Raw genomic sequence first — 50,521 nt, 5'->3', positions numbered from 1 at the left:
GCCTGCTTGCCGCGCCGGGCACGATCCACCCCGTTATCGGCTTCACCGCCGTCCTGTGCATCGCGATGGGCGCAGGGGGCGCAGCCGCGCTCAACCAGTGGTGGGAAGCCGATATCGACGCCGAAATGAAGCGCACCGCCGCGCGGCCGATCCCCGGTGGACGCATGCGCCGGACCGATGCGCGCGACTTCGGATTGGTGCTGTCGGGCGCGTCGGTGATGATCATGGGTGTTGCGGTAAGCTGGCTCGCCGCGGCGATTCTCGCGCTCAGCATCGTCTACTACGCGGTGGTCTACACCATCTGGCTGAAACCGCGCACCCCGCAGAACATCGTGATCGGCGGCGGCGCCGGGGCGTTTCCCCCCATGATCGGCTGGGTCGCAGTGACGCACGACGTCACGCTCATGCCGGTCCTGCTGTTCGCGATCATCTTCTTCTGGACCCCGCCGCATTTCTGGGCACTCGCGCTGTTCGTGCAGACCGATTACGCCAAGGTCGGCATCCCGATGATGCCGGTGGTGAAGGGCGAGGCGAGCACGCGGCGCCAAATCCTTGGCTATGCCATCCTTCTCATGCCGATCGCAGCCGCGCCGTGGTTCATCGGCGGAACGGGCGCGATCTATGGCGGTGCGGCGATGCTGCTCAGCCTCGTGTTCGTGTACCTCTCGGCCAAGGTCGCACTGCGGCGGTCGGAGCCCGACGACGCGATGAAGCCCGAAAAGCGGCTGTTCGGTTTCAGCGTGCTCTATCTCTTCGCGCTGTTCGCTGCGCTGGTTGTGGACCGCGCGGTTTACGGGCAGGGGCTGTTCGCATGACGCCTGAGGAAGAAACCGAATACAAGCGCCGCCGCAAGGGCCGCAACACCGCGCTCGCGCTGGTGCTGCTGTTCTTTGTGGCGCTGTTCTATGCCATCACCTTCGTCCAGTTCGGCAGCAAGCCCTGATGGCGAGCGCGGCCCCGATCGACTTGCGGCTAAAGCGCAGCAACGCGAAGGTCGGCCTGTATGCCGCGTTGCTCGCAGCCGCGATGCTGGGGCTCGGCTATGCCGCCGTGCCGCTCTATCGGATCTTCTGCCAGGTAACCGGCTTCGGCGGCACGACCCAGCGCGCCACGCTGGGCGAGGCGATCGCGGCCGAGCTCGCGGGCAAGCAGGCGGGCGTGATGACACGCTCGATCCGCTTCGACGCCAACATCGATCCGGACCTGCCGTGGACCTTTCGCCCCGAGCAGGTGACCCAGACGGTCAAGCTGGGCGAACGGCAGATGGCGTTCTTCTATGCGAAGAATACCTCCGACAAGCCGGTGACCGGTACCGCCAGCTTCAACGTATCGCCCGAACAGACAGGCCAGTACTTCAACAAGATCCAATGCTTCTGCTTTACCGAGCAGACCCTCCAGCCAGGGCAGGAGGTGCACATGCCGGTGCTCTATTTCATCGATCCGCGCATCCGCGACGACAAGAACGCCGCACCGGTGGAGCAGATCACCCTTAGCTATACTTTCCACCGCTCCGACAATCCGGCGCAATAGCCCTCTGGACCGCGCCAGCGCGGCGCACTAAGGGCAAGCGCAAATCGCTCAGATGGGACGAACCATGGCCGGCGCCAAGAACCACCAGTACCACATCCTTCCGCCCGACATCTGGCCGTTGATCGGCTCGCTTTCGGGCCTCACGTTCACCAGCGGCATGGTGCTGTTCATGCACCGCGAGACCATGAGCGGCTGGCCGATCGTGCTCGGCCTCGGCATTGCCGGACTGATCGCGACGTTCTTCACGTGGTTTTCGAACATCGTGAAGGAAGCGCAGGCGGGCGATCATACGCCGGTCGTGCAGCTTCACCTGCGCTATGGCATGATCCTGTTCATCGCTTCGGAAGTCATGTTCTTCGTCGGCTGGTTCTGGGCCTTCTTCGACTTCTCGCTATTCCCCAGCACCCTTTCCGAAGTCGTCGGCGGGCAGTTCCCGCCCAAGGCGATCGAGGCGGTCATGGATCCGTTCGACCTCCCGTTGCTCAACACGCTGATCCTGCTGTGTTCGGGCACGACGGTCACTTGGGCGCACCACTCGCTGATCCACGGCGACCGCGACGGCCTGAAGAAGGGTCTGTGGCTGACGATCCTGCTCGGTATCCTGTTCAGCGCGATCCAGGCGTACGAATACGCCCACGCGCCGTTCGCCTTCGGCACCAATACCTATGGCTCGGCGTTCTACATGGCGACCGGCTTCCACGGGTTCCACGTTCTGATCGGCACGATCTTCCTGATCGTCTGCCTCGTGCGCACCTACAAGGGCCACTTCACCCCGCAGCACCACTTCGGCTTCGAGGCGGCCGCGTGGTACTGGCACTTCGTCGACGTGGTGTGGCTGTTCCTTTTCGTCGCCATCTACGTCTGGGGCGGCTGGGGCGCGCCGATTCACTGATGAATTCCGACAATCCGGAAACACCGAAAGGGCAGCCCGGGATCGCCCAGGCTGCCCTTTTCGGTCTCTGCCCGCGATGCGGCACGAAGTCGCTGTTCGCCGGACCCGTCCGGTTCGCGCCGACCTGCTTCAGCTGCCACCTCGATTTCGCAAAGTTCGACGTGGGTGACGGGCCCGCCGCGTTCCTGATCCTGATCGTCGGCGCGCTGATCGCGGTGCTCGCGATCTGGGTCCAGCTTGCGTTCGAGCCTGCTTATTGGGTCCACGTCGTTCTCTGGGTGCCGCTCGCGACGCTGATGACGATCGGCGGCTTGCGCGTGGGCAAGGCAGTGCTGCTCGCCAGCGAATATCGCCACAAGGCGGGCGAGGGGCGACTAAAGTGACCGGCCGCGTACCGATCGTCGCAACGGTAGTGGTATTGCTCGCCGTGGCTACGATGATCGGCCTCGGGCTGTGGCAACTCAAGCGGCTGGACGAGAAAGAAGCGGAGCTAGCCCGCTATGCGCAGGCGCAGGCTCTGTCGTCCGACGTCGCCTGGCCGACTTCGCCTGCGCAGTACAAGGGGGCGCTCTACCGGCATTCGAGCGTCGATTGCACCGCGGTCGATGGCATCGACACCACCGCCGGTCACTCGGCGAACGGCGAAACGGGCTGGGCGCACATCGCCCGGTGCGCGCTCGCCGGTGGCGGGACGGCCGAGGTCGCGCTCGGCTGGTCGCGCGAGCCTCGCACTCCGCAATGGGTCGGCGGCGAGGTGGCGGGCTTCGTCGGGCCATACCGGAACGGGGTGAAGCTGGTGGCCGCGCCGCCGCAGGCCGGGCTCGAGCAGCTTGCCGCGCCCGATCCGCGCGACATACCGAACAACCACCTGTCCTATGCGGTCCAGTGGTTCCTATTCGCGCTGACGGCGTTGGTGATCTACGCTCTCGCGCTCAGGAAACGGTGGCGAGCCGGGAACTAACCTACTTGTACATGCCCTCGCGCAGGTTGATGCCGTGCTCGATCCAGACCTTGAGCGCGGCGAGCATCTGCGCCCAGCCCATGCAGTTGCCGTAGCTGGCCTTGAGGCCGTCCTCGGTCTCTCGCCAGCCTTCCTCGGCGATCTCGACGAGCGTACGGCCAGCGTCGCCATCGACGGGCGAGAAGGTCATGGTGACGGTCGTATCGTATTTCGGCCCCGCGCTGTCGGGCTCGTTGGCCTCCCATTGCAGGACGATCCGCTTGTCGGGCACCACCTCGATCACCTTGACAGGGAAGGCCCCCGGGAAATCGGCGAAGTCCCAAGTGACGGTCGCGCTTTCTTCAATCCGCCCCTGCGCGCCGCCGGTGGTGAAATAGCACGAGAGCTTGGCCGGATCGGCGACCCCCTCGAACACCTCGTGTACGGGCCGGGAGACGTGGGCGAACACGCGGAACTTGAGGTCCATCGGATTGCTCCTCTTGAATGCTGTCCAATTATGTTATAAAAACCTAACATGTCAAGCGACGACCAGCTCGATGCCGTTTTCAAGGCGCTTGCTAATGCCCATCGCCGCGCGATCTGCGACGCGCTGAAGCCGCGACCGTTGACGACCGGCCAGTTGGCCGCGCTTCTGCCCGATCTCGATCGGACGACCGTGATGCTCCACCTGCGCGTGCTCGAGCAAGCGGGGCTGGTCGTCGCAGTGCGCAAAGGGCGCGAACGGTTCAATCACCTCGATGCAACCCCGATACAGGCGATCCACGAGCGCTGGATCGGTCCGCACGCGGCTGCAGCCGCTCGTGGCTTGCTGCGCCTTAAAACGGAGCTGGAGGCGGCGGAGAAGAAAATCGAGGCCTGAGGGCAAGCGGCCCTTGCTTGCCGCTGACCGCCTACGCCGCTAACCGCCGCGGCACGATGGAATATGTTTCGACCCGTGGCAGCGCGCCTGCGCTCGACTTCGAAGGTGTTACGCTCGCCGGTCTGGCGGGCGATGGCGGTCTTTACGTTCCGCGCGAGTGGCCTTCGTTCTCCGCGGACGAGATCGCGGCGATGCGCAGGCTCCCCTATCCCGAACTCGCCGCGCGGATCATGGCGCCGTTCGTCGGTGACAGCCTGGCGCCCGCGCGCCTGCTCGAACTGACGCGCGCAGCCTACGGCCGGTTCGCCCATGCGGCGGTGACTCCGCTGGTTCAGCTCGACGAGCGGCAATGGCTGCTCGAACTGTTCCATGGTCCAACGCTGGCGTTCAAGGATGTAGCGCTCCAGTTGCTCGGCCTCTTGTTCGAGGAATTCCTCGAGCGCTCAGGCGGCAACCTGACGATCGTCGGCGCGACCAGTGGCGACACCGGCAGTGCGGCGATCGACGCAGTGGCGGGACGCGAAGGTGTCGAGATTTTCATGCTCCACCCGCTCGGCCGGGTCAGCGACGTCCAGCGCCGCCAGATGACTACCGTACTCGCGCCCAACGTCCATAACATCGCCATCGACGGTTCGTTCGACGACGCACAGGCGATGGTGAAGCGGATGTTTGGCGATCCGGCGATGACGGGTTCCTTCCGGGTGACCGCAGTCAATTCGATCAACTGGGCGCGGCTGATGGCTCAGGTGGTCTATTACTTCGCCGCCGCGCTCCAGCTCGGCGCGCCTGAGCGCACGGTCGCCTTCAGCGTGCCGACGGGCAACTTCGGTGATGTGTTCGCGGGCTATGTCGCGGCGAAGATGGGCCTGCCGGTTGAGCGGCTGATCGTGGCGACGAACGTCAACGACATCCTCCACCGGGCGCTGAGCGCGGGCGACTATTCGGCCGGGACGGTCACGCCAACCGCCGCGCCCAGCATGGACATCCAGGTCAGCTCGAACTTCGAAAGGCTGCTGTTCGACCTGGGCGGACGCGACGGCGCGGCGCTCGCGGCGCAAATGCGCGGTTTCGAGGAAACGAAGGCCATGCAACTCACCAACGCGCAGGCCGAGGGTGCAGCGGCGCTGTTCACCAGCGCGCGGGCCGAACCGGCCGACATGAACGCGGCGATGCGCTGGGCGCACGAGGCGTGCGGCGAGATGATCGACCCGCACACCGCGATCGGGCTCCATGCCGCGCGCACGGTCGACCTGCCCTCTGATGTTCCGGTGGTGACGCTCGCCACCGCTCACCCCGCCAAGTTCCCCGACGCGGTCGAGCGCGCGACCGGCCAGCGGCCGCATCTGCCGTCGCGCGTGGGCGACCTGTTCACCCGGGAAGAGCGCTACGTCGAACTCGCGGGCACGTACGAGGCAGTGCAGGGATGGATCGCCGAGCGGGCGACCCGCGCCACCTGATGGCGAAGCTCGAAGAGTCCCCGCTGATCATGGCCGGCGAGGGCTGGGCGGACTACGGCCTCGTCGACAGCGGCCACGGCCGCAAGCTCGAACGATATGGCCAGCATCGCTTCGTCCGCCCCGAACCGCAGGCGATGTGGACGCCGCGCCTTGCCGAATGGCAGGCCGATGGTGAGTTCGTGCCGGGGAGTGACGACGATGGCGGCGGCAAGTGGCGGTTCGAACGCTCGGTGCCGCAGGATGGTTGGCCGCTAAGCTGGAACGAGGTCCGCTTCACGGCCCAGTGCACCCCGTTCCGCCACCTCGGCTTCTTCCCCGACATGGCCCCGGTGTGGGACTGGATGCGCGGGCAGCTCGCCGGAAGGCCCGATGCCGCAACCCTCAACCTGTTTGGCTACACCGGCGTCGGCACGCTCGCGCTCAGCGAATGCGGCCCGGTGACGCATGTCGATGCGAGCAAGAAGTCAGTCGCGCAGGCGCGCGAGAACGCAGCGCTATCTGGCATGGCCGAACGGCCGGTCCGCTGGCTGGTCGACGATGCCGCCAAGTTCGCCGCGCGTGAGGTACGGCGGGGCAAGCGCTACGACGGGATCATCCTCGACCCGCCCAAGTTCGGGCGTGGGCCCGATGGTGAAGTCTGGCGGCTCGAGGAGGGGCTGTCCGGTTTGGTCGCCGATTGCCGCCGCTTGCTCGATGCCGACAGCCGCTTCTTGTTCCTGACGGTTTACGCCGTGCGGATGAGCAGCCTCGCCCTCGGCGGATTGTTGGCGGAACTTTTCGCCGACCTGCCCGGCACGATCCAGCACGGCGACCTCGCCGTGCGCGAAGAGGGAGAGGGCGGCCGCCTGCTCCCCACAGCGATCTTCGCGCGCTGGTCCAATCCGGGCTAAGGGCGGGACCGATGGCCGATTCGCTGATCCTGGAAGTCGCCGACCTCGAAGTCGATGTCCTGACCGGCATCTACTCCGAGGAGACCGGTAACCCGCAGCCGCTGCGCATCTCGATCGCGGTGCGCCTGAAAGCGGCGGATCGCTACGATCCCGATACGCACCTTTCGGCCAGCAAGAACTACATGGACCTCAAGTTCGCCGCTACCGACGCGCTGCCGCCGGGCGTGCACTTCAAGCTGATCGAGGCTGTTGCCGAACACATCTGCGACACGCTGTTCGTGCAGGATGCAAGGGTCGAGGCGGTGACGGTCAAGATCGTCAAGCTGGCCATCGCAGAGGGTGACGAGAAGATCGGCATGACCCTGACCCGGGCGCGGCGCTGAGCGGTGCTGATGCGGATCGGCCCCTTGCCTGAGCGGCCGCTCGAGGCATCGGCCGCGTTCCACGCCGAATGCCTGCCTCGCATCGTCGAATCGCTTGCCCAGGGTGACGACCTCGTTCTCGCCTTCGATCCCACCGACCATACGCATCGCGCGTGGCGGTTGGCTGCGGTGCAGGGTTTGGCGCGCGAATACGCACCGAAGCGGATCAACGCGGTCGCGTCGGTCGATGACGCCGCGATTGCCGCTGCGGAGGCATACATCGCGGCCGCGTCGGGGGTGACCGGGCAATACTGGGCGCTCGATGGCTCGGGCGCCGGAAATGCGCTAGGATAGGCGAATGCTCGTCGACCAGTTCCAGCGCCGGATCACGTATCTCCGCCTGTCGGTGACCGATCGCTGCGACCTGCGCTGCGCCTACTGCATGCCGCGCGACATGACCTTCCTTCCCCGGCGCGAGGTGCTCTCGCTCGAGGAACTGCACCGGCTGGCGCTGGCCTTCATCGATCGGGGTGTGAGCAGGATCCGTCTCACCGGCGGCGAACCGCTCGTCCGGCGCGACGTGATGGAGCTGGTGCATGCCCTCGGCCGCCGGATAGGAGACGGCCTCGACGAACTGACGCTCACGACCAACGGGACGCAACTCGCGCAGTATGCCGACGATCTGGCGGCGGCGGGCATCCGGCGGATCAACGTGTCGCTCGACACGCTCGACCGGACGACGTTTGCCGAGCTGACTGGCAGCGATCGGTTGCCGCAGGTGCTGGAGGGCATCGCCGCCGCACGGGCCGCGGGGATGGCGGTCAAGCTCAACGTCGTGGCGCTCGCTGGTGTCAACGATCGCGTCCTGCCAGAGATCATCGCTTGGGCGCACGATCAGGGGCACGAGGTGACCCTGATCGAGGTCATGCCGCTCGGCGAGATTGCCGAGGATCGCAGCGACCAGTTCCTGTCGCTTGCTGCAGTCCGCGCGGGGCTTGACGAGCGCTGGACGCTGACACCGTCCGGGCACCGAACAGGCGGTCCCGCGCGCTATTTCGACGTGGCCGAGACCGGCGGGCGACTGGGCCTCATCACGCCATTGACCGGCAACTTCTGCGACGGCTGCAACCGCGTGCGGGTCACCGCGACCGGCCAGATGTATCCATGCCTAGGCGGAGGGGAGCGAATCGACTTGCGTGCCGCTCTCCGTAGCAACGAGCCTGATCGCGAGCTCGCCGACGCGATGGAACAAGCAATGGCGATCAAGCCGCTGCGCCATGCCTTCGCGATCGAACGCGGCGCGGCACCGGCTCAGCCACGGCACATGTCCGTCACCGGGGGGTGATCCATTGGCAGTGACGGTGGTGTTCCTCGGGCGGCTGCGCGACCTTGCCGGATGCGAGAGCACCGAAATGGGCGCCCCGCTCGACTGGGCCGGCCTGCTCGCAGCAGTCGGCGCCGACCTGGCGGCTGAGATTGGCGGGGCGCGCCTCAATGTCGCGTGCAACGGTGTCGTACTGGCCGACAAGACCGCGCTTCAGGCCAACGACGGCGACGAGGTCGCACTGCTGCCTCCTGTCAGCGGCGGCTGATCGCACGTGCGGGACATTCGCCTGCTGGCCGAACCGTTCAATCCGGGTGCGTTCGTCGGGCCATTCACCAACGCAAATCCGGGGCTGGGCGGGGTTTGTACGTTCGTAGGCGAAGTGCGGGGCGAGAGCGAGGTCGAGGCGCTCGAACTCATGCATTACGAGCCACTGACGCTACCCGGAATGCACGCACTCGCTGACCGGGCTTTTGCGCGGTTCGACTTGATGGGTTTGCTGATGATCCATCGCGTGGGACTGATGCATCCGGGCGAGCCGATTGTTTGCGTCTCGGCTGCGGCGAAACATCGTCGGCCCGCGATCGAGGCGGTCGACTTCGCAATGGACCACCTGAAGTCGGCGGCGTGGTTCTGGAAGCGCGAGATGCGCGGCGGCGCATGGCACTGGATCGAGCCGCGGGCCGAAGATCACGCCGATCTCGCCCGCTGGAAATAATCTCGCCGATTTGATCTGGGTCAAATCGTCGCGCAACGCGGGCGGCTACTCCCTTCGTGACCCAACGAAGGAGAACCACGATGTCCAGGCACCTGACCCGCGAACTCGTCGCCGAAACCGCCGAAGTCCGTAGCGAATTGCTCCATCCTATCGCTGTCGACCGCACCTTCGAGCTGCCGCGCGCACTCTATCTTACGACGGTCGGCCTTTATCTCGGCTTCGTAGGCATCATGGCGATCGGCTTTGCGTCGCCCGGGCTGCTCATCCCGATGTTCATCTTCGCGTTCTTCATTGTCGCGGGCTTCGGCCTGCCGGCAGTCTGGACGCGGATGCGGCCGGACCACCCCGTCGGCCCGCTTGCATGGGACCGGTTCCGCCACCACGGCATTTCCACGCTCACCGGCCGCCTCACCGCGGGTGAGGCGGCGGCGCAGATGCTCGTCCTGCCGGTCCTGATCGTGATGTGGGCGCTGATCTGTGTGACGATCGCGGCGCTCGTCTAAATCCTCGTTGGGCGAGGAAGGTGCGTCGGTCCGTCTCAGCCGGACCGGCGCACCGGTATGTCAGAGCCGCCCGCGCAGACGCGCGAGCACGGCATCTTCCTCCGCCACCAGCGCCTCGACCGAGGTGCGGGTAGCCCCGATCGCCTCGCGCGGACCGGCTTCGAGCGTCGAATCGATCCACAGGGTATCGAGATCGGCCAAGGCGACCGCCACGCGGCTGCGAATTGAATCGAGGTCGGCGAGGGCCACCTGTGCGGCGGCCCAGCTGTCGCTACCGCTGCTTCCGGAATTTGCCGCGAGTCGCTCCGCTGCCGGGGTCGCGTTGCGGAACTCCCCGTGTGCAGCCTGCGCCTGGCGCTGCAGGTCGGCAAGACGGGTGACAAGGTCGGCGCTCGGCGCGACGGGCGGAGGCGGCGCGGGCGGGGCGGTATCGGGGGTGAATGTCCCCTCGATCCGTTCGGCCGGGCGCTGGGCCAGCGAAGGGTAATCGCCGGTCGATGCACAGGCGGCGAGCGAAACGGCGGGAAGCAGCGAGGCGAGGGCTTTGCGAAGTGTCACGCAGCGTCCATTAGCATGACCGGCGCTCGGGGGAAGCCGAGTTGCAAATCCGCGCGAGTGGCCGTTGACTTCGCCGGGACCATCCACTAACGGCACCCATCTTTCCGGGCCGCTCCATTGCGGACACCGGACCCGCCGCTCGCTTTGGGTGGCCACAGACAGAAGCGGAAGTGAATTACCCATGTTCGCAGTAGTGCGCACGGGCGGCAAGCAGTATCGGGTTGCCGCCGGAGACAAGATCGCGGTCGAGAAGCTGGCGGGTGACGCCGGTGATACGATCACCCTGGGCGACGTCCTGCTCGCCGGCGAAGGCGAAAAGCTGGCCGACGCGGCGAAGACCGTCGTCTCGGCAGAGATCATCGCCCAGGCCAAGAGCGAGAAGGTGGTCGTCTTCAAGAAGCGCCGCCGGCACAACTACCGCCGCAAGGCCGGTCACCGCCAGCAGATGACCCTGCTGCGCATCGTTTCGGTCGGCGACAGCAAGGCCGAGAAGAAGGCCGCGCCCAAGGCGGAAGCCGCTCCGAAGGCTGACGAAGCTGCGAAGGCCGAAACGCCGAAGAAGGCTGCCGCTCCCAAGAAGGAAGCCGCGCCCAAGGCTGCTGCGGACAAGAAGCCCGCTGCCGAGAAGAAGGCCCCCGCTACCAAGGCTGCCGCCAAGAAGCCGGCTGCCAAGAAGACCGACAAGTAAGAAGGTAGGACGAAACAATGGCACATAAAAAAGCAGGCGGTTCGTCCCGCAACGGCCGCGACAGCGCGGGCCGTCGCCTCGGCGTCAAGAAGTTCGGCAGCCAGGAAGTGATTCCGGGCAACATTATCGTGCGTCAGCGCGGGACCAAGTTCTACCCGGGTGCCAACGTCGGCATGGGCAAGGACCATACCCTGTTCGCGCTGACAGAAGGCCGCGTCCGATTCCACTCGGGCAAACTCGGCCGCAAGTATGTTTCGGTCGACATGATGGCAGTCGCCGCGGAATAACCGGACGTTTCCTTAGCGGGGCCGTCCAAGGGATGGCCCCTCGCCGGAGGTGACTCCGGCCCGACGAGGGAGATGGGGCCAGCCCGAGCAATCGGGAGGCTCGTCTCCCTCTTGTCGTTTCTCCCTCGCAATCAAGCTGTCACCGGACTGCTCTAGCGGCCGGTGCGCGATAGGGAGAAGTGCGATGTTCCATGTGACCCAGCGGCTGCTGTTGCGGCCGATCTGGCCCGAAGACTGGGAGCAGATCCTTGCCGGCATCGGCGAGGAAGGAATCGTGCGCAACCTCGCCCGCGCGCCGTGGCCCTATAGCGAGGGCGACGCCCGGCACTGGACCAGCCAACCGCAGGACCAGTGCCTGCCCAGCTTCGCGGTGATCGAATCTTCGAGCGGGCGCCTCGTCGGTTCCGCCGGACTCGGACGTCATGAGGACGCGGTCGAGGTCGGCTACTGGCTGCGGCGCGATGCCTGGGGCCACGGTTATGCCACAGAGGCTGCGCGCGGCGTGCTGGAGATCGCCAGAATGCTCGGCCACCGGCATCTCGTCGCGGGGCACTTCGTCGACAACCCCGCCTCCGGCCGGGTCCTGCGCAAGGTCGGATTCGTGCCGACGGGCCGCCACCGGCAGCGTTTCAGCCTCGCCCGCGGGCGCGAGGTGGAATCGGTCGAGCACGCTCTCGATCTGGAGGGTAACGCCATGCCGTGCAGATGCGCGGCCTGATCAAACGCAAAGCGCCGCCCCGGTCGGACCGGAGCGGCGCCTCGCTGTATCGGTAATCGGCCTCAGGTGGCTGGCAGCAGCGCGTCGGCGAAGTCGCCTTCGTATCTGCTGATCAGGTGGCGGTCGTCCTCGTTCCACGGGTGAAAGCCGGGGAGGAAGAACGCCATCCACGGCAGCACGATGCGGCGGAGGAAGCCGGGGCGCAGCAGCAGATAGGCCCAGATACGCGCGGTGACCTTCCAGCCGGCGAGGCCGTCCTGTGCGAGGAGGTCCTTCATGTCCGCGACGCGGTTGCCAATGAAGCGCTTGGTCACCAGCACCATCATAAGACTCTTGACCTTCCAGCGCCTCCAACGGCTCCAGTCGCGCGTTGCATGGAGCCAGGTGTCGTAGGCCACGCCCTTGTGCTCGATCTCTTCGACCGAATGCCAGCGCCAGATGTCGCTGAGATCGCCCTCCGCCCCATTGAGGTGCGCGGGATTGGCGAGCAGTTCCTGTCCGAACATCGCGGTGAAATGCTCGAGCGCCATGGTGGCGGCCAGGTTGAGGTAGGCCGGCCGGTCCTTGAGGAGCGCCAGCAGTTCCTCGACGCGCTTGTCTATGAAGGCGATGTCGTAGCCGCTGTCCTCGGCCAGCTTGTTGAGCACGATGTGCTCGCGGGTGTGGTTGATTTCTTGGCGGATGAAAGCGCGGATTTCGCCGGCGAGCTTCGGATCGGCGCCGTCGCGAAAGGCACGGACGGATTCGATGAAGAACGCCTCGCCGCGCGGGAAGGTCGCCGACAGGGCATTGAACCACGCAGTCGCGATCGGGTCGCCGCCCAGCCACCAGCGCTTGGCCTTCTGGCCGCGCAGGAAGCGGCGATCGCGCACGATGATGTCGAGATCGGCCGGGGTCGCGGTGGTCTGCGCGGTCGTTTCGAGGTCGAATTTCGTAGGAGCGTTCATCGAATCAATTCCTGTAACTGACATTGATGTGAATAGTGATTGCTGACATCAGTGTCAATAAGGTTTTGGCGATTGTGCTGCGCCTTGCTGTGCGGCGTGCATGGGACTAGGCGCAGTCGGATGACCGCACGTAAGCGCTTGCGTCCCGAGGAATCGCGCACCGCCGCGCTCGAGGCCGCGCGCCACCTGCTGATAGAGACCGGTCCGCAATCGGTCACGCTCAAGGCGGTAGCGGGGCGAATCGGTCGCACGCACGCCAACCTCCTGCATCATTTCGGATCTGCTTCGGGCCTGCAGAAGGCGCTGGCGCAGCACCTCGCCGAAACTGTCTGCGACACCATCAAGGAAGCTGTTCGCGCGAGCCGGGCGGGGCTGGGCAGTCCGCGAGAGGTCGTCGACCTCACTTTCGATGCCTTCGACAAGGAGGGTGCGGGAGCGCTGGCGAGCTGGATGCTCGCGAGCGGGAACGAGGATGCGCTCGATCCCATCGTCGAGACGATCCACGAACTCGTCGACGAACTGGCCCCCGAAGAGGCCAGTGGGCATGAAGGCGTGTTGGCGCTGCATGAAACGACACTCACGCTGGTCCTGCTGGCACTGGGCGACGCGCTCATGGGCCGCGCGCTCAGCCGCTCGCTGGGTTTGCCCGAAAGCACGGCCCGCGACCGCGCCGAACGACTGCTGATCGCGTCGCTCGTGCGCGATCCCGAACCGACCTAGAACAATCCCGGCGTTTCGCGCTGGGCCGCACTCGGCTCGGCCGGGCGCATCAATTCGGGCTTCCGGCCGACCGACAGCGCGGTCTGGCCGCCGCCCGCGGTGATCGCGGTGCAGGTCCGCCCGGCAAGGAAGTCGAGCGCGGTCTTGATCGCGGTCTCGTTGGGATCGCCGAGCTGCCGGGTGATGTCGTCCCCCGCCGAGCAGGTCCGCGGGAACACGCTGGCAAGCCCGGTATAGTAATCGCCCTGGCGGCTGGCATTCTCGGTCCGAAACGCGACGACGCGCATTCGGTCGTCGCACGCCGCGCGGTCGAGTGCGATCTGGCCGACGGGTTTGCCGTAGGTGTTGCTGCCGATCAGCGCCGTGCTGTTGCCGAGATAGGGAATGAAGGCATTGGCCAGCAGTTCGCTCGCCGAAGCCGTGCCCGAATAGCCGATGAAGGCGATCTTGGTAGCCGCGATGGCGTCGGTCTGGGCAGCGAAATTCTTGGTCGAGTTGTTCGACGCCTTGCTGTCGCGAAACGTCGTGTAGCTGAAGACCTGGCCGACCTTGTTCGCCGCAAGGAGATCGCCGAACACCTCGGCAATCCGCACCAGCCCACCGCCGTTATAGCGCACGTCCACGATCACTTCGGTCACGCCTTGCGCCTTGAAGGTCGCGAAGGCGCTCTTGAGATCGGTTTCCGCGGTATCGATGAAGGTGCGCAGGTTGATGTAGCCGACGCGCTTGCCGCCGTCGTTCAGGACCAGCGCGCCGTAGCGATTGGATACGGGGTCGAGCGCATAGTCGGCCTTGGTAACCGTGAGGTCGCGCAGCGTCCCGCCGATGTTGACCCGCAACACGCGGGTCGTGCCCGCGGTGTTCGGGCCGAGTGCATCGACCACAGCCTGCGCCCCGCCACTCGCCATGAGCGAGGATACGGTCTGCAGGTTGGACGCCGAAGTGCCGATCGCGACGATTTCCGTGCCGCGGTCGATTCCGGCCGTGAGCGCCGGCGCCCCTTCGAATGCTTCGACCACGAACACCCGGTTCTGCGACGTGTCGTAGTTCAGGCGGACGCCGAACCCGGCGCTCGAACCCGAATTGAAGAACGCGTTCTCTTCCGCGATCGAAGTGATGTAGGTGAAATATCGATCGCGCGATTGTGCCCGCGCGGGCGCAACCAGGGCATCGATGTACGACTGCACCGTCGAATGGCTGGCCTTGTTGACCGAGTTGTTGACCAATGTCGGGAAAAGATACCACTCGTCGATCACGGCCTTGGCAAAATCCTGCCGCGCCGACAGAGCGCACGTGCTGGTCGTTGGTGCGGGAGTCGGGGTTGGCGTATTGCCGATCGGCGCGCCGCCTCCGCTGTTGTTTCCACCGCCACCGCACGCGGTTACGGCACCGACGAGAATGATGGCGAGCGAAGTGCGACCCATGCCCATATGACAGCCCCTCTTTACTGTGTTTGACGGCCGGGAACGGCGTCCGCGGCATACATGACGATGTATCGACTTTGCTGCCTGAATGTCTCGTGAGCAATCGAATCGTGCCCGCGAAGTCGATTTCAGGCGAAAATCAGGTCGAAATGCCCTTCGCGCCTGTCGAAAACTCTTGTTGAGGGGCTTTGTCCCCTCGCCGCGGGGAAGAGGAGGCCTTAGGATTGCCTCCATAGCCAAGCAGGAAAGGACCATTGATCATGGCTGGCAAGAACAACGCTCTTCAGAAGCCGGTTAACCTGACGGGTGACCTCGAGGCGGTCGTGGGCAAGGGCCCGATGACCCGCGCGCAGGTCACCTCGAAGGTCTGGGACTACATCAAGAAGAACGGTCTCCAGGACACCAAGGACAAGCGTATGATCAATCCCGACGCCGCGCTGGGCAAGGTGACCGGGGCTGAGCAGATCTCGATGTTCAAGATGACCGGTGCCGTTTCCAAGCACATGAGCTGATTACGATGTGCGGCGGGCGAGGGGCCATCCGGTCACCTCGCCCGTCCACAACGCAAGCCAGATGAGTACCGGCTGGAACGCCAGCCGCGGCAGGTGATAGCCCAGCCCCCAACCGTTATACCGCTGCGCCATGTCGAGCGCCATGTGATGGAAGTTCGCCGGCCAGACGCACAGCGCGTAGAGCGCCAACCCGAAACCCGCCACGCGCCGCAGACCTTGCGACCAGCCCTGCACCAACCCGCCGGCTCCGAACAGTTCGGCTATTCCTGTGGCGAAAACGACGGCCTCGGGAGCAGGCACCCAAGGCGGCATGATTGCCAGGAACGGGGCGGGCGCTGCCAGGTGGAAATAGCCCGCTACGGCGTAGAATGCTGCCAGCAGCAGCCGGAGGACGGTGAGTACGAGCCCGCCGCCCGTCTCAGGGCCCCTCGGTCCAGACTGCCTTGTCCTTGAGCGCAACTTCACCTTCGTCCTTGCCGTCCCAATAGTGGATGCGGGTCGCGGCGATCTGCAGCATCACCGCGCCCGGCGTGTCGATTCCCTGCGGAAACCAGCGATCGAGCGACTTGTCCCAATGCTCGGCAAAGCGCGCCTTGTCGCGCACGATTTCACCCTTGCCCTCGACATGGATGAACTGCCCCGGCGCGCCGAGGATGCCCTTCAGCCCTGCGCTGCCAAGGTATGTGATGCCGACGTTGGGATCGCGCTCGATATCGGCGACCATCTGCCGGTCCTCGTAGGTGAAGAACCACGTATCGCCTTGGTATGCGACTTCGCGGTTGTTGCTCATCGGCCGGGCCCCGATCGTGCCGCCGGGCGCATGGGTCACAAGGGTGCAGAAATCGATCTGCTTCATGTCATCGGAAATGTCGTTGAGGGTCTTTGTCATCGGGGCTCTCCTTCGATAACCAAAGGTTTGAAGCCCCTGTCGGGTTCCGCATGGCGCGCGCCAGGTTGCACCGCTACGATCAATTCTTCAATGAAGTCGAGGTTGCCGATGAAAGCCCTGCCGATTGCCCTTGCTGCGCTGCTGCTGTCCGGCACCGCTTATGCCGCGCCGACTCCCGAGCAGGTCGCCGCTGCCGCACTCGATGCGACGCCGGTGTGGGACGGACATAACGATGTGCCGGAGCAGTTGCGCGATCGCTATGCCAACATGATCGCGGGCCTCGACTTCGCCGATACAACCGGGACCGCAGACCCTGCGAAAAGCCTCGGCCCGATGCACACCGACCTGGCACGGTTGGCCAAGGGCAAGGTCGGCGCGCAGTTCTGGTCGGTCTACGTCAGTGCCAACCTGACCGAACAGCAGGCGGTGCAGGCGACGCTCGAGCAGATCGATGTGATGAAACGGATCCTCGCGCGTCATCCCGACCGGATGCAGTTCGTGACCACCGCCGATGGCGCGGCGCGGGCGATGAAGGCAGGCAGGGTCGCTTCGCTGATCGGGATGGAGGGCGGCCACTCGATCGGTTCGAGTCTGGCCGTCCTGCGCCAGATGCACGATCTCGGCGCGCGCTACCTGACGCTGACGCATTCCAAGAACACGCCGTGGGCCGACAGCGCGACCGATGCGCCGGTACACAACGGGCTGACCGCATTCGGGAAGGACGTCGTGCGCGAGATGAACCGGCTCGGGATGCTGGTCGACCTCAGCCACGTCAGCGAGAAAACCATGATGGATGCGCTCGACGTAACCGGCGCCCCGGTCATCTTCAGCCACTCGGGCGCTCGCGCGGTGGACGGCCACGCGCGCAACGTGCCCGACACCGTGCTCGCCCGGATGAAAGCCAACGGCGGGATCGTGATGGCCGTCGGCTATCCCGACTTTCTCAGCGAGAAGCGGCGGCAATGGGTTGCTAATGCGGCAGCAGAGGAAGCACGCCTCAACTCGCTTTGGCGCGGCAATCCCGACGCGGTGAAGCAGGGCATGGCGACCTGGAGGGCGGCGCACCCGGAAGTGCTCGCGACCGTGTCGGACTGGGCCGATCACATCGACCACATCCGCAAGTTGGCGGGGATCGACCACATCGGCATCGGCGGCGATTACGACGGGATGGAAACCGGCCCGGTCGGCGCGGAGGACTCGACCGGCTATCCAGTTCTCTTCACCGAGCTTGCGCGGCGCGGATACAGCAAGGCCGACCTGCAGAAGATCGCCGGCGGCAACATGGCGCGCGTGTTGCGCGGCGCGGAGGCTTATGCTGCGGCTCACCGCAGCGATCCGCCGATCGAGAACCCGTCGGTCTTCTAGGGAGCGGACAAGAGGCAGAGGGTCGCAGTGTCGCGGTCGCCGCCGAAGAATGCGTCCAGCACTGCGGCGAAAGGGGCGGGCTCCTCGCCGACATGCTCGAACAGCGTCATCGAACTGCGGAGCTTGATGGCATCGATGGCCCCGAAGATTTCCTCGGCCGATTTGCGGTCGGCCCACGCGGATACGGCTTTCGTCACTTCGACAAGCCGTGGCCCGAGCACTCGATGGTCGAGAAAGTCGGTCGCCTCGTGGCGGTCGGCAATTGCGAAGAACCGCGCCGTTTCGCTTCGGCCGAGCCCGGCGATCTGCGGGAAGACGAACCACATCCAGTGGCTGCGCTTGCTCCCAGCCCGTATCTCGGCCAGCGCGCGTTCGTGAACTCCGCCGGACTGGGCCGTGATAAACCGGTCGAGCGTGCTCAATCGGACTTCTTTTCGGGTAATCCCTTGCGTGTCGTATGCGCGAAGTCCTCGAGCTGATCTTCGCTCATCGACTTGTACATCTCTTTCGATGCGCCTTTGAGGTCCTTGACCTTCGCTTCGCCGCGTTTGGCGGAAAGGGCGGCTCCGGCGGCTTTCTGCTGAGCTTTCGAAGTGGCTGGCACGATTGGGCTCCTATGCCCCGTCCAGTTCCGATCCCAGTTTCAAAGCGCGCGCGCCGTCGTCCTGTTCCACCAGGTAGGCGGGATTCTCAGTGGTGCCGTTGCGGACGATTTTCGAACCCTTGAGCGTGCGTTGCACGCGTCGCTCGAATCGCTCGACGACCTTGCCGGTCGCCGAGCCGCCGCTCCAGTTCCAGCGGACCGCAGCCCCTTTTCGAAAACCGTTGCCCGCCATGCCAGCCCTATTGTGCGTCGGATCGCGGATCGCCCGCCGGTGCGTCACCCGGGGTGGCCGACGCTTCGGGAGCCGCCGCTGCCGAAGGCTCGTCGAGGACCGGCACGTCCGAGGTATCGGGCGCGGGAACGGCAGCCGGGTTCTCGACGCTGGTCTCGCTATCCGCGCCATCGTCCTGCACGGCTGCGCCGGTCACCCAGATCAAGGTGAGCGCGATGACCGCCAGAAGCGTGCCGATGATCAGCACCCAGCGCACGACGCCTTCCTTCGAGCCGCCGCTCGCTTCGGTTTCGCTCGCGTGAATTTCTTCGCCCCGTTGTTCCATTGACTGGCTCCCTTTTTCGTTTGGCAATTACGTTCGGGCGCGGCGCGGGTTCCTAGTCGCGCAGCAAGTCGTTGATGCCGGTCTTGGCGCGGGTCTGCGCGTCGACGGTCTTCACGATGACCGCACAATACAGGCTCGGGCCCGGAGTGCCATCGGGCAACGGCTTGCCCGGCAGCGACCCCGGCACGACCACCGAGTACGGCGGCACGCGCCCGATATGGACCGCGCCGGTCGCGCGGTCGACGATCTTGGTCGAGGCACCGATGAACACGCCCATCGACAGCACGGCGCCTTCGCAGACGCGCACGCCCTCGACCACTTCGGAACGCGCGCCGATGAAGCAGCCATCTTCGATGATGACCGGATCGGCTTGCAGCGGCTCGAGCACTCCGCCGATACCGACCCCGCCCGACAGGTGGACGTTCTTGCCGATCTGTGCGCAGCTGCCGACCGTGACCCACGTGTCGACCATCGTCCCTTCACCGACATAGGCGCCGATGTTCACGAAGCTCGGCATGACCACGACGTTGCGGTCGATGAAACTTCCACGGCGGACGACCGCGCCCGGGACTACGCGGAAACCGGCTTCGCGGAAGCGGTTGTCACGCCATCCGGCGAATTTGAGTGGGACCTTGTCGTACGCGGGCGCGCTGGCACTCGCGCCCTCCATCACGACGTTGTCGGCCAGTCGAAAGCTGAGAAGCACCGCCTTCTTGAGCCACTGGTTCACCTGCCAGCCGCCTTGGCCATCGGGCTCTGCGACCCTGGCCGTCCCGGCATCGAGCATTGCGAGCGCCGCCTCGACGTTTTCGCGGACGTCGCTGCTGGCGGGGGTGACCTCGGTCCGGCGCTCCCATGCTGCGTCGATGGTGGAGGCGAGGTCGATGGTCATGGCGGAGCTCCCGTGTGCAAACTTGCCCGGGCGCTAGCGACGCAGCGAGGCCGCGGCAAGCGCACGAAAACCATTGCCGGGCGGCGCCAGACTTTCCACTCCGGTCACCATGGCGTTCAGCGAGGCTTCAACGAATTTGGTGCTATGCAGGGGCGGACTAATCGGGGACGCTGACATCGATGACTCGCCCGTTGCGCTCACGCGTGCGACTTGAACTGGGCTGCGCTCTTGGGGCGTTGCTCACGCTGGCCGCGTGCGGCGGAGGTGGGGGCGGCGGAGGAGGCGTGATCAGCACACCTGCGCCCGCGCCGACGCCTTCGCCAAGTCCGGCGCCGACCCCTTCTCCCACGCCCACCCCGCCACCAGGTTCGACGTTCGACACGGCGGAATTCAGGCGGTCGGATGGCCCCGGATTCCATAATGCCGTCAGCGCCTGGTCGAGCGGGGCGACTGGTTCGGGCGTCAAGATCGGCATCGTCGACACCGGCATCGATCGCGACAGTCCCGAATTCGTCGGACGGATCGACCCAGCGAGTGCTGACGTCGCAGGAAACGGTACCGTCGAGGCGGTCGACGACCACGGCACCCAAGTCGCCCTGATCGCCGCCGCGGCGCGCGACAACACCGGTATCGTGGGCATCGCCTACAATGCGACCATTGTGGCCCTGCGCGCCGATCGTCCGGGCACTTGCTCCAACAATTCGAACGATGCGGAAGGTTGCGTGTTCAACGACCGCGACATCGCCGCCGGGATCGATCGCGCGGTGTCCGCCGGGGCAGCGGTCGTGAACCTCAGTCTTGGCGGGGAGGCCCCCAGCAATACGCTGCTTGCGGCAGTTCAACGCGCCTCGGCCGCGGGTCTCGTGATCGTGGTTTCGGCAGGTAACGAAGGCGACGGCAGCGATCCGGCGATCGATCCGAATCAGCCGAACCCTTTCGCAACCGCCGTGCGGTCCGCGGGAGGAGCGAACGTCATCATTGCGGGCTCGGTGAACGATTCCGGGCAATTCTCGGCATTCTCGAACAGGGCCGGGGCACAGGCGAGCGCCTTCCTTTCCGCTCTCGGCGAGCGGGTGTGCTGCGTCTACGAGAACGGCGTCCTGAAGGTCGAGACTAGCCCCAGCGGAACATTCGTAACCGTCGTGTCGGGCACCAGCTTCTCCGCGCCGCAGATATCGGGTGCTGTTGCCCTGCTGAAGCAGGCGTTCCCCAATCTGACGGGAGCGCAGATCGTCGAGATACTCCTCTCGAGTGCGCGCGACGCCGGCGCTGCGGGAACCGACGCGACCTATGGTCGCGGCATTCTCGATATCGCGGCAGCATTCGCGCCCCGTGGAGCGACGACGCTGGCGGGCAGCACGGCTGTGGTCGAACTCGACGATGACATCGCGATCGGGTCCGAAGCGATGGGCGATGCTTTTACCACCGCCGCGATGCGCACAGTAGTGCTCGACCGGTATGGCCGGGCCTACGGGACCGATCTCGAGCATGGGATGCAGCGCGCCGGAGTCGCTCCGCGGCTGCTCGGCGCGATCGATGCCGGCACGCGGCACGTCGGAGGTGGGGGCGAGGGCATGAGCATGGCTTTTACCCTGACCGGCGGCTCGCGGGGCGGCGCAACGTGGCCGAGCCAGCTCCGGCTCGATCGTCGCGACGCCGAGGTTGAGAGGGTGCTCGCCGCGCGCGTGGCGATGAAAATCGCCCCCTACCGGCAGGTGGGTTTTGCCTTCCGGGAGCGTTCGGACGGCCTCGTCGCGCAGCTCCAGGGCCAGGAGCGCCCGGCCTTCTTGATCGCGCGCGATGCCGGCGGGGACGCAGGCTTCACCGATGCGGCCAAGGCTTCGCTGGCCTATCGCCAGCAATTGGGTTCGTGGGGATTGACCGCGAGCGGCCAGACGGGCGAGGCGGTGTTGGGCAACCTCAGGATGACCGAGGGTATCCTCGGCCGCCGCCGCGAGGACTGGGGCCTGACCAGCTTTTCGCTCGCCGCCGACCGCCGATTTGGCTCTCTCGAAGCGGCGTTTGGCCTAACCTGGCTCGACGAAGAACGAACGCTGCTCGGGGGGTTCTTCCACGAATCGCTGGGCGCGAACGGGGCGAGAACGCTATTTGCGGATGGGAGCGCGGGCTGGCGCTTCGCCCCCGGCTGGCGGCTGGGAGGAGCGGTGCGGCAGGGCTGGACGCGTGCCGACCATGGCGGGGCGATCGTCACCGGCTCCGGTTTCGTCAGCCGCTCGTGGTCCGCCGACCTCGTGAAGCAGGGCGTTCTGGGCCGGTTCGACTCGCTCGGCTTGCGCGTATCGCAGCCGCTGCGGGTGGAGCAGGGCGGGCTCGCCTTGAGCTTGCCGGTCGATTACGATTACGCGACGCTCACGCCGACCTACGCGACCCGCACGCTGTCGCTCAGCCCGACCGGACGCGAACTCGACGGCGAAATCGCGTGGACCGGGCCGTTCCTCGGCGGCAGCGCCGCTGCCAGCGTGTTCTATCGCAAGGACCCGGGGCACATCGCCAGCCAGCCCGACGACACGGGCGTGGCGATGCGCTGGTCGCGTCGGTTCTAGCCCGCCGCGCCGGCTTTTAGCGCGAATTCCCACGCCTTGTCGGCCAGCGGACCAACGCGCTCGGACTGCGCCTTGGCGTGCGCCGAACTGGCGGTCCCGTCGATCACGCGCTTCTTGATGCCCTGCAGGATGCCCGCGAGGCGGAAGAAGTTGTAGGCGAAGAACCAGTTCATGTCGGGCACCTCGGTACGGCCCGTCGCGGCGCAATATCGTTCGACGACCTCGTCCATCTCGGGGATGCCGAGGGCCGGGCGGTCGAGGTCCATCACGCCCGAACGGCCGCCGTTCTCGGTGACGTAGGCCATGCACAGATAGGTGAAGTCGGCCATCGGATCGCCGAGGGTCGACAGCTCCCAGTCGAGCACCGCGAGAACCTTCGGAGCATCGTGTGCGAAGATCATGTTGTCGATGCGGTAATCACCGTGAACCACGCTGGTGCGCGTCTGCTCGGGCAGGGTCGCCGGCAGGTACTCGATCAGCTTCTCCATCGACGACAACTCGTCCGTTTCGGAGAGGCGATATTGCTTAGTCCATCTATCAACTTGCCGCCCGAAGTAGTTGCCGGGTTTGCCATATTCTTCCAGGCCGGCCTGCGAGAGATCGACGTTGTGGAGCGCAGCCAGCGTGTCGACCATCTCGAAGTAGACCGCGCGGCGTTCCTCGGGGGAGGCACCCGGCATCGCGCCGTCCCAGATCGTGCGACCGTCGACCATGTCCATGACGTAGAACCACGATCCCACGACGTCATCGTCGACGCACAGGCCGTACTGGCGCGAGACCGGGAAGCCGACCTTGTGGAGGCCCGACTGGACGCGGAATTCGCGATCGACCGCGTGCGCGCTCGGCAGCAGCTTGCCGAACGGCTTGCGGCGCAGGACGTAGTTCCCGCTCGGGCTCGAGAGCTTGTACGTCGGGTTCGACTGGCCACCCTTGAACTTGCCTTGCGCGAGCGGGCCTTCGAAGCCGTCGACGTTCTCGGTCATCCAGGCAGTGAGCTTCTCTTCGTCGAGATGATCGGCGGCGGATGGCTCGACCGTGCCCGAAAATGCGGTCTGGGCATCGATATCGGGGATCGACAAACTCATAGATTGTTTCCCGAAGTTACTGATCGAAAACGATAACGCTACGCGCGCTGTCGCCTTGCTTCATCTTGTCGAAGCCCTCATTGACCTCCGCCAGCGGAATCCGCTCGGCGATGATCGTATCGAGGTCGAGCAGCCCTCGCATGTAGAAATCGACCAGGCGCGGCAGGTCGACCGGGAAGCGGTTCATGCCCATGATCGCACCCTGCAGCTTCTTGCCCGACAGCAGGTCGAGCGCGCCTAGGCCGACCTTGCAGTCGAGCGGCATCATGCCAAGGATCGTCGCGGTCCCGCCACGGCGGAGGATCTTGCAGGCAAGATCCGCCGAGGCCTGCCGGCCGACCGCCTCGATCGCATGGTCGACCCCGCCGTGCGAAATCTCGACCACTTGCGCCACGGCATCGTCGGCCATGGCGTCGACCGCATGGGTCGCGCCGAGGACCTTGGCGAGCTTGCGCTTGGCGGGGACGGGATCGCAGGCGATGATCTGTCCGGCACCTGCGATCTTCGCCGCGTTGATCGCCGCCAGGCCCACGCCGCCGCAGCCGATCACCGCGACGGTCTCCCCGGGCACGAGTTTGCAGGCATTGAACACCGCGCCCGCGCCGGTCGTCACCGCGCAGCCGATCACGGCAGCCCGGTCGAGCGGCATTTCGGGATCGATGCGCACGCAGGCATGCTCGTGGATGAGCATCTGCTCGGCAAAGGCCGAAAGGTTGAGCATCTGGTTGACCATCTCGCCGCCCGGACGCGTGATCCGTGGTGCCTCGCCCTTCTGACGCCGCGTATCCCCGCCGAGGCACAGCGCCATCCGGCCGGTCACGCAGAATTCGCAGTGCCCGCAGAACGCGCTGAGGCACGACACGACGTGATCGCCAGGCCTGACCGTCCGCACCTCGCTACCGACCGCTTCGACCACGCCTGCCGCTTCGTGCCCGGGCACAGCCGGCAGGGCGTGCGGATAGGTCCCTTCCATGAAGTGGAGGTCCGAGTGGCAGAGCCCGCAGGCGGCCGTGCGGATGAGCACCTCGTGCGGGCCCGGCTTGGCGATCGAGAGGTCCTCGATCGCCAGCGGGGTGCCCGGCTCGATCAGTACGGCTGCCTTCACCGGCTGACGCCCACGTCGCCCGAACTGAAGCTGTCGTCGTTTCCGATGTTGGGCGCGTGACGCGCGAACTCCATACGAGCGATGGCGCGGGCGTGGACTTCGTCCGGTCCGTCGGCGAGCCGCAGCGTGCGCTGGTGGGCGTAGGCATTGGCGAGGCCGAAGTCGTCGCTGACACCGGCGGCACCGTGGGCCTGGATCGCGTCGTCGATGATCCTGAGCGCCATCGTCGGAGCCTGGACCTTGATCATGGCGATTTCCTGCGCCGCCGCCTTGTTGCCGACCTTGTCCATCATGTCCGCCGCCTTCAGGCAGAGGAGGCGTGTCATATCGATGTCGATGCGCGCGCGGGCGACCCGCTCTTCCCAGACCGAATGCTGGTAGATCGGCTTTCCGAACGCTTCGCGAATCTGGAGCCGCTTGCACATCTTCTCGAGTGCTTCCTCGGCGACGCCGATGGTGCGCATGCAGTGGTGGATGCGGCCCGGCCCAAGGCGGCCCTGAGCGATCTCGAACCCGCGGCCTTCGCCGAGGATGATGTTTGCGGCGGGAACGCGTACGTCTGTCAGCACGATCTCCATGTGGCCGTGCGGACTGTCGTCATAGCCGAAGACCGGCAGGAAGCGCTTGATGTTCACGCCTTCGGCATCGAGCGGCACGAGGATTTGCGACTGCTGCTGGTGGCGCTTGGCCTCGGTGTCGGTCTTGCCCATCAGGATGGCAATCTTGCAGCGCGGATCCCCCGCGCCCGACGACCACCATTTCGTGCCGTTGATTACGTAGTGATCGCCATCGCGGACGATGCGGCATTCGATGTTGGTCGCGTCCGAACTTGCGACCGCGGGTTCGGTCATCAGGAAGGCCGAGCGGATTTCGCCCTCCATCAGCGGCTTGAGCCACTCGTCCTTCTGGTCGCGGGTGCCGTAGCGATGGAACACTTCCATGTTGCCCGTATCGGGCGCCGAGCAGTTGAACACCTCGCTCGCCCAGCCGATCCGGCCCATTTCCTCGGCGCACAGCGCATATTCGAGGTTGGTCAGGCCGGGGCCGTCGAATTCGAAGCTGTCGTCGACATGGGGGCGGCCCGCCTGCGGCGGCATGAACAGGTTCCAGATCCCCTGCGCCTTGGCGCGGGCCTTTTCCTCTTCGATGACCGGGTTTACGCCCCAGCGGTCTTTCTCGTGCGCTGCCTTGTATTCGGAATTTCGCGGACGGACATGGGTTTCGATGAAATGGCGGACGCGGTCGCGCCAGTGCTTCTGGCGATCGGTGGGTTCGAAATCCATGGCTCAGCAGTCCTTCCAGATGGTCAAAACGTGATCGGTCACGGGCGTCCGGCGGGTGCCGGAACAGCCGCGATTCGGGAGTGGGGAATGAGTCTCAATCCGCTGCGAACCAAGCTGCCTGTGACGGGACGCTCGATTGTTTTCGGTATCGCGGTATCCTTGAATATCGTTCCTCTTCCCGAAATCTCTCGTATAAGCGGTATGGTAAAGCAGACACGCGCCGCGTCAACGCCCTTGAATTGACGGTACGGCATCGCAAGCTGTTCGAATGACCTTGCGTCGGAGCCGGAAACGGCCTTAACGTAAACGTCAACGAGAGGAGATTCCCATGGCCGACCTGGATGCCTTCCGCGTGGAAACCCGCGCGTGGCTCGAAGCCAACTGCCCGCCCGAAATGCGCCAGCCCGTCCATGACGAGGGTGACGTCTACTGGGGCGGAAAGAATGCGACCTTCAAGAACGACGCGCAGAAGGCCTGGTTCGAGGCGTGCCGCGACACGGGCTACACAGTTCCCGCCTGGCCCAAGGAGTACGGCGGCGCCGGACTTTCGGCGGCGGAGGCCAAGATTCTGCGCGACGAGATGGCGGCGATCGGGGCGCGTGCACCGCTTTCCAGCTTCGGCATCTGGATGCTCGGCCCCGCGCTGTTGCACTTCGGTACCGAAGGTCAGAAGCGCAAATTCCTCAACGAGATCGCGCGCGGCGAAGTGCGCTGGTGCCAGGGTTACTCGGAGCCGGGCTCGGGCAGCGACCTCGTTTCGATGCAGACCTTCGGCGAGGACAAGGGCGACCACTGGATCGTCAACGGCCAGAAAATCTGGACCAGCTATGCCGACGAAGCCGACTGGATTTTCTGCCTCGTCCGCACCGACAAGGCGAACAAGTACCAGGGCATCACCTTCATGTTGTTCGACATGCACGGCGGTGGTGTCACGACGAAACCGATCAAGCTGATCAGCGGCAGCAGCCCGTTCTGCGAGACGTTCTTCGACAACGTCACCGTTCCCAAGTCCTACGGCGAGGACATCCCCGGCTATGTCGGCGAGATCAATCGCGGCTGGGACGTCGCCAAGTACCTGCTCGGTCACGAGCGCGAAATGATCTCGGCGACCGGCGGCGGCGATCGCGCAACCTCGCTCGGCGCGGCGGCGAGCCGTGCGGGCGCGCTCGATCCGGTGCTGCGCGCCGAGATGGCGCTGTTCGATATCGACGCGCTCTCGTTCACCGCGATGAGCGAGAAGTTCATGGACGAATTCAAGGTTGGTCGCGGACATCCTGCACAGCCCAACATGATGAAGTACGCCGGGACCGAGCTCAACAAGACCCGTCACGAGCTGCTGATGGCGGCAGGTGGCTCGACCGCGCTCGAATGGGACAGCGAGGAAACCGGCGGCGGCAAGCCGTCGCGCGCCTGGCTGCGCACCAAGGGCAACTCGATCGAGGGCGGCACCAGCGAAGTCATGCTCGGCGTCGTCGCCAAGCGCATTCTCGACCTTCCGGGAGCCTGATCGATGCCTCTCTACCATACCGAAGACCAGGCGATGCTCGCCGAGACCGCCGCCCAGTTCATGGGCGAGGAAGGCGCGATATCGAAGCAGCTGCGCCATTGGCGCGACCGCGAGTGCAAGGACGGCTTCGGCCACGGCCTGTGGCAGCAAATGGCCGAGATGGGCTTCACCGGCCTGCTCGTTTCGGAAGCAGATGGCGGGCTGGGCATGGGCCATGTCGAGGCGGGCATCGTGCTCGAGGAGATCGGCCGCAACCTCACCCCGTCGCCGTTCCTGACCAGCTCGGTCATGGCGGCGAGCGCGCTGGCCCATGCGAGTGCCGAGGCGAAGGGCCGCTGGCTCCCTGGCCTGATCGCCGGTGACAGCGTGCTCGCGGTCGCGTTCGACGAGGGACCCAAGCACCGGCCCGAACGGATCGCTACCCGCGCCGAGAAGTCGGGCAATGGCTTTCGCCTGACCGGCAAAAAGGATTTCGTGGTCCACGGCGCGAGCGCGGACATGATCGTCGTGTCCGCCCGCACCTCGGGTGCCGATGACGAGGCCGACGGCGTCACCCTGTTCGCGGTGCCGAAGGAAGCGGCGGGGCTTGGCCACAACTCGGTCCGGCTGGTCGACAGTTCGATGGCAAGCCACATGACGCTTGACGGAGTCGAACTCGACGGTGACGCCGTGATCGGCGAAGTCGATGGCGGCCGCGCAGTGCTCGACAAGGTGCTCGACGCGGGCCGCGTCGGCGCGGCGGCGGAAGCGGTCGGCGTCGCGCGCGGTGCGATGAACATGACGGTCGACTACCTCAAGCAGCGCAAGCAGTTCGGCCGCCTGATCGGCGAATTCCAGGCACTCCAGCACCGCGCCGCGCATCTCTATTCCGAAGTCGAGATCGCCCGTGCGGTGACAATCAAGGCGCAGCAGCTTCTCGATGCCGGGTCCGAACAGGCGGGCCTGATGGCCTCGGTGGCGAAGGCCAAGGCGGGCAAGGCCGCAAGCCTCGCGGTCAAGGAAGGCGTCCAGATGCACGGCGGCATCGGCATGACCGACGAATACGACGTCGGCCTCTACATGAAGCGCGACCGCGCGCTCGCCGAGTTCATGGGCGACGTCTATTACCATGCCGACCGCGTCGCGCGGCTGAGCGGGTACTGATCCAAGGGAGAGAAGCATGACCCTCGAAGACCTGTTCAGCCTCAAGGGCCGCGTCGCGCTGGTGACCGGCGGCAGTCGTGGCATCGGCCGGATGATCGTCGAGGGCTTCCTCGCAGCCGGGATCGAGCGGGTGTACATAACTGCGCGCAAGGGCGGCGAACTGCACGAGGCTGCGGCCGAGCTTGGCGACAAGGTGATCCCGATCCAAGGCGACATCTCGACCATGGCCGGCATCGACGAACTCGTGGCCGAAGTGGCTTCGAAAGAAGGCAAGCTCGACATCCTGGTCAACAATGCCGGTGCGGCGTGGGGCGCGGATTTCGGGGATTTCCCCGAGGAAGGCTGGGACAAGGTCATGGACCTTAACGTCAAGACGCCGTTCTTCCTGACGCAGAAGCTCCACGGGTTGCTGACGGCGGCCGCGAGCCAAGATCATCCGGCCAAGGTCATCAACATCACGTCGGTCGACGGGCAGCGGGTGAACCCGTGGGAGACTTACAGCTACCAGGCGAGCAAGGCGGCGCTGATCCACCTGACGCGCCGCATGGCCGCTCGGCTGGTCACCGATCACATCTATGTGACGAGTCTCGCGCCCGGGGCGTTCCCATCCAACATGAACCGCGCGGCGCGCGACGATGCCGACGGTTCCGCATCGCGCATCCCGAATAAGCGGGTCGGAGACAAGTTCGACATGGGCGGCACCGCCGTCTACCTCGCCAGCCGCGCGGGCGATTACACCGTGGGCGAAACGCTCACGATCGACGGTGGCATCGTCAACGCCCTCTTGCCGTCGCACTTCGCCCAGCCATCGTGAGCGTTGCCGGGCGACGCTCGCACCGCGTCGCCCAGCCGCGTCCCCTCAGTCCATCAACCGCTGCATCAGGTAGACGTACTGCAGCGCCTGCAGCTTGGCGCGCTGCTGGTTGTCGACACCGCCCGAGTGGCCGCCGGTCATGTCCTCGTAGTAGTAATAGGGCTGGCCGTTGGCGCTCATCCGCGCGGCGGCCTTGCGGGCGTGGCTCGGGTGGGTGCGGTCGTCGGCGGTGCTCGCCCAGAAGAACGGTGTGGGGAAGTTCACGCCCTTCACCAGCTTCTGGTAGGGAGAGTACCCCTCGATCCACTTGCGTTCCTCGGGCTTGCGGGGATCGCCGTACTCGCCGACCCACGATGCGCCGCGCCCGATGAAGGGCAGGCGCAGCATGTCGAACAGCGGGATCTGCACGATCGCGGCGTTGAACAGGTCGGGCCGCTGGGTGAACGCGGTGCCGACGAGCAGGCCGCCTTGGCTGCCGCCCATCACGCCGAGGCGGCGGGGCGAAGTCAGCCCGCGCTTTACGACGTCTTCGCCGATGGCGATGAAATCGTCCCATGTGCGCTGCTTGTTCGCACCCATGGCGGTCTGGTGCCACTCCGGTCCGAACTCGCCGCCGCCGCGCATGTTGCCCAGCACATAGGCGCCGCCCTTTTCGAGCCAGAGCTTGCCGATCGTGCCCGAGTATCCGGGGAGCTGCGGCACCTGGAAACCGCCGTAGCCGTAGAGCAACGTCGGCGTGCTGCCGTCGAGCTTCACGCCCTTCTTGGCCACCACGAAATAGGGGACCTTGGTGCCGTCCTTGCTGGTCGCTTCGAACTGCTGGATCTGCAATCCGGCGGCGTCGAACCGCTCAGGGCTGGTCTTGAGGACGGTCGGCGCGGCGGTGCCGTCCGAATACCAGAGCTGCGACGGCGTGAGGAAATCGGTCGAGGAGAACATGACCTCGCCCGTTTCGTCCGATGCCGCCGCGATGCCGAGCGTCGCGCTCTGCGGCAGTGCGGCAACCGGGGCGGTACGCCATTTGCCGTCGGCAAAGTCGAGGCGCATCACGCGGCCGCGCACGTTGTCGAGGTAGCTGACGAACAGTGCGTCCTTGGTGATCGCGCGGCCCTGTGCGGTCTGTTTGGGGCCGGGTGACCAGACGAGCGACTTGGGCGCGCCGTTGGGGTCGGCCTTGAACGCGGCAAGGTCGGCCGAGAGGATCGAGTCCGCTGGATAGGTCTTGCCACCGGTCTTCCACTCGACGTCGGTCGTGAACAGGATGCGCCCGTCGACGATGCCACCGACGCTGGCCTTCAGTGGCATGTCGAGCTTCAGCCACTTGCCGCTGTGCCAGACGTATTGCTCGTTCTCGAAGAACGACACGCCCTTGCTGGCGATCCGGCCGTGGACCGTGCCTGCGGCATCGCGCAGCAGGCTCGCGCCCGACGAGACGTCCGTCGCATCGCCACGATAGACTTCCGGCGCGTCGGCGATGGCGGTGCCGCGCTTCCATTCGCGGGTGGTGAAGGGGTACAGGCTCTCGGTGATCGTGCCGCCGCCGAAGTCGCGGCTGACGAGCAGGGTGTTCTCGTCCACCCACTGCACGCCGCCCTGGCTTTCGGGCAGGAAGAAGCCGTCCTTCACGAAGGTGCGGGAGGCGATGTCGAATTCGCGCAGCTCGGTCGCGTCCTTGCCGCCGTCGGACAGCGCGACCATGCACTTCGTGCCCGCAGGCGGCAGGCAGGTCATGCCCTTGTAGACCCATTCGCGCCCCTCGGCCTTGGCGAGTGCGTCGATGTCGAGGATCGTCTCCCACACCGGGTTGGCGGTGCGATAGCTGTCGAGCGTGGTGACGCGGACCAGGCCGCGCGGATTGGCGGCGTCCTGCCAGAAGTTTGTCAGGCCGTAGCTGGCGAAATCGACGCCGGGGATGCGGTCCTTGGCATCGAGGATCGTCAGCGCCTCAGCCTTCAGCGACGCGAAGCGCGGGTCGCGGGCGAGCGTCTGGTCGACCCGCTCGTTCTCGGCGCGAACCCACGCGAGCGACTGCTCGCTGCGGGTTTCCTCGAGCCACTGGAACGGGTCGTCGATCGCCGCTTCGGGAGCGGCGGCAGGTGTCGAAGTCTGTGCGGAAACGGAAGCGGACATGGTCATCGCCACTGCGATGGCGATTGCGGAAACGAGTTTCAACGATGTTCTCCCCGGGGATGGTGCGCGCACCCTAACGGCTTGAACGCGAAACGAAAGTGCCGCTCGTCGAGCGGAGTCGGCCATCGGTGTCACGGTGAGTGGGATATTTTCGAAAACTTGGGCGCTCACTCCGCCAGCCCCCCGGCGGTGACCCGCGCACGGATCGCATCGACCCGCCGGACGAGGCGCAGAAGCGCGGAATTGTCGGCTTTCCGCGCGATCGCGGTCATCGCGCCGCGATAGACGACGGGCCGCACCAAGCCCCAACATACCCGCCGGTCAAGCGTCGAAAGTGTGACCTTTCGATAATCGAGCCTCGGCCCCCGGCTGCGGCCCGATCCCGGCCCCGCGAGCACGCGGTCCCACGCGGCGGCGAAGCTCTCGGCCTCGGCACGGCGGCGCAGGCGATAGGCGCTTTCGCGGCTCATCCCCACCGCCCGCGCGGCGTCGGCGACCGATCCGGTGAAGTAGAGATGGGCGAGGAGCGCGCACTGCCTCCCCACGCTCCAGCCGTCCTTGCGGCGCTTGATCGGAACCGAATGGAAGAAGCCGGGACGGCGGCGGACGCGGTGCGCAGGCGGTTTCGACATCCGCGAGGGTAGGCCACGGCGGGAGGCGTGTAGGAAAGTGTTTTCGTCTAGGGGCGGGGCATGATGGGGTGGAGGAAACCAAGTCTCACGCCAGGAGGCGTGCTCGCGTTCGGCTGATGCTCAGTGCTGCCACTTAATGACGAATTTCAAAGACGAACGACTTGTTACTAGAAAGTGCGTACCCAGTTGTTCCGAACTGGCCGCATACCGTTTTCAATTTGGATAAAAATGGGTCGCTGAGAGGAATTGAATAATTTATCGCAATGTTTTCTGCGGTGTCCTCAATGGTCTGCTCGCCAAATGCCTTGAAGTCCTCAGGATTTTCACATTCGAAAACGTAGAGGTAGGCAACATCACCGTCTGGTATTACAGATCCTAGATCTTTCTTATAAAAGCGGAGGTAAACACTGAGTTTGCTGACACCATATTCACTTTCAACCGACATTTCGTCGGATTGGATTCCGCGATCGGAACACCCGCCGAGCAAGGCGAAGAAGCTTGAGGCTAGGGTAAGGAGCCGCAATTTCATGCAGGTCAAATGACAGGTTAAATGTCGTTCGACAATTCGGGGCGGCAGCGGTTTTTACGGGGGTCGGAGAAAACATTGACGGGGTCGCTATCCGCCCTTTTGCCTCAACCCCAAATCTCCACTTAACCCCCCATCAGTCCCCGCACGAAGGGGATCAGCCCGGTCTGCCGTGTGCGCTCCATCCGCTCGGCGTGGAGGATTTCGCGGACCTTGCGGAAGCATTCGTCGACATCGTCGTTGATCACGACGTATTCGTATTCGGCCCAGTGACTGATTTCCGCGCGGGCGCGGTCCATGCGGCTGGCGATCACGTCGGCGGCATCCTGCGCGCGGCCCTCGAGCCGGCGACGCAGCTCGTCTAGGCTGGGGGGCAGGATGAATACGCTGACCACGTCCTGCCGGTCCTTCTGGTAGAGCTGCTGGGTGCCCTGCCAGTCGATGTCGAACAGGAAGTCCTGGCCTTCCTTCAGACCGCCACGGATGTGCCCCTTGGGCGTGCCGTAGCGGTGGCCGAAGACATGGGCCCATTCGTAGAAGTCGTCCTCCTCGACCATGCGGTCGAACTCCGCCTCGCTGGCGAAGTGGTAGTGGACGCCATCGATTTCGCCGGGACGGGGCGGGCGCGTGGTGCAGCTGACCGAAAGGCTGATCGTCTCGTCCGCGTCGAGCAGCATCCGGCTGATCGTGGTCTTGCCGGCGCCCGAGGGCGAGGAGAGCACGAACATCAGTCCGCGCCGCTTGAGTGCCTGGGATTGGGTGTCGCTTCCTGCCATGCGCGCCCTTGCGCCATGGCAGCTTAAGAAATCAACCCCGAGAGGTGCCTCGCCCAGGCTCCGCGCCTACTTTTTCGCCATCTTGCCGAGAGTCCTGTCGCCCTTGCGTTTCGCGGCGCGCTTGCTCTGGCTGCGGTCGAACAGTGTCTTGGCGATCAGGCCGCCGCCGACGAGGACGGCGCCGGGCAGCGAGCGGGTGGCATATCGGGCCAACATCCCGCTGAGGAAGGTGTGCACCAGACTGCGGTTCTCGACGATCGCCTTGGCACCCGCGCCGCCGTAACGGCCTCGCAACAGGCCCTTTTCCAGCGTGTGCCGCATCAGTCGTCCGCCAGCGCGCATGGCGATGTCCTGGATGATAAGATTGGTTGCCGGGTTCGTGCTGGGGCCGGCGACATCGTCGCTCTGGCCGGTTGCGGCGGCGATCGCCTTGCCTCCGGCATCGGTCATCCCGCCGGATGCCTCTCCGGTCGGCTGCTTCTTGGAAACTCTGGTGGACCTGCGCGCCATGACCGCTCCCCGGGTGCGGCCTGTCGGCCCGCGGTTACTTCTTGCGGCCGAAATCGACCGTGACAACGTTCGAGCCGTCATCTTCGACAACGGCGCGATCGGACGCGCGTTCCGAAGCGTCGTTCTCGGCCTCGTCGTGAGTCTCGGGCGCCATGTCGGCGACGGTCGCCTGGAACTGCAGCCCGAAATCGACCGCCGGATCGACGAACGCGGTGATTGCGCCGAACGGGATGTCGAGCTTGGCCGGCACCTGGTTGAAGGTGAGGCTGACGCTAAAGCCTTCCTCGTCCACCGCGAGGTCCCAGAACTTGTTCTGGAGAACGATCGTCATCTCGTCGGCGAAGCGTTCCTTGAGGTGCGGCGGGATGCTCACGCCGGGCGCGTTCGTCTTAAAGGTGATGTAGAAGTGATGGTTGCCGGGCAGGGTGCCTCCACCTGCCTCGACCTCTCCCAGCACGCGTCCCACCACGGCGCGCAGAGCCTCCTGCACGATCTCGTCATAGGGTATCAGGCTGTCGGGTGTCTGGTCGGTCATCTTGCCTTGCAAGTGACCCCGCCGAGCCGCGCGGTCAAGCCGGAAAGCTAAGGCGCAGGGCTGCCAAGCGTGGATTGCTTGCGTGGCCGCCCCCCGCGCGTATAGGCCCGCGCCATGCGCACCGGCCGGATCGAACGAAAGACCAGCGAAACCGCGATCCTCGTCGAGGTGAACCTCGACGGGACGGGAGCCTATTCGGTGGAAACGGGCATCGGCTTCCTCGACCACATGGTCGAACAGTTCAGCCGCCATTCGCTGATTGACGTGACGATGAAGGTCGACGGCGACCTCCATGTCGACCAGCACCACACGACCGAGGACAGCGCGATCGCGCTGGGGCAGGCGCTCGACCAGGCGCTCGGAGACAAGGGCGGGATCGGGCGCTACGGCCAGGCCTATTCGCCGATGGACGAGACGCTGAGCCGCGTCGCGCTCGACATTTCGGGCCGCCCCTATCTCGTCTGGCGGGCTGGCTTCTCGCAGCCGCGCCTCGGCGAATGGGATACCGAGCTGATCGAGCACTGGTTCCACTCGGTATCGCAGGCATGCGGCATCACGCTGCACATGGAACTGCTGTACGGCACCAACAACCACCACATCTGCGAATCGCTCTACAAGGGTTTCGCCCGCGCGATGCGGCAGGCGGTCGAGCGCGATCCGCGCAAGGGCGGCGCGGTGCCGAGCACCAAAGGGCAACTGGGCGGGTAATCCATGGCCGAGGCAATTGCCCTCATCGATTACGGCGCGGGCAACCTCCATTCGGTGCACAATGCGCTGAAGGCGGCGGGGGCCGGCCACGTCCACGTCACCTCGGACCCGGCGATCGTGCGCGGGGCGCGGCGGATCGTGCTGCCGGGGGTCGGGAGCTTTCGCGCCTGTGCGAACGGGCTCAAGGCGATTCCCGGCCTCGTCGATGCGCTCGAGGACCGGGTGATCCACCAGGGTGTGCCGTTCCTCGGCATCTGCGTCGGCATGCAACTTCTCGCGACGCGCGGTAAGGAGCACGGGGTGACCAAGGGGCTCGGCTGGATTCCCGGCGAGGTGCGCGCGATCGAACCCAGTGACCCGGCCATCAAGGTGCCGCACATGGGCTGGAACGACGTGCGCCCGATGCCCCACCAGGACGGCGCGGCGCTGGTCGAGGTGGGCGAAGCCTATTTCCTGCATTCGTACCACTTCGCGGTTGCCGAGGGGCGCGATGTGGCGGCGATGACCGACCACGGCGGCGGCCTCGTCGCGGCGGTCGCGCGTGACAACATGATCGGCGTGCAGTTCCACCCGGAGAAGAGCCAGGCCTACGGGCTCGGGCTCCTTGCGCGGTTCCTGGAGTGGAAGCCATGATCGTCTTTCCCGCGATCGACCTGAAGGGCGGCGAGGTCGTGCGGCTGGCCGAAGGCGATATGGACCGCGCTACCGTCTATGGCGACGACCCGGCGGCACAGGCATTGATTTTCGCCGAGGCGGGGGCCGAGCATCTCCACGTCGTCGACCTCGACGGCTCGTTCGCCGGCCGGGCGGAGAACCGCGCGGCGGTCGAAGCGATCGTCGCTGCGTTTCCCGGTTACGTCCAGCTCGGCGGCGGCATCCGCGACCGCGAGGCGGTGGAGGGCTGGTTCGACCTCGGTGTGGCGCGGGTCGTGATGGGCTCGGCCGCGCTCAAGGACCCCGAATTCGTCAAGGACATGGCGCGCGAATTCGCAGGCGGGATCGTGGTCGCGGTCGACGCGCGCGACGGCATGGTCGCGACAGAGGGCTGGGCCGACGTGTCCGACGTCCCCGTTGTCGATCTTGCCCGCCGGTTCGAGGATGCGGGCGTCGCCAGCCTGCTGTTCACCGACATCGGGCGCGACGGACTGCTCAAGGGCGTGAACATCGACGCCACGCTCGACCTCGCGCGCCGAGTGGACATTCCGGTGATCGCAAGCGGCGGGGTCAAGGGCCTCGACGACATTCACCTCCTCTCGCTCCACGCGCGCGACGGGATCGAAGGCGTGATCACCGGCCGCGCGCTGTACGAAGGTCGGCTGGACCTCGCCGCGGCGATCGCGATGGCGTCGAGGCCATGACCGTCCGCATCCGCGTCATCCCCTGTCTCGACGTGCGCGACGGGCGCGTGGTGAAGGGCGTCAACTTCGTCGACCTCAAGGACGCGGGCGATCCGGTCGAGCAGGCCAGGGCCTACGACGAAGCGGGCGCGGACGAGCTGTGCTTCCTCGACATCTCGGCCAGCCACGAAGGACGCGGAACCCTGCTCGACGTGGTGCGGCGCACGGCGGAGGTGTGCTTCATGCCGCTGACGGTCGGCGGCGGCGTGCGCTCGGTCGACGATGCGCGCGCGCTCCTGCTGGCCGGCGCGGACAAGGTCGCGGTCAACTCCGCGGCGGTCGCGCGGCCCGAGATCGTGGCGGAGATCGCCGCGCGGTTCGGCAGCCAGTGCGTGGTCGCCAGCATCGATGCGCGTCGCAGCGGGGCGGGCTGGCAGATCTACACCCACGGCGGCCGCAAGCCCGCGCACATCGACGCGGTCGAGCACGCCGCGCACCTCGCCGAACTGGGCGCGGGCGAGTTGCTGGTGACCTCGATGGACGGCGACGGCACGCAAAATGGCTACGACCTCGCGCTCACCCGCGAGATCGCCGACGCCGTCTCTGTCCCGGTGGTCGCGAGCGGCGGCGTGGGCAACCTCCAGCACCTGATCGAAGGGGTGACGCTCGGCCACGCGAGCGCGGTGCTTGCGGCGAGCATCTTCCACTTCGGCACCCACACCATCGCCGAGGCGCACGCCGCCCTGCGCGCCGCCGGATTGCCCGCGCGCGCCTGACCGTCCCGCACCGGGACGTTCACGAAAGCGCCATTGGCAATCCGTCCAATAACGCCTTGGGTTTCAGCATGATGCGTTTGCTGCTCCCGCTCTTCGTATTGCTGTTCGCCAGCCCGGCGGCGGCTGCCGGCACGGCGGTCAGCGAGCCGTCCAGCCTAGTATTGTTCGCACTCGGCGTGCTGGGTGTGATCGTCGGGCGGCAATCCTCGCGCAGGAAGCGCGACTAGCGGCCCGCACAAGCAACCGCTTGACCGGACCGGCCCGGGTTCGCCATGCGGTTCGGTGATGGATACTCTCTCGCGTCTCGAACAGACGATCGCCGGCCGTCTCACTTCGGGTGAGGCGGCGGCAAGCTACGTCGCCCATCTCAGCACGCGCGGTCTGCCGGTTATCGCCCGCAAGGTCGGCGAAGAAGCGATCGAGACGGTCACTGCCGCGCTCGCAGGCACGCGCGAGGAACTGGTGGGTGAGATTGCCGACCTGCTGTTCCACCTGCTGGTCCTGCTCGCCGCGAAGGGCGTGCCATTCTCCGAGGTGCTCGCCGAACTCGAGCGGCGCGAGGGCACGTCGGGCCTCGATGAAAAAGCATCACGGAGCGAATGATGGCGATCGACCCCACGCAGCCCTACGACGACGCCAATATCTTCGCCCGCATCCTGCGCGGCGAACTTCCGTCGAATAAAGTCCATGAAGACGACTGGGCGCTCGCCTTCCACGACATCGCCCCGCAGGCGCCGGTCCATATCCTGGTGATCCCCAAGGGCGCCTACGTGAGCTGGGACGATTTCACCGCCAAGGCGTCCGACGCCGAGATCGGTGGGTTTTCGCGCGCGATCGGCCACGTCGCGCGCGAGGCGGGGCTGGTCGCACCGGGATACCGCGTCCTCTACAACGTCGGGGTCCACGGTGGGCAGGAAGTGCCGCACCTCCACGCGCACATCTTCGGCGGTCGGTCGCTCGGGCGGATGGTGGGCTGAAATGCCCCGCGGCGGGTTGCCACGCGACTCCGCGCGCGGCTAAGGCCCCCCGCATGAGCGCGCAGCCACCATTGCCGGGCGGCCTGATCGACGGGTCGCGCCACCTGTTTGCGGTGCGCGCCTACTACGAAGACACCGACCTGTCGGGCATCGTCTATCACGCCAACTACCTGCGCTGGTTCGAACGCGCGCGCAGCGACCTTCTCCGCCTGCTCCAAATCGACCAGCGCGAGGCGGTGGAAACGGGCGAGGGCGCCTATGCCGTTGCCGACCTCCACATCCGCTACGTCCGTCCCGCGAAACTCGACGACACCGTGATCATCGAGAGCCGCTGCATCGAAATGGGCGCGGCGAGCGTACGGATCGCGCAGACCGCCACCCGCGACGGCGACCTGATCGCCGAACAGACCGTTCGCGTGGGGTTCATCGACCCTGCCGGACGACCGCGCCGCCAGCCCGCCGCGTGGCGCGCGGCGTTCGACCAATTTGCCAAGGGAACCGAATGACCGACCTGATGCTCCTCGCCGTTGCCGCCGCCCCCGAGATGCCGGGACGGCTCAACCCGGTGAAGCTGTTCCTCGATGCCGACATCGTGGTCCAGTCGGTGATGATCGGCCTGCTGCTCGCCAGCGTGTGGACCTGGATGATCATCGTCGGCTTCATGATGCGCGTTGCCGCGGTGCGCCGTCGCAACGCCGAGTACGAAAGCGAGTTCTGGGAGACCGAGAACTTCGAGACGCTGATGAACCAGCGCGGCAAGAAGGACATCGCCAGCGCCCGCGTGGCGGCAGCGGCGATGCGGGAATGGAAGCACTCGGTGAAGGGCGGCCGGGTGATCGACCGCGACGGGCTGCGCCAGCGGCTCGCCGCGTCGATGGAAAGCCAGGTCTCGAGCGAAGCCGACGAGTTATCGGGCCGCTTGAATTTCCTCGCCACGGTCGGTTCGGTCGCGCCGTTCGTTGGCCTGTTCGGTACCGTGTGGGGTATCATGAACAGCTTCTTCCAGATCGGCCAGCAGCAGAACTCTTCGCTTGCGGTCGTAGCACCGGGCATTTCGGAAGCGCTGTTCGCGACCGCGATCGGGCTGTTCGCGGCGATCCCGGCGGTCATCGCCTACAACCGCTTCAGCCATGCGGTCGACGCGGTCGAGGCGCGGCTGCAGCGGTTCGCCGACCGCTTCCACGCCAGCCTCAGCCGCCAGATCGAGACGCTCTGATGGCGATGGGCATGGCAAGATCGGGACGCCGCGGGCACAAGGGACGCGCGCCGATGGCGGAAATCAACGTCACCCCGCTGGTCGACGTAATGCTGGTGCTGCTGATCATCTTCATGGTCACCGCCCCGCTGCTGACTGCGGGCGTGCCGATCGAATTGCCCGACAGCAATGCCAATGCGCTCGACCAGGATCCCAAGCAGGTGACGATCTCGATCGACCGCGAGGGCTATATATTCATAGACAAGGACGAAGTCGCCGAAGGGGGCCTCGCCGATGCGCTCGCAGGCCTGCGCCCCAACGGCGGCGAGCCTCCGGTCATCACGCTGCGCGCCGATCGCGCGCTCGACTATGGCCGGGTAATGGCGGTGATGGGCGAGCTCAACCGCGGCGGGTTCAACTCGATCTCGCTGGTCACCAACGGCTCCGCGCCCGCAGCGGCGGTCACCGACGGTTCAGTTTCGGCCCCATAGCTCGATTACAATGGTTTTCGCTGACCTTCGGCGCGAGGAGCGCATCGGCCTGGGGATCGCGGTGGTCCTCCACCTCGCGCTCGCCGCCGCGTTCCTCGTGCAGTCGTCGAAGCGCGTGGCGGTGTCGCCGGCCGAGAAGATGACGGTGAACCTCGCGACCGATGTCGGGCTGGAGGCGACCGCGCCCGAACCGGTGGCCGAAAGCGCCGCCGCCATCGCGCCCACGCTCGCACCCGAACCCGCGCCGCCGCAGCCGACCGTCCAGCCCCTGCCGGAGCAGCGCCCGATTCCCCGTGCCACCGTGACTCCGCCCAAGCCCAGGCCGCTGACCCGGCCGACGCAGGCCTCGACCGAACCCCGCCGCCGCCCCGACACGCCCTCGACGCGTGCTCGTTCGACCCCGAAGCCCGCGGGCGGCAGCCGGATCGGTTCCGATTTCCTCCCCGGTGCGGGCGACAGCACGACCACGCGAGAGACGCGCGTGCCCGCCAGCCAGATCGGCGCGAGCGCAAAGGCGAACCTGTTCCAGGCGATCGCGCGCGAGGTGCGCCCCAAGTGGCAGCCGCCGAGTGGGCCCGAGGTCGAGCAACTCGTTACCAAGCTTCGTTTTCGTCTCAATGCGGACGGCAGCCTTGCCGGTCGGCCCGAAATCGTCCGTCAGACTGGGATCACCGACACCAACAAGCCCCAAGCCGGCCGCCACGGCGAACAGGCCATCCGCGCGGTACAACTCGCCGCCCCGTTCGACCTGCCCGAGGAATATTACGAGGCGTGGAAGGTCGTGACCGTCGATTTCGATTGGAAGCTCTCACAATGATGAAGACATTCGCCGCCCTGCTGCTGATCTCGACCGCCGCGCTGCCGCTGGCAGCGCAGGACCTCGGCCAGAAGCCGCCTGTCGATACGCCCGTCGAGACCACCGAGGAGGAAGGCCTGTCGGGCTCCGTCAGCTTCGAAGGTAGCCTCGAGGATCTCGGCATCGCGATTCCCACCTTCGCGACCGACCGCAACGCGCCGACCGCCGCCAACACCAGCGGCACCGCCGCGCTCGGTCGCGAACTGGCGCAGGTCGTGTTCAACGACCTTCGCAACAACGGCCTGTTCAAGCCGATCGGTCCCGGATCGCTCCCGTCGCCGACTTATCCCGAGATCACCGCCCCGGGCTGGTCGACGTGGAGCGGTCGCGGGACCGAGATGCTGGTGCAGGGCTATGTCCGCGCCGCCGCCGACGGACGGCTGACGGTCGGATGTTACCTCTACGACGTGTCCTTGCAGAAGGAACTCGCGCGCGCAGGTTGGGTGGTGCCGCCGGTCGACTGGCGCCGCGCCGCGCACAAGTGCGCCGACCTCGTCTATTCGCGCCTGTCGGGCGAAAGCCCGTTCTTCGACAGCCGCATCGCCTATATCGCCGAGACGGGGCCGAAGGGTAACCGCGTCAAGCGCCTTGCGATCATGGACTCGGACGGGGCGAACCACCGCTTTATCACCAACGGTCGCGCGACCGCGCTGACCCCGCGCTATTCGCCCGATTACCGGAAGTTGATGTACCTCTCCTACGTCGACGGCAATCCGCGCATCTACAGCTACGATATCGGCACCGGCCGCCAGACGCTGATCACGCAGAGTCGCAACCCTACTTTCGCGCCGCGCTGGTCGCCCGATGGGCGCTGGGTGCTCTATTCGATGGCGGTCGGTGGCAACACCGACATCTACCGCGTGTCGGCCGAGGGCGGATCGAGCACGCGCCTGACCGACACGCCGGGGATCGACATCGGCGGCTCGTTCTCGCCCGACGGTCGCCAGATCGTGTTCGAGAGCGACCGGTCGGGCAGCCAGCAATGCTATGTCATGAATGCCGACGGTTCGAACCAGCGGCGCATCAGCTTCGGCGGCGCCCGCTGCGCGACGCCCGAATGGAGCCCGCGCGGCGACCAGATCGCGTTCACCAACGCCTCGAGCTTCAACATCTCTGTCATGTCGCCGAGCGGCGGTTCGGTCCGCACGCTGACCAACGGCTGGCAGGACGAGGCGCCGACCTGGGCGCCCAACGGCCGCGTGATCCAGTTCTTCCGCACCGAGCGCGGATCGGGCCGCACCGGCCTTTACCAGGTCGACCTGACCGGCGCGAACCTGCGCCGGTTGGCGACCCCCGTCGACGGGTCCGACCCCGCCTGGGGACCGATCCTGCCCTAGGATCATTCGATTTACGTGAGCCCGGGTCGCACCGTGATGACTACCAAGGAGACTTCCATGAACCGCAAACTTGTGATCGCAGCGCTGCTCGCTGGCAGCGTCGCCCTCGCCGGGTGCAAGAAGGAGCCTCCCGCTTCGCTGCCGCCCGAACCGCAGCCGACGCAGACCAGCACGCCGGGCGATGATCTGGGCGGCGGGGCGGCACAGCCGGGCACCAACGCACACTTCGTGCAAGGCGTGAACGGCCAGAACGTGATCTATTTCGATACCGATCGCTACGACATCGACAGCAGCGATGCCGCCGCCTTGCAGACGCAGGCGCAGTACCTTGCGCAGTACAGCCAGGTGAACATCACCATTGAAGGCCACGCCGACGAACGCGGCACGCGCGAATACAACCTGGCGCTGGGCGAGCGACGCGCGAATGCGGCGAAGAACTACCTCGTCGGGATCGGCGTCGCGGCGAACCGCATCAGCGTGCTGAGCTACGGCAAGGAACGACCGATCGCGATGGGATCGGACGAACAGGCTTGGGCGCAGAATCGCCGCGCCGTCTCGATCGTCGTCAACTAGCGCGGAAAGATCGCGGGCAGGGCGGGGAGCGAGGGCATCTCGATCCCCGCGACTGCCGGAACGGGCGCAATCGTGTCGCCCGCGCTGTCTCCCAGCGTGGGGGCGGAGAGCGCGAGCGCCACCATCGCGAGAACGCTGGCGGCGCCGGACAAGAAAAGTTGCGGACTCGGTTTCGGCATGATGGGTTGCATTTAGGAACTTTCATGTTGCAATGCAACATCGAGCGCGAAATATTTCCCCTCCGCTTCCCAAGCGCCGTTCAAGATCATAGGTAAACGACATGGCAGGCGCTCGGCGATCGACGGACTGGGGTTTCCCGCGCTGGCGGGGCTATGGCTCCGCGCGCGAGGCGGTAACGGTGCGCCTGTGCGATCGCCACGGCTGCGACGAACCCGGCGACTGCCCCGCGCCCAAGAGCCCGAACGGCAAGGAGCGCTGGATGTTCTGCCAGCGCCACGCGGCGGAATACAACTCGCGTTGGGACTATTTCGAGGGCTTGTCGAAGGAAGAGGCGGCCGCCCGCGCTGCCGACGAGAAGCGCGACAACGACGGGTTCGCCCAAGCCTCGCACTACGGCTGGAGCGGCAGCGGCGACGGCAGCCGCTCGGCCGACGAGATGCGCGCGCTGGAAGCGCTCGGGTTGGAAGCCGATGCCGATCCTGCCGCGGTGAAGAAGGCGTTCCGCGAGCGCGTCAAGCAGGTCCACCCGGACGTCGCGCCCGGCGACAAGGAAGCCGCTGCAGAATTCCAGAAGATCCAGGTCGCCTACGAAGTCCTGCGCCAGGCCGAAGAACGGCGCGAGTGGAAGGGCTGAGCCACTAACCGTTTGGCAAATGTTCTCGGGTATCTCCCGACTCTTCAAGGGTTTGCGGGAGGCATGCGATGTTCGGACTGTTCAAGCGGGGAAGGGCGCAGCCCGTCCCCGACGAGCCGATCGAACTGAAAGCCTACATAGAGATCGGGCGCCCGGTGACCGAGGTCTATCCGCTGCTCGACTTTGCCGACGAACGACACCAACTGCGCGCGCGCGGCAATCTCATCCGCGAGATCGAAAGCGATCCGCAGACTTACCGGCTGTGGTACAACCTCGCGCCAGACTTCAATTTCCTGTTCACGGTGACAAAGGCGGTGCCGGGCGAGGCCTATGCCTATTCGGCCGACATCGTCCCGCAGATCGGCCTGCGCACCCGTTCGCACGAGGCCTGGACGCTCGAGCCGCTCGGTGACGAAGCGTGCAAGGTCACCTTCGTCAACACGGTCCACCACGTGCCTGGCCTTGACCCGGCACAACTGGGCGAAGAGATCGCCCGCTCTTCCCACGCCGCAGCCACCGCGCTGACAAAGCTGAAAATCCATGCCGAGATCGGCGTGGAAGCGGTCGAGGAATTCGAGTGCGAGATGGGTCAGCGATAACTAGGATTGCGTGTCAATTACGGCAGCAAAGGTCGCCTCAGTCGCGCTCGCGAGGCATCGGCGGCAGGGATCGTCCCATGGCGTCCCTGAACTCGTCAGCGCCCGTGCGTTCAACCGGATCCTCGGGCCTGCGCGAAGGAACGCCGGGTAGATCGCCAGCGGCCCGCCGTGCTTCCTTGATCGCTTCCGACTTCGCCCGGTCGATCAGCACGCGGCGCGCCTGTTCGGCAAGTGCGCGCCAGGTCTTTTCGGAGCGTAGGGCGCGTTCGCGCACGTTGTCGAGTACCGCGACAGCCGCTTCGGCTGCCGATTCATTCGCGCGCGCATCATAGAATTCGAAAGTCTGGGTCATGGTCGCTCCGACGAATGTGTGGTGAGCCGGGCATCGCTGGTGCGATGCCCGGTACCGATCGTCAGGCTGCCGAGAGGTTGACGGCGCTTTCCTTGCCGTTGCGGCCGGATTCGACTTCGTAGTTCAGGCGCTGATCCTTATCGAGCGACTGCATGCCCGCCGCCTGGACGGCGGAGATGTGGACGAAGCTGTCGGCCGAGCCGTCATCGGGCTGGATGAAGCCATAGCCCTTGTCGGCGTTGAAGAACTTGACGGTGCCAGTCTTGGCCATGCGTGTTTCCTTTCAAGAAACGGTATTGCCGCCCGGCAAGATCGCCGGGCAGGTCGTGCGAGGGGTCTCAATTGAAAGGAAGTCGTCGTCTAATTGGCGCCGCGCGTTTTACCGCAAAGGCGTTCGTCAAAAGCCGAAGTCCGTCGCAAAATTCGACGTCAGCGGGCGCGCTATAGCACGCCCGCCGCACATTACCTAATCTCGCAGGAAATTCCACCTTCAGACGGTGTCGAGAGCCTGAGCGAAATCGGCGATCAGGTCGTCGGCATCTTCGATCCCGATGCTGATACGCACGAGGTTGTCGGTGATGCCGAGCGCCTGCTTGCGCGCGTCGGGGACCGAAAGGTGGGTCATCGAGGCGGGGTGGCTGGCGAGCGTCTCGGTGCCGCCGAGGCTCACCGCGAGCTTGGCGATCGTCAGCGCGTCGAGGAAGCGGAAGCATTCTGCCTCTCCCCCCTTGATGAATACCGAGAAAGTCGATCCCGCACCGGTGCAATGCCGGTCGTAGATGTCCTGCTGGCGCGCGTCCTCGATCATACCGAGATAACCGAGACCCTCGACCTTGGGATGAGCCTTGAGGTATTCGCACACCTTTACCGCGTTCTCGCCTGCGCGGCTCATCCGCAGTTCGACCGTCTCGAGGCTGCGCAGGAGCATCCACGCGGTGTTTGGATCGGCGATGCCGCCCATCGTGTTGCGCAGCATCCGCACCGGAGTGAGCCACTTGGTCGCGCCCGACACGCTGCCCGCGACGAGGTCCGAATGGCCGCCGACATACTTGGTCAGCGAATAGACGATCAGGTCCGCGCCGTGGTCGATCGGCTTCGACCACAGCGGGCCAAGGAACGTGTTGTCGATGGCAATGGGCACTTCGGCTCCAAGTGCGGCGTCACGCGCGTCGCGCACCGCCTCGACGTCGACCAGCGCATTGGTCGGGTTGGCGGGGCTTTCGAGATAGATCATCGCGACTTTGCCGCCGTTCTCGGCGGCCTGCGCCTTTGCGCGCGCCAGCACAGCGTCGAGCGCTGCACGGTCGGCACCTGCGGGGAAATCGACGTAGGTCACCCCGAAACGGCTCATGTGCTTGGCGACGAAACCTTCGCTCGCCGCGTAGAGCGGGCCAGAGTGGACGATCACGTCGCCCGCGTTACACAGCGCCAGCATCAGAACGCAGATCGCGGTCATGCCGCTGGAAAAGCACAGTGCTTCCTCCGCGCCGTCCCAGATGGCGAGGCGTTCCTCCAGGATCTGCTGGTTGGGGCCGTTGAAGCGCGAATAGACGAGGCCCTCGGCGCCGCCGGGACGCTTGCCGGTGATGCCCTCGAAATGGTGCTTGCCCGCCGCCGCGCTCTCGAACGCGAACGTGCTGGTCAGGAACATCGGCGGCTTGAGGCTGCCTTCGGAAAGCTGCGGATCGTAACCGGCGCCCATCATCAGCGTGGCGGGCGAAAGCTCGCGGTTGCCGATCCGGGTGAGGGTGGGCTTGGGCTTGCGAGCCGGAGATTTGCTGCTGGTATCGGACATGGGGTCAGCCTCGTGATCCAAACGCTCCCAGGGAGGCGGGAGCAGATGGGACGAAAAGGCCGGGGCGCTGGCGTCCTAACCTCCGCAGGGCGCATCTCCGCCGGCTCGCCGGGTCGGCGCGCGCCTAGCGCGAGCACGAACTGATTTCAACTGTGACCGGTTTCTAGTCGTCCTCGATCAGGCTCCGTTCGCGGGTTTCAGGCAGCAGGATCGTGGCGACGCCGGCCATTGCGATGACCAGCGCGACGTAGCCGTAGAACAATCGCTCATAACCTGCGCCCTTCAAAGCCAGCGCAACCATCTCCACCGTCCCCGCGAACAGCGCGTTGCCGATCGCGTAGGGCAGTGCCACCCCCAAGCCGCGGATGTGCGCGGGAAACAGTTCGGCCTTCACCAGCGCGTTGTTGGCGCTGTAGCCCGCCTGCAGCGTCAGCGGGAACAGGAGCAGCAGCGCTGCGGCGACGGGCGAGGTCACACGCTCCATCGTCAGGAAAACCGGCACCGCGGCGAAAGCTCCGCCGATCCCGAACATCAGCATCAGAGGCTTGCGCCCGAAACGGTCGGCGAGCGCGCCCGAGATCGGCTGCATCACGGTGAAGCACAGCAGCGCGAACGCGATCACGTAGGTCGCGGTGGCCTTGTCGAAGCCGACCGTGTTGAAGAGGTATTTCTGCATGTAGCTGGTGTAGGTGTACATGCCGAGCCCGCCGCCCGCCGACAGCATGGCGACGAGAATGCTCTCGCGCCGATGGTCGCGCCACAGCAGCCGCGCGGTTGACGCAGGGCGGTCGATCGCCTGATTCTCGAATGTCGGGGTCTCGGCAAGGTTGCGGCGGAGGAGATAGACCCCGAGCGCAAGCAAAGCCCCGATCGCGAACGGAACGCGCCAGCCCCAGGCGGTCAATTGCTCTTCGGTGAGCAACGCCTGCATGACCACTGCGACCGCGATGGCGGCGAGCTGGCCGCTGATAAGCGTCATGTACTGGAAGCTCGCCCAGAACCCGCGGTGTGCCTTGGGAGCCATTTCGGAAAGATATGTGGCGCTCGCGCCGTATTCGCCGCCGAGCGACAGTCCTTGCAACATCCGCGCGACGACAAGGGTCACCGGGCCGAGCAGCCCCGCGACGGCATAGGTCGGCGCGATGGCGAGAAGGATCGAGCCCGAAAACATCAGCGCGACCGACAGCGACAGGCCTGCTTTGCGCCCGCGTGCGTCCGAATAGCGGCCCATCGCCCACGCGCCGATGGGGCGGACAATGAAGCCCACAGCGAATATCGCGGCGGCACTCAGGAGTTGGGCGGTCGGGTCCGCCTCGGGGAAGAAGACTGGCGCGAAGTAGATCGCGAAACTGGCGTAAGCGAACCAGTCGTACCACTCGACAAGATTGCCGAGCGAGCCGCCGACGATCGAGACCAGGCGCTTGCGCGGAATATCCAGTCGTCGCGTCGCGGTCATCGATTGCTCCCCTTGCACGACTGTTTAGCGCAAGCTTAAGCGCAGGCAACTGGATGGTTCAGTGACCTGCAATTGGCGCATGGGCAGACCCATCGTCATGAAGACATTCCTCCCCCTTGCGCTGGTCGCCGGTGCCGCCGCCTCGATCGCTGTCGCGGCCGCGCCTCCCGCCGAAGCATGGCAGATCGGCCCGGTCATCCGCGGCAAGAACTATTCGGTCGGCATTTCGGGCACGCTGCGCCCGGGCCCGCAAGGTCCATGGTTCGCGTTTCCCGAGCAGGGCCGCGGTCACATTCACTACGTGACGCTGCCCACCGGTTCGATCGAGGGCGCGCGTCAGATCACCGTCCGCTATCGTATCGACGCGGCGCCCGGCACGCGTTTCGTCGCACAGGAGTCGGGGCTGCCGGGCAAGTTCGGGTTGGCCTTCCAGCGGTCGGGCGACACCTGGTCGGCGAAAGGTCGTTACGAAACCTACCGGTGGTATTCTCCCGACATCCGCCAGCTATCGCCGGGAGTGCATACGTTCACGGTACGCCTCGACGATCCGCGATGGAGAGCGGTGTTGGGAACGACCCTTGCGGCCAACCCGCAGGCATACGCCGAGGCAATGGCGCAATCGGAGAGCGTCAGCATGACCTTCGGGGCCGAAGGCGGCCGGGGGCACGGAGTCTATTCGACCGCGCCCGCCAGGTTCACTCTGCTCGACTTCCGGATAAGCTGATCGTAATCCGATCTGGGAAACGAAGAAGGGCGCCCTCGAAAGAGAGCGCCCTCCTTCGTTTCGAATGCGACGGCCTACTTCGGCGCGAGCACCATGACCATCTGGCGCCCTTCGAGACGGGGAAACGCCTCGACCTTGGCGATCTCGGTCACGTCCTCCTGAACCCGGCGCAGCAGTTCGATGCCAAGTTCCTGGTGCGCCATTTCGCGGCCGCGGAAGCGCAGGGTCATCTTGACCTTGTCGCCTTCGCCGATGAACTTGAAAACGCTCCGCATCTTCACGTCATAGTCGTGATCGTCGATGTTCGGACGCATCTTTATCTCTTTGATATCCTGCGTCTTTTGCGTCTTGCGAGCGGCGTTTGCCTTCTTTTGCGCCTCGTACCGGTGTTTGCCGACATCGAGGAACTTGGCGACCGGCGGATCGGCGTTAGGAGATATCTCGACAAGGTTCAGGCCAACCTCGTTCGCCTGCTCGATCGCTTCGCGCGTGTACATCACGCCAAGGTTCTCGCCATTCTCGTCGATGACGCGAACTTTTTCGGACTGGATCAGATTATCAAAGCGCGGGCCGCTCTTGACGGGCGGGGCCAGCATGCGCCGGGGTGGACGGGCTATGGGGCGTTCTCCTGAAAATTGCCGTTATTGTGGCGCGCTACTTAGGGGTGATTCGCCTCCGACGGAAGGGGCCGCGACGCGAGGCCCGGTGGTTTGTGCCTAATTGGACACAGGCGAGCGGGTCCGCGCGATGGCGACCCCCAAATATTGTCCCCTGCGTCATTTCCGGGAGCTGTCACATCAACTTGCGGGCATTTCGGTTGTCTGCATAATTCCACGCGGCTTCAGCAAGGGGGACAGAGCACGTGGCTACGACAAGATCGGTCGGTGCGAGCAGGAGTCGTCGCTCGCTATATTTCCCGGCCATCATGACGTTGCTTCTCGTCATGTCGATCCTCGCCTTTTCGGACAATCTGTTCATCGACGTGGGGCAGCCTAGCAATCGCGATCCCAAGATGATCGCCCACTCGGTCTTCGCGTTGGGCTGGGTGGTTCTGCTGGCGGTGCAGGCCTGGCTGGTCCAGTCCGGGCGCACGGCGCGGCACCGCGCGATCGGTCCTTGGGCCTTCGTTGTGGCAGCTGGGCTGTGCGTAACCACCGCGTTCGTGTTCTATGCCAGCTTCAAGGGCATAGCGGCGATGTCGAGCGATGTCGTCGCGAACCGCCTGCTGCTGCCGATGTTCGCCGTGTTCACCTTCCTCGCCTGGCAAAACCGGTCGAGGCCGGAGCGGCACAAGCGCTACCTGCTTCTGGGAACGCTGGCATTGCTCAGTCCGATCGTCTCGCGCCTGTTCGGGCCCGTGGCGCTACTCTATTATCCCGATCCGGGTGCGTCCGAAGCGGACTTTGCATTCTTTCTGTTTCTGCTGTGCACATGGGGCGGGCTGATCGCGTCGTTGTGGGTCCACGACTGGCGGACGCTGCGAAGGGTCCACCCGATCACGCTCGTCGGATCGGCGCTGATCGTTTCGACCGTCGTCGGATTGGAGCTGTTCTGGCCGAACCCCGCGTAGCGATCAGGCCGCGGCGCGCCACAGCGGGAAAGTCGCGAGCTGACCTGCCGCGCTGACCAGCGCGTCGATCCGGCGGGCAGGTTGGAGGGCCTTCAGGATTTCGGGATCGGCCGCATCCATCCCTCCGGTCAACGCACCGAATGCGGGAAGGATCATCCGGTCTGTTCCCGCGCCGTCGGTCCCGATGACCGCACAGGGGCGGCGAATGCGGCGATGGCGGACGGTGACGTGAAGGCGGGGGTGGTAATGCCCCGACAGCTCGGGCCGGGTCTCGCCGCGGGTGGCGCGGTGGCGGAGGACAATTCCAGCAATCTCGAGTTCGTCGGCAAGAGTACCGCCGGCGGCGGCTTCCATCGACGCATCGTGGTTGCCGGTAATCCACACCCAGTCGGTCGCGCGGGTCAGCGCGGCGAGCATCCCGGCGGCGTGGGGCTCGAGTCGTTCGGTGCCCGCCGAATCGTGGAAGTTATCACCAAGGGTATAGACCCGCCGCGCGCCGGTCTCGCGGATTGCCAGCGCCACCCGCTCCAGCGTCTCGCGGCTGTCGTAGGGCGGCAGGAGTTGGCCGTGGCGAGCGAAGAAGCTGGCCTTTTCGAGATGCAGGTCGGCTACCAGCAGGGCCTGTTCCCGCGGCCAGTAGAGCGCGCGACCCTGCGTAAGGGCGAACTCCTCTCCGGCGAACGAAACGGGAACC

The 50,521-nt window shown here is 65.7% G+C and carries 69 protein-coding genes (2 of these 69 only partly in view); 42 read left to right on the top strand and 27 right to left on the bottom strand.

What is annotated here, in order from left to right:
• From ACWPMX_RS08730 to ACWPMX_RS08705, 6 genes are all read left to right on the top strand, one after another.
• On the top strand, window positions 1-815 hold the 3' portion of the coding sequence (locus tag ACWPMX_RS08730) for a heme o synthase (RefSeq protein WP_455699644.1). Its footprint begins 103 nt before the window's first position; the window shows 815 of its 918 coding nt (coding positions 104-918); the start codon falls outside the window, past its left edge; its stop codon occupies window positions 813-815.
• Window positions 812-943 (top strand): hypothetical protein, encoded by a 132-nt coding sequence (locus ACWPMX_RS08725; RefSeq protein WP_455699643.1) that lies wholly within the window; start codon window positions 812-814, stop codon window positions 941-943. Before ACWPMX_RS08730 ends, ACWPMX_RS08725 begins: the two co-directional genes overlap by 4 nt.
• Window positions 943-1,530 carry a cytochrome c oxidase assembly protein gene (locus ACWPMX_RS08720; protein WP_455699642.1) on the top strand — a complete coding sequence of 196 codons (588 nt, stop codon included), beginning with the start codon at window positions 943-945 and terminating at the stop codon, window positions 1,528-1,530. Before ACWPMX_RS08725 ends, ACWPMX_RS08720 begins: the two co-directional genes overlap by 1 nt.
• Before the next feature lie 64 nt (window positions 1,531-1,594).
• Window positions 1,595-2,422 (top strand): cytochrome c oxidase subunit 3, encoded by an 828-nt coding sequence (locus ACWPMX_RS08715; protein ID WP_455699641.1) that lies wholly within the window; start codon window positions 1,595-1,597, stop codon window positions 2,420-2,422.
• Window positions 2,422-2,805, top strand: coding sequence for a DUF983 domain-containing protein (locus ACWPMX_RS08710; RefSeq protein ID WP_455699640.1), 384 nt, complete (start codon window positions 2,422-2,424; stop codon window positions 2,803-2,805). The genes ACWPMX_RS08715 and ACWPMX_RS08710 overlap by 1 nt, the downstream gene beginning before the upstream one ends.
• Entirely contained in the window at window positions 2,802-3,383 is a 582-nt protein-coding gene (locus tag ACWPMX_RS08705) for an SURF1 family protein (RefSeq protein ID WP_455699639.1), read from the top strand. The genes ACWPMX_RS08710 and ACWPMX_RS08705 overlap by 4 nt, the downstream gene beginning before the upstream one ends.
• A gap of 1 nt (window position 3,384) precedes the next feature.
• Here the strand turns inward: ACWPMX_RS08705 and ACWPMX_RS08700 are convergent, their stop codons facing one another.
• Window positions 3,385-3,849: an SRPBCC family protein gene (locus ACWPMX_RS08700; protein WP_455699638.1), complete on the bottom strand. Its 465-nt coding sequence runs from the start codon at window positions 3,847-3,849 to the stop codon at window positions 3,385-3,387.
• 48 nt (window positions 3,850-3,897) lie between these two features.
• Between ACWPMX_RS08700 and ACWPMX_RS08695 the strand changes: the two genes are divergently transcribed.
• The 9 genes from ACWPMX_RS08695 to ACWPMX_RS08655 all read left to right on the top strand — a co-directional run bounded on the left by ACWPMX_RS08695 (window position 3,898) and on the right by ACWPMX_RS08655 (window position 9,496).
• Window positions 3,898-4,242, top strand: coding sequence for an ArsR/SmtB family transcription factor (locus tag ACWPMX_RS08695; RefSeq protein ID WP_455699637.1), 345 nt, complete (start codon window positions 3,898-3,900; stop codon window positions 4,240-4,242).
• A gap of 56 nt (window positions 4,243-4,298) precedes the next feature.
• Window positions 4,299-5,699 carry a threonine synthase gene (gene thrC / locus ACWPMX_RS08690; protein ID WP_455700753.1) on the top strand — a complete coding sequence of 467 codons (1,401 nt, stop codon included), beginning with the start codon at window positions 4,299-4,301 and terminating at the stop codon, window positions 5,697-5,699.
• The gene (locus tag ACWPMX_RS08685; RefSeq protein WP_455700752.1) at window positions 5,699-6,589 is read left to right on the top strand and encodes a class I SAM-dependent methyltransferase; all 891 of its coding nucleotides are present in this window, start codon (window positions 5,699-5,701) and stop codon (window positions 6,587-6,589) included. Before thrC ends, ACWPMX_RS08685 begins: the two co-directional genes overlap by 1 nt.
• Window positions 6,590-6,600: 11 nt before the next feature.
• Window positions 6,601-6,972, top strand: coding sequence for a dihydroneopterin aldolase (locus tag ACWPMX_RS08680; protein WP_455699636.1), 372 nt, complete (start codon window positions 6,601-6,603; stop codon window positions 6,970-6,972).
• A gap of 9 nt (window positions 6,973-6,981) precedes the next feature.
• The gene (locus tag ACWPMX_RS08675) at window positions 6,982-7,305 is read left to right on the top strand and encodes a Rossmann fold domain-containing protein (RefSeq protein WP_455699635.1); all 324 of its coding nucleotides are present in this window, start codon (window positions 6,982-6,984) and stop codon (window positions 7,303-7,305) included.
• Between the two features lie 4 nt (window positions 7,306-7,309).
• Window positions 7,310-8,296, top strand: coding sequence for a GTP 3',8-cyclase MoaA (gene moaA / locus ACWPMX_RS08670; protein WP_455699634.1), 987 nt, complete (start codon window positions 7,310-7,312; stop codon window positions 8,294-8,296).
• A 10-nt stretch (window positions 8,297-8,306) separates the two neighbouring features.
• Window positions 8,307-8,543 (top strand): MoaD/ThiS family protein, encoded by a 237-nt coding sequence (locus ACWPMX_RS08665; RefSeq protein WP_455700751.1) that lies wholly within the window; start codon window positions 8,307-8,309, stop codon window positions 8,541-8,543.
• A 6-nt stretch (window positions 8,544-8,549) separates the two neighbouring features.
• Window positions 8,550-8,993: a molybdenum cofactor biosynthesis protein MoaE gene (locus tag ACWPMX_RS08660; protein WP_455699633.1), complete on the top strand. Its 444-nt coding sequence runs from the start codon at window positions 8,550-8,552 to the stop codon at window positions 8,991-8,993.
• Window positions 8,994-9,073: 80 nt separating this feature from the next.
• A complete protein-coding gene (locus ACWPMX_RS08655) occupies window positions 9,074-9,496 on the top strand; it encodes a hypothetical protein (RefSeq protein ID WP_455699632.1) in 423 nt (140 codons plus the stop codon).
• A gap of 60 nt (window positions 9,497-9,556) precedes the next feature.
• Here ACWPMX_RS08655 and ACWPMX_RS08650 read toward each other — a convergent pair whose 3' ends face one another.
• Window positions 9,557-10,054: a hypothetical protein gene (locus ACWPMX_RS08650; protein ID WP_455699631.1), complete on the bottom strand. Its 498-nt coding sequence runs from the start codon at window positions 10,052-10,054 to the stop codon at window positions 9,557-9,559.
• Window positions 10,055-10,235: 181 nt separating this feature from the next.
• Here ACWPMX_RS08650 and rplU point away from each other — a divergent pair, with 181 nt between their 5' ends.
• The 3 genes from rplU (at window position 10,236) to ACWPMX_RS08635 (ending at window position 11,747) form a co-directional block, all read left to right on the top strand.
• The gene (gene rplU, locus ACWPMX_RS08645) at window positions 10,236-10,742 is read left to right on the top strand and encodes a 50S ribosomal protein L21 (RefSeq protein WP_455699630.1); all 507 of its coding nucleotides are present in this window, start codon (window positions 10,236-10,238) and stop codon (window positions 10,740-10,742) included.
• Window positions 10,743-10,759: 17 nt separating this feature from the next.
• On the top strand, window positions 10,760-11,029 hold the full coding sequence (gene rpmA, locus ACWPMX_RS08640) for a 50S ribosomal protein L27 (protein WP_455699629.1): 270 nt from the start codon (window positions 10,760-10,762) through the stop codon (window positions 11,027-11,029).
• A 184-nt stretch (window positions 11,030-11,213) separates the two neighbouring features.
• Window positions 11,214-11,747 carry a GNAT family N-acetyltransferase gene (locus tag ACWPMX_RS08635; protein ID WP_455699628.1) on the top strand — a complete coding sequence of 178 codons (534 nt, stop codon included), beginning with the start codon at window positions 11,214-11,216 and terminating at the stop codon, window positions 11,745-11,747.
• A gap of 62 nt (window positions 11,748-11,809) precedes the next feature.
• On the opposite strand, the gene ACWPMX_RS08630 is transcribed toward ACWPMX_RS08635, so the two are convergent.
• Window positions 11,810-12,694 (bottom strand): metal-dependent hydrolase, encoded by an 885-nt coding sequence (locus tag ACWPMX_RS08630; RefSeq protein WP_455699627.1) that lies wholly within the window; start codon window positions 12,692-12,694, stop codon window positions 11,810-11,812.
• Window positions 12,695-12,814: 120 nt separating this feature from the next.
• Between ACWPMX_RS08630 and ACWPMX_RS08625 the strand changes: the two genes are divergently transcribed.
• The gene (locus ACWPMX_RS08625; RefSeq protein WP_455699626.1) at window positions 12,815-13,414 is read left to right on the top strand and encodes a TetR/AcrR family transcriptional regulator; all 600 of its coding nucleotides are present in this window, start codon (window positions 12,815-12,817) and stop codon (window positions 13,412-13,414) included.
• Here the strand turns inward: ACWPMX_RS08625 and ACWPMX_RS08620 are convergent.
• On the bottom strand, window positions 13,411-14,838 hold the full coding sequence (locus ACWPMX_RS08620) for a S41 family peptidase (protein ID WP_455699625.1): 1,428 nt from the start codon (window positions 14,836-14,838) through the stop codon (window positions 13,411-13,413). The genes ACWPMX_RS08625 and ACWPMX_RS08620 overlap by 4 nt on opposite strands.
• A 260-nt stretch (window positions 14,839-15,098) precedes the next feature.
• Between ACWPMX_RS08620 and ACWPMX_RS08615 the strand changes: the two genes are divergently transcribed.
• Window positions 15,099-15,350, top strand: a complete 252-nt coding sequence (locus tag ACWPMX_RS08615) for an SWIB/MDM2 domain-containing protein (protein WP_455699624.1) — start codon at window positions 15,099-15,101, stop codon at window positions 15,348-15,350.
• Here ACWPMX_RS08615 and ACWPMX_RS08610 read toward each other — a convergent pair whose 3' ends face one another.
• Window positions 15,351-15,815: a DoxX family protein gene (locus ACWPMX_RS08610; RefSeq protein WP_455699623.1), complete on the bottom strand. Its 465-nt coding sequence runs from the start codon at window positions 15,813-15,815 to the stop codon at window positions 15,351-15,353.
• The gene (locus ACWPMX_RS08605) at window positions 15,769-16,239 is read right to left on the bottom strand and encodes a pyridoxamine 5'-phosphate oxidase family protein (RefSeq protein WP_455699622.1); all 471 of its coding nucleotides are present in this window, start codon (window positions 16,237-16,239) and stop codon (window positions 15,769-15,771) included. The genes ACWPMX_RS08610 and ACWPMX_RS08605 overlap by 47 nt, the downstream gene beginning before the upstream one ends.
• Before the next feature lie 90 nt (window positions 16,240-16,329).
• Here ACWPMX_RS08605 and ACWPMX_RS08600 point away from each other — a divergent pair, with 90 nt between their 5' ends.
• The gene (locus ACWPMX_RS08600) at window positions 16,330-17,604 is read left to right on the top strand and encodes a dipeptidase (RefSeq protein ID WP_455699621.1); all 1,275 of its coding nucleotides are present in this window, start codon (window positions 16,330-16,332) and stop codon (window positions 17,602-17,604) included.
• On the opposite strand, the gene ACWPMX_RS08595 is transcribed toward ACWPMX_RS08600, so the two are convergent.
• Genes ACWPMX_RS08595 through dapD form a run of 5 tightly spaced genes read right to left on the bottom strand, consistent with a single transcriptional unit; the run spans window position 17,601 to window position 19,657 of the window.
• On the bottom strand, window positions 17,601-18,026 hold the full coding sequence (locus ACWPMX_RS08595; RefSeq protein WP_455699620.1) for a DUF1810 domain-containing protein: 426 nt from the start codon (window positions 18,024-18,026) through the stop codon (window positions 17,601-17,603). The two genes, ACWPMX_RS08600 and ACWPMX_RS08595, sit on opposite strands and share 4 nt — an antisense overlap.
• Complete coding sequence (locus ACWPMX_RS08590; RefSeq protein WP_455699619.1) at window positions 18,023-18,208, bottom strand: DUF3008 family protein; 186 nt, start codon at window positions 18,206-18,208, stop codon at window positions 18,023-18,025. Before ACWPMX_RS08590 ends, ACWPMX_RS08595 begins: the two co-directional genes overlap by 4 nt.
• A gap of 10 nt (window positions 18,209-18,218) precedes the next feature.
• Window positions 18,219-18,440, bottom strand: a complete 222-nt coding sequence (locus ACWPMX_RS08585) for a DUF2945 domain-containing protein (protein WP_455699618.1) — start codon at window positions 18,438-18,440, stop codon at window positions 18,219-18,221.
• A gap of 7 nt (window positions 18,441-18,447) precedes the next feature.
• Window positions 18,448-18,765 (bottom strand): hypothetical protein, encoded by a 318-nt coding sequence (locus ACWPMX_RS08580; protein ID WP_455699617.1) that lies wholly within the window; start codon window positions 18,763-18,765, stop codon window positions 18,448-18,450.
• A gap of 52 nt (window positions 18,766-18,817) precedes the next feature.
• Window positions 18,818-19,657, bottom strand: coding sequence for a 2,3,4,5-tetrahydropyridine-2,6-dicarboxylate N-succinyltransferase (gene dapD, locus ACWPMX_RS08575; protein WP_455699616.1), 840 nt, complete (start codon window positions 19,655-19,657; stop codon window positions 18,818-18,820).
• A gap of 284 nt (window positions 19,658-19,941) precedes the next feature.
• On the opposite strand from dapD, the gene ACWPMX_RS08570 reads away from it, so the two are divergent.
• The gene (locus tag ACWPMX_RS08570) at window positions 19,942-22,221 is read left to right on the top strand and encodes a S8 family peptidase (RefSeq protein WP_455699615.1); all 2,280 of its coding nucleotides are present in this window, start codon (window positions 19,942-19,944) and stop codon (window positions 22,219-22,221) included.
• Here the strand turns inward: ACWPMX_RS08570 and ACWPMX_RS08565 are convergent.
• Genes ACWPMX_RS08565 through ACWPMX_RS08555 form a run of 3 tightly spaced genes read right to left on the bottom strand, consistent with a single transcriptional unit; the run spans window position 22,218 to window position 25,694 of the window.
• Window positions 22,218-23,306, bottom strand: a complete 1,089-nt coding sequence (locus tag ACWPMX_RS08565) for a phosphotransferase family protein (protein WP_455699614.1) — start codon at window positions 23,304-23,306, stop codon at window positions 22,218-22,220. The two genes, ACWPMX_RS08570 and ACWPMX_RS08565, sit on opposite strands and share 4 nt — an antisense overlap.
• Window positions 23,307-23,322: 16 nt before the next feature.
• Window positions 23,323-24,411, bottom strand: a complete 1,089-nt coding sequence (locus tag ACWPMX_RS08560; protein ID WP_455699613.1) for a Zn-dependent alcohol dehydrogenase — start codon at window positions 24,409-24,411, stop codon at window positions 23,323-23,325.
• Window positions 24,408-25,694, bottom strand: a complete 1,287-nt coding sequence (locus ACWPMX_RS08555; protein WP_455699612.1) for an acyl-CoA dehydrogenase family protein — start codon at window positions 25,692-25,694, stop codon at window positions 24,408-24,410. Before ACWPMX_RS08555 ends, ACWPMX_RS08560 begins: the two co-directional genes overlap by 4 nt.
• Window positions 25,695-26,022: 328 nt before the next feature.
• Between ACWPMX_RS08555 and ACWPMX_RS08550 the strand changes: the two genes are divergently transcribed.
• Genes ACWPMX_RS08550 through ACWPMX_RS08540 form a run of 3 tightly spaced genes read left to right on the top strand, consistent with a single transcriptional unit; the run spans window position 26,023 to window position 29,158 of the window.
• Window positions 26,023-27,201 carry an acyl-CoA dehydrogenase family protein gene (locus tag ACWPMX_RS08550; RefSeq protein WP_455699611.1) on the top strand — a complete coding sequence of 393 codons (1,179 nt, stop codon included), beginning with the start codon at window positions 26,023-26,025 and terminating at the stop codon, window positions 27,199-27,201.
• Window positions 27,202-27,204: 3 nt separating this feature from the next.
• A complete protein-coding gene (locus ACWPMX_RS08545) occupies window positions 27,205-28,344 on the top strand; it encodes an acyl-CoA dehydrogenase family protein (protein WP_455699610.1) in 1,140 nt (379 codons plus the stop codon).
• A gap of 16 nt (window positions 28,345-28,360) precedes the next feature.
• On the top strand, window positions 28,361-29,158 hold the full coding sequence (locus ACWPMX_RS08540; protein ID WP_455699609.1) for an SDR family NAD(P)-dependent oxidoreductase: 798 nt from the start codon (window positions 28,361-28,363) through the stop codon (window positions 29,156-29,158).
• Window positions 29,159-29,203: 45 nt separating this feature from the next.
• Here the strand turns inward: ACWPMX_RS08540 and ACWPMX_RS08535 are convergent, their stop codons facing one another.
• From ACWPMX_RS08535 to ACWPMX_RS08510, 6 genes are all read right to left on the bottom strand, one after another.
• A complete protein-coding gene (locus ACWPMX_RS08535) occupies window positions 29,204-31,330 on the bottom strand; it encodes a prolyl oligopeptidase family serine peptidase (protein WP_455699608.1) in 2,127 nt (708 codons plus the stop codon).
• Window positions 31,331-31,455: 125 nt separating this feature from the next.
• The gene (locus ACWPMX_RS08530) at window positions 31,456-31,920 is read right to left on the bottom strand and encodes a hypothetical protein (protein WP_455699607.1); all 465 of its coding nucleotides are present in this window, start codon (window positions 31,918-31,920) and stop codon (window positions 31,456-31,458) included.
• A 133-nt stretch (window positions 31,921-32,053) separates the two neighbouring features.
• Window positions 32,054-32,449, bottom strand: coding sequence for a hypothetical protein (locus ACWPMX_RS08525; RefSeq protein ID WP_455699606.1), 396 nt, complete (start codon window positions 32,447-32,449; stop codon window positions 32,054-32,056).
• Window positions 32,450-32,571: 122 nt separating this feature from the next.
• Window positions 32,572-33,222: a guanylate kinase gene (gene gmk, locus ACWPMX_RS08520; RefSeq protein WP_455699605.1), complete on the bottom strand. Its 651-nt coding sequence runs from the start codon at window positions 33,220-33,222 to the stop codon at window positions 32,572-32,574.
• A gap of 66 nt (window positions 33,223-33,288) precedes the next feature.
• Entirely contained in the window at window positions 33,289-33,732 is a 444-nt protein-coding gene (locus tag ACWPMX_RS08515; RefSeq protein ID WP_455699604.1) for a hypothetical protein, read from the bottom strand.
• Between the two features lie 34 nt (window positions 33,733-33,766).
• Complete coding sequence (locus tag ACWPMX_RS08510) at window positions 33,767-34,267, bottom strand: SspB family protein (protein WP_455699603.1); 501 nt, start codon at window positions 34,265-34,267, stop codon at window positions 33,767-33,769.
• A gap of 114 nt (window positions 34,268-34,381) precedes the next feature.
• Between ACWPMX_RS08510 and hisB the strand changes: the two genes are divergently transcribed.
• The 13 genes from hisB (at window position 34,382) to pal (ending at window position 42,517) form a co-directional block, all read left to right on the top strand.
• Window positions 34,382-34,975, top strand: a complete 594-nt coding sequence (hisB, locus tag ACWPMX_RS08505; RefSeq protein ID WP_455699602.1) for an imidazoleglycerol-phosphate dehydratase HisB — start codon at window positions 34,382-34,384, stop codon at window positions 34,973-34,975.
• 3 nt (window positions 34,976-34,978) lie between these two features.
• Entirely contained in the window at window positions 34,979-35,608 is a 630-nt protein-coding gene (gene hisH / locus ACWPMX_RS08500; protein ID WP_455699601.1) for an imidazole glycerol phosphate synthase subunit HisH, read from the top strand.
• A complete protein-coding gene (gene hisA, locus ACWPMX_RS08495) occupies window positions 35,605-36,333 on the top strand; it encodes a 1-(5-phosphoribosyl)-5-[(5-phosphoribosylamino)methylideneamino]imidazole-4-carboxamide isomerase (protein WP_455699600.1) in 729 nt (242 codons plus the stop codon). Before hisH ends, hisA begins: the two co-directional genes overlap by 4 nt.
• On the top strand, window positions 36,330-37,088 hold the full coding sequence (gene hisF, locus ACWPMX_RS08490) for an imidazole glycerol phosphate synthase subunit HisF (protein WP_455699599.1): 759 nt from the start codon (window positions 36,330-36,332) through the stop codon (window positions 37,086-37,088). Before hisA ends, hisF begins: the two co-directional genes overlap by 4 nt.
• Window positions 37,089-37,156: 68 nt before the next feature.
• Complete coding sequence (locus ACWPMX_RS08485) at window positions 37,157-37,315, top strand: PEP-CTERM sorting domain-containing protein (protein ID WP_455699598.1); 159 nt, start codon at window positions 37,157-37,159, stop codon at window positions 37,313-37,315.
• 55 nt (window positions 37,316-37,370) lie between these two features.
• A complete protein-coding gene (locus ACWPMX_RS08480; protein WP_455699597.1) occupies window positions 37,371-37,691 on the top strand; it encodes a phosphoribosyl-ATP diphosphatase in 321 nt (106 codons plus the stop codon).
• Window positions 37,691-38,065, top strand: a complete 375-nt coding sequence (locus ACWPMX_RS08475; RefSeq protein WP_455699596.1) for a histidine triad nucleotide-binding protein — start codon at window positions 37,691-37,693, stop codon at window positions 38,063-38,065. Before ACWPMX_RS08480 ends, ACWPMX_RS08475 begins: the two co-directional genes overlap by 1 nt.
• A gap of 53 nt (window positions 38,066-38,118) precedes the next feature.
• Window positions 38,119-38,571 (top strand): YbgC/FadM family acyl-CoA thioesterase, encoded by a 453-nt coding sequence (locus ACWPMX_RS08470; protein WP_455699595.1) that lies wholly within the window; start codon window positions 38,119-38,121, stop codon window positions 38,569-38,571.
• Entirely contained in the window at window positions 38,568-39,281 is a 714-nt protein-coding gene (tolQ, locus tag ACWPMX_RS08465) for a protein TolQ (protein ID WP_455699594.1), read from the top strand. The genes ACWPMX_RS08470 and tolQ overlap by 4 nt, the downstream gene beginning before the upstream one ends.
• Window positions 39,281-39,751: an ExbD/TolR family protein gene (locus tag ACWPMX_RS08460; RefSeq protein ID WP_455699593.1), complete on the top strand. Its 471-nt coding sequence runs from the start codon at window positions 39,281-39,283 to the stop codon at window positions 39,749-39,751. Before tolQ ends, ACWPMX_RS08460 begins: the two co-directional genes overlap by 1 nt.
• A 10-nt stretch (window positions 39,752-39,761) precedes the next feature.
• On the top strand, window positions 39,762-40,568 hold the full coding sequence (locus ACWPMX_RS08455) for an energy transducer TonB (protein ID WP_455699592.1): 807 nt from the start codon (window positions 39,762-39,764) through the stop codon (window positions 40,566-40,568).
• The gene (tolB, locus tag ACWPMX_RS08450; RefSeq protein ID WP_455699591.1) at window positions 40,568-41,944 is read left to right on the top strand and encodes a Tol-Pal system beta propeller repeat protein TolB; all 1,377 of its coding nucleotides are present in this window, start codon (window positions 40,568-40,570) and stop codon (window positions 41,942-41,944) included. The genes ACWPMX_RS08455 and tolB overlap by 1 nt, the downstream gene beginning before the upstream one ends.
• 57 nt (window positions 41,945-42,001) lie before the next feature.
• On the top strand, window positions 42,002-42,517 hold the full coding sequence (gene pal, locus ACWPMX_RS08445) for a peptidoglycan-associated lipoprotein Pal (RefSeq protein ID WP_455699590.1): 516 nt from the start codon (window positions 42,002-42,004) through the stop codon (window positions 42,515-42,517).
• Here pal and ACWPMX_RS08440 read toward each other — a convergent pair.
• Entirely contained in the window at window positions 42,514-42,696 is a 183-nt protein-coding gene (locus ACWPMX_RS08440; RefSeq protein ID WP_455699589.1) for a hypothetical protein, read from the bottom strand. The two genes, pal and ACWPMX_RS08440, sit on opposite strands and share 4 nt — an antisense overlap.
• Window positions 42,697-42,797: 101 nt before the next feature.
• On the opposite strand from ACWPMX_RS08440, the gene ACWPMX_RS08435 reads away from it, so the two are divergent.
• Both ACWPMX_RS08435 and ACWPMX_RS08430 read left to right on the top strand, forming a co-directional pair.
• Complete coding sequence (locus ACWPMX_RS08435) at window positions 42,798-43,331, top strand: J domain-containing protein (protein WP_455699588.1); 534 nt, start codon at window positions 42,798-42,800, stop codon at window positions 43,329-43,331.
• Window positions 43,332-43,399: 68 nt separating this feature from the next.
• The gene (locus ACWPMX_RS08430) at window positions 43,400-43,930 is read left to right on the top strand and encodes a hypothetical protein (protein WP_455699587.1); all 531 of its coding nucleotides are present in this window, start codon (window positions 43,400-43,402) and stop codon (window positions 43,928-43,930) included.
• 37 nt (window positions 43,931-43,967) lie between these two features.
• Here the strand turns inward: ACWPMX_RS08430 and ACWPMX_RS08425 are convergent, their stop codons facing one another.
• The 4 genes from ACWPMX_RS08425 to ACWPMX_RS08410 form a co-directional block, all read right to left on the bottom strand.
• Complete coding sequence (locus ACWPMX_RS08425) at window positions 43,968-44,282, bottom strand: hypothetical protein (protein ID WP_455699586.1); 315 nt, start codon at window positions 44,280-44,282, stop codon at window positions 43,968-43,970.
• A 61-nt stretch (window positions 44,283-44,343) separates the two neighbouring features.
• Window positions 44,344-44,553 (bottom strand): cold-shock protein, encoded by a 210-nt coding sequence (locus ACWPMX_RS08420; protein ID WP_455699585.1) that lies wholly within the window; start codon window positions 44,551-44,553, stop codon window positions 44,344-44,346.
• A gap of 219 nt (window positions 44,554-44,772) precedes the next feature.
• Complete coding sequence (locus tag ACWPMX_RS08415; RefSeq protein WP_455699584.1) at window positions 44,773-46,077, bottom strand: cystathionine gamma-synthase family protein; 1,305 nt, start codon at window positions 46,075-46,077, stop codon at window positions 44,773-44,775.
• A 163-nt stretch (window positions 46,078-46,240) separates the two neighbouring features.
• Window positions 46,241-47,533, bottom strand: a complete 1,293-nt coding sequence (locus ACWPMX_RS08410) for an MFS transporter (protein WP_455699583.1) — start codon at window positions 47,531-47,533, stop codon at window positions 46,241-46,243.
• A gap of 97 nt (window positions 47,534-47,630) precedes the next feature.
• On the opposite strand from ACWPMX_RS08410, the gene ACWPMX_RS08405 reads away from it, so the two are divergent.
• Window positions 47,631-48,257, top strand: coding sequence for a hypothetical protein (locus tag ACWPMX_RS08405; protein WP_455699582.1), 627 nt, complete (start codon window positions 47,631-47,633; stop codon window positions 48,255-48,257).
• Window positions 48,258-48,331: 74 nt separating this feature from the next.
• Here ACWPMX_RS08405 and infC read toward each other — a convergent pair whose 3' ends face one another.
• Window positions 48,332-48,853: a translation initiation factor IF-3 gene (gene infC / locus ACWPMX_RS08400; protein WP_455699581.1), complete on the bottom strand. Its 522-nt coding sequence runs from the start codon at window positions 48,851-48,853 to the stop codon at window positions 48,332-48,334.
• A 329-nt stretch (window positions 48,854-49,182) separates the two neighbouring features.
• On the opposite strand from infC, the gene ACWPMX_RS08395 reads away from it, so the two are divergent.
• The gene (locus tag ACWPMX_RS08395) at window positions 49,183-49,827 is read left to right on the top strand and encodes a hypothetical protein (protein ID WP_455699580.1); all 645 of its coding nucleotides are present in this window, start codon (window positions 49,183-49,185) and stop codon (window positions 49,825-49,827) included.
• A 3-nt stretch (window positions 49,828-49,830) separates the two neighbouring features.
• Here the strand turns inward: ACWPMX_RS08395 and pdeM are convergent, their stop codons facing one another.
• Window positions 49,831-50,521 carry the 3' portion of a ligase-associated DNA damage response endonuclease PdeM gene (gene pdeM, locus ACWPMX_RS08390; protein ID WP_455699579.1) on the bottom strand. 2 nt of this gene lie beyond the right edge of the window, so 691 of the gene's 693 nt are visible here — the last part of the coding sequence; only part of the start codon is in view: it crosses the right edge, with 1 base visible at window position 50,521; the stop codon is at window positions 49,831-49,833.

It is taken from the genome of Tsuneonella sp. HG094 (assembly GCF_053819285.1).
Note: the sequence above shows the minus strand (reverse complement) of the source record. Positions and strands in the feature narration are given on the sequence as shown.

What these genes read in the sequence shown, in the direction of transcription:
- ACWPMX_RS08600 (WP_455699621.1), top strand. Translation starts at nt 16,330, where the DNA reads ATGAAGTCGAGGTTGCCGATGAAAGCCCTGCCGATTGCCCTTGCTGCG.
- ACWPMX_RS08605 (WP_455699622.1), bottom strand. Translation starts at nt 16,239, where the DNA reads ATGACAAAGACCCTCAACGACATTTCCGATGACATGAAGCAGATCGAT.
- ACWPMX_RS08485 (WP_455699598.1), top strand. Translation starts at nt 37,157, where the DNA reads ATGATGCGTTTGCTGCTCCCGCTCTTCGTATTGCTGTTCGCCAGCCCG.
- infC (WP_455699581.1), bottom strand. Translation starts at nt 48,853, where the DNA reads ATGCTGGCCCCGCCCGTCAAGAGCGGCCCGCGCTTTGATAATCTGATC.
- ACWPMX_RS08425 (WP_455699586.1), bottom strand. Translation starts at nt 44,282, where the DNA reads ATGACCCAGACTTTCGAATTCTATGATGCGCGCGCGAATGAATCGGCA.
- ACWPMX_RS08470 (WP_455699595.1), top strand. Translation starts at nt 38,119, where the DNA reads ATGAGCGCGCAGCCACCATTGCCGGGCGGCCTGATCGACGGGTCGCGC.
- ACWPMX_RS08655 (WP_455699632.1), top strand. Translation starts at nt 9,074, where the DNA reads ATGTCCAGGCACCTGACCCGCGAACTCGTCGCCGAAACCGCCGAAGTC.
- ACWPMX_RS08540 (WP_455699609.1), top strand. Translation starts at nt 28,361, where the DNA reads ATGACCCTCGAAGACCTGTTCAGCCTCAAGGGCCGCGTCGCGCTGGTG.
- rplU (WP_455699630.1), top strand. Translation starts at nt 10,236, where the DNA reads ATGTTCGCAGTAGTGCGCACGGGCGGCAAGCAGTATCGGGTTGCCGCC.
- ACWPMX_RS08550 (WP_455699611.1), top strand. Translation starts at nt 26,023, where the DNA reads ATGGCCGACCTGGATGCCTTCCGCGTGGAAACCCGCGCGTGGCTCGAA.
- ACWPMX_RS08585 (WP_455699618.1), bottom strand. Translation starts at nt 18,440, where the DNA reads ATGGCGGGCAACGGTTTTCGAAAAGGGGCTGCGGTCCGCTGGAACTGG.
- tolB (WP_455699591.1), top strand. Translation starts at nt 40,568, where the DNA reads ATGAAGACATTCGCCGCCCTGCTGCTGATCTCGACCGCCGCGCTGCCG.
- ACWPMX_RS08555 (WP_455699612.1), bottom strand. Translation starts at nt 25,694, where the DNA reads ATGGATTTCGAACCCACCGATCGCCAGAAGCACTGGCGCGACCGCGTC.
- ACWPMX_RS08625 (WP_455699626.1), top strand. Translation starts at nt 12,815, where the DNA reads ATGACCGCACGTAAGCGCTTGCGTCCCGAGGAATCGCGCACCGCCGCG.
- ACWPMX_RS08630 (WP_455699627.1), bottom strand. Translation starts at nt 12,694, where the DNA reads ATGAACGCTCCTACGAAATTCGACCTCGAAACGACCGCGCAGACCACC.
- ACWPMX_RS08405 (WP_455699582.1), top strand. Translation starts at nt 47,631, where the DNA reads ATGAAGACATTCCTCCCCCTTGCGCTGGTCGCCGGTGCCGCCGCCTCG.
- pal (WP_455699590.1), top strand. Translation starts at nt 42,002, where the DNA reads ATGAACCGCAAACTTGTGATCGCAGCGCTGCTCGCTGGCAGCGTCGCC.
- ACWPMX_RS08455 (WP_455699592.1), top strand. Translation starts at nt 39,762, where the DNA reads ATGGTTTTCGCTGACCTTCGGCGCGAGGAGCGCATCGGCCTGGGGATC.
- ACWPMX_RS08515 (WP_455699604.1), bottom strand. Translation starts at nt 33,732, where the DNA reads ATGGCGCGCAGGTCCACCAGAGTTTCCAAGAAGCAGCCGACCGGAGAG.
- ACWPMX_RS08580 (WP_455699617.1), bottom strand. Translation starts at nt 18,765, where the DNA reads ATGGAACAACGGGGCGAAGAAATTCACGCGAGCGAAACCGAAGCGAGC.
- hisA (WP_455699600.1), top strand. Translation starts at nt 35,605, where the DNA reads ATGATCGTCTTTCCCGCGATCGACCTGAAGGGCGGCGAGGTCGTGCGG.
- ACWPMX_RS08410 (WP_455699583.1), bottom strand. Translation starts at nt 47,533, where the DNA reads ATGACCGCGACGCGACGACTGGATATTCCGCGCAAGCGCCTGGTCTCG.
- ACWPMX_RS08685 (WP_455700752.1), top strand. Translation starts at nt 5,699, where the DNA reads ATGGCGAAGCTCGAAGAGTCCCCGCTGATCATGGCCGGCGAGGGCTGG.
- ACWPMX_RS08530 (WP_455699607.1), bottom strand. Translation starts at nt 31,920, where the DNA reads ATGTCGAAACCGCCTGCGCACCGCGTCCGCCGCCGTCCCGGCTTCTTC.
- hisH (WP_455699601.1), top strand. Translation starts at nt 34,979, where the DNA reads ATGGCCGAGGCAATTGCCCTCATCGATTACGGCGCGGGCAACCTCCAT.
- ACWPMX_RS08545 (WP_455699610.1), top strand. Translation starts at nt 27,205, where the DNA reads ATGCCTCTCTACCATACCGAAGACCAGGCGATGCTCGCCGAGACCGCC.
- hisB (WP_455699602.1), top strand. Translation starts at nt 34,382, where the DNA reads ATGCGCACCGGCCGGATCGAACGAAAGACCAGCGAAACCGCGATCCTC.
- ACWPMX_RS08710 (WP_455699640.1), top strand. Translation starts at nt 2,422, where the DNA reads ATGAATTCCGACAATCCGGAAACACCGAAAGGGCAGCCCGGGATCGCC.
- tolQ (WP_455699594.1), top strand. Translation starts at nt 38,568, where the DNA reads ATGACCGACCTGATGCTCCTCGCCGTTGCCGCCGCCCCCGAGATGCCG.
- gmk (WP_455699605.1), bottom strand. Translation starts at nt 33,222, where the DNA reads ATGGCAGGAAGCGACACCCAATCCCAGGCACTCAAGCGGCGCGGACTG.
- dapD (WP_455699616.1), bottom strand. Translation starts at nt 19,657, where the DNA reads ATGACCATCGACCTCGCCTCCACCATCGACGCAGCATGGGAGCGCCGG.
- ACWPMX_RS08475 (WP_455699596.1), top strand. Translation starts at nt 37,691, where the DNA reads ATGGCGATCGACCCCACGCAGCCCTACGACGACGCCAATATCTTCGCC.
- ACWPMX_RS08720 (WP_455699642.1), top strand. Translation starts at nt 943, where the DNA reads ATGGCGAGCGCGGCCCCGATCGACTTGCGGCTAAAGCGCAGCAACGCG.
- thrC (WP_455700753.1), top strand. Translation starts at nt 4,299, where the DNA reads ATGGAATATGTTTCGACCCGTGGCAGCGCGCCTGCGCTCGACTTCGAA.
- ACWPMX_RS08430 (WP_455699587.1), top strand. Translation starts at nt 43,400, where the DNA reads ATGTTCGGACTGTTCAAGCGGGGAAGGGCGCAGCCCGTCCCCGACGAG.
- ACWPMX_RS08415 (WP_455699584.1), bottom strand. Translation starts at nt 46,077, where the DNA reads ATGTCCGATACCAGCAGCAAATCTCCGGCTCGCAAGCCCAAGCCCACC.
- ACWPMX_RS08460 (WP_455699593.1), top strand. Translation starts at nt 39,281, where the DNA reads ATGGCGATGGGCATGGCAAGATCGGGACGCCGCGGGCACAAGGGACGC.
- ACWPMX_RS08695 (WP_455699637.1), top strand. Translation starts at nt 3,898, where the DNA reads ATGTCAAGCGACGACCAGCTCGATGCCGTTTTCAAGGCGCTTGCTAAT.
- ACWPMX_RS08635 (WP_455699628.1), top strand. Translation starts at nt 11,214, where the DNA reads ATGTTCCATGTGACCCAGCGGCTGCTGTTGCGGCCGATCTGGCCCGAA.
- ACWPMX_RS08395 (WP_455699580.1), top strand. Translation starts at nt 49,183, where the DNA reads ATGACGTTGCTTCTCGTCATGTCGATCCTCGCCTTTTCGGACAATCTG.
- ACWPMX_RS08620 (WP_455699625.1), bottom strand. Translation starts at nt 14,838, where the DNA reads ATGGGTCGCACTTCGCTCGCCATCATTCTCGTCGGTGCCGTAACCGCG.
- ACWPMX_RS08440 (WP_455699589.1), bottom strand. Translation starts at nt 42,696, where the DNA reads ATGCCGAAACCGAGTCCGCAACTTTTCTTGTCCGGCGCCGCCAGCGTT.
- ACWPMX_RS08715 (WP_455699641.1), top strand. Translation starts at nt 1,595, where the DNA reads ATGGCCGGCGCCAAGAACCACCAGTACCACATCCTTCCGCCCGACATC.
- ACWPMX_RS08510 (WP_455699603.1), bottom strand. Translation starts at nt 34,267, where the DNA reads ATGACCGACCAGACACCCGACAGCCTGATACCCTATGACGAGATCGTG.
- ACWPMX_RS08615 (WP_455699624.1), top strand. Translation starts at nt 15,099, where the DNA reads ATGGCTGGCAAGAACAACGCTCTTCAGAAGCCGGTTAACCTGACGGGT.
- ACWPMX_RS08435 (WP_455699588.1), top strand. Translation starts at nt 42,798, where the DNA reads ATGGCAGGCGCTCGGCGATCGACGGACTGGGGTTTCCCGCGCTGGCGG.
- ACWPMX_RS08420 (WP_455699585.1), bottom strand. Translation starts at nt 44,553, where the DNA reads ATGGCCAAGACTGGCACCGTCAAGTTCTTCAACGCCGACAAGGGCTAT.
- rpmA (WP_455699629.1), top strand. Translation starts at nt 10,760, where the DNA reads ATGGCACATAAAAAAGCAGGCGGTTCGTCCCGCAACGGCCGCGACAGC.
- moaA (WP_455699634.1), top strand. Translation starts at nt 7,310, where the DNA reads ATGCTCGTCGACCAGTTCCAGCGCCGGATCACGTATCTCCGCCTGTCG.
- ACWPMX_RS08525 (WP_455699606.1), bottom strand. Translation starts at nt 32,449, where the DNA reads ATGAAATTGCGGCTCCTTACCCTAGCCTCAAGCTTCTTCGCCTTGCTC.
- ACWPMX_RS08725 (WP_455699643.1), top strand. Translation starts at nt 812, where the DNA reads ATGACGCCTGAGGAAGAAACCGAATACAAGCGCCGCCGCAAGGGCCGC.
- ACWPMX_RS08680 (WP_455699636.1), top strand. Translation starts at nt 6,601, where the DNA reads ATGGCCGATTCGCTGATCCTGGAAGTCGCCGACCTCGAAGTCGATGTC.
- ACWPMX_RS08700 (WP_455699638.1), bottom strand. Translation starts at nt 3,849, where the DNA reads ATGGACCTCAAGTTCCGCGTGTTCGCCCACGTCTCCCGGCCCGTACAC.
- hisF (WP_455699599.1), top strand. Translation starts at nt 36,330, where the DNA reads ATGACCGTCCGCATCCGCGTCATCCCCTGTCTCGACGTGCGCGACGGG.
- ACWPMX_RS08565 (WP_455699614.1), bottom strand. Translation starts at nt 23,306, where the DNA reads ATGAGTTTGTCGATCCCCGATATCGATGCCCAGACCGCATTTTCGGGC.
- ACWPMX_RS08675 (WP_455699635.1), top strand. Translation starts at nt 6,982, where the DNA reads ATGCGGATCGGCCCCTTGCCTGAGCGGCCGCTCGAGGCATCGGCCGCG.